Consider the following 57,671-nt stretch of genomic DNA (forward strand, 5'->3'; position numbering starts at 1 on the left):
TGGGTGCGGGTGCGTTGAGGTAGCCGTGGGCGAGGCCGCCGGTCATGTAGACCTCGCCGGGCACGCCGACCGGCACGGGCTGGAGGCGGTGGTCGAGGACGTAGACCCGCTTGCCCGCGATCGGCGCGCCGACCGGGATGGCCCTGGTGGTGTCGGTGATCGGGTGGCAGAGGGTGAAGATCATGTTCTCGACGGGCGAGTAGCCGTTGACCAGGCGCAGGTCCGGCCGGGCGAGGCGGCGCAGGTGGGCGGGGGACGCGGGTTCGCCGCCGGTCATGAGTTGGCGGAGGTTGCGCAGCGACTCGGGGTGCTCGTCCACCAGGTGGTTGAGCAGGCTCGCGGACAGGTGCGCGGTGGTGATGTCGTGCCGGACCAGCAGGTCCGCGATGAGGGCGGGGTCGGTGACGTGGCCGGGCTGGAGGACGCAGGTGGCGCCGTGCAGCAGGGGGCCGAACAGTTCGAGGGCGAAGGCGTCCCAGGAGACGGGGGAGCACTGCAACCACACCTCGTCGGCGGAGAAGTCCACGTAGGACTGTCCGGTGAGGGTGCCGACCAGCGAGCGGTGCGTGGCGAGGACGCCTTTGGGTTCACCGGTCGAGCCGGACGTGAACATCACGAACGACACGTCGTCGGGCAGCACTTCGACGTCCGGCGGGGTCGAAGGCCCGGTGCCGGCGTCCGCGAGCACCGTCGGCGTGCCGTCGAGCAGGTCTGCGAGGTCGGCGCTCGTGACGACCGCGGCGGCGGCGGTCCGCGCCACCACGGCCTCCAGGCGCGCGGCGGGGAACCTCGGGTCGAGCATCGTGCAGCCCGCGCCGGCGGTCAGCGCCGCCAGCACCGCGACCACCAGGTCCGGTCCGCGTTCCAGCAGCACGCCCACCACCTGACCCGGCCGGACGCCGCCGGCCACCAGGTGGTGCGCCAACCGGTTCGACCGGGCCACCAGGTCGCGGTACGAGACGCGCTCCGGGCCGCACACCACGGCCGTGGCGTCCGGGGTGAGCCGGGCGCGTTCGGCGACCAGGGCGTGCGCGGTGGCGGCCGGGGCAGCGGGCCCGCCGTCGTTCCACGCCACCAGCACGTCGTGCCGTTCGGCGGGGGTGAGCAGGTCGATCGCGGTGATGGGGAGACCAGGGTCCGCCGCGAAGGCGGCGAGCAGGGCCGTGAAGCGGTCGAGGATGCGTTCGGCGGTGCCGCGGTCGAACAACGCGGTCGCGTACTCCAGGTAGCCGCCGATGCCGTCCGCGGTCTCGTGCGCGGACAGCGTCAGGTCGAACTTGGCGGTCGTGTTGGGCACCGGCTCGGGCACGCACGTCGCGCCCGCCAGGTCCACCGCCGCCGCCGCGTTGTTCTGCAGCACCACCATGACCTGGAACAGCGGGTGCCGATCGCCGGACCTCGCCGGGTTCAGCTCCTCGACCAGCCGGTCGAACGGGAGGTCCTGGTGGTCGTGGGCGGCGAGGTCGGTGTCGCGGACGCGGGCGAGGAGTTCGGTGAACGTGGGGTCGCCGCTGGTGTCGGTGCGCAGGACGAGGGTGTTGACGAAGAAGCCGACCAGGTCGTCCAGTGCTTCGTCGGTGCGGCCGGCGACGGGTGTGCCGATGGGGATGTCGGTGCCCGCGCCGAGACGGGTCAGCAACGCGGCGAAGGCCGCCTGGAACACCATGAACAGGGTCACGCCGTGCGCGCGGGCCAGGTCCGACAGCCGCCGGTGCACCTCGGCGGGCACGTGCAGCGGCAGCGACTCGCCCACGTGGTCCGCACGGGCCGGGCGCGGCCGGTCCGCGGGCAGGTCCAGCCCCTCGGGGAGACCGGCCAGGGCGGTGCGCCAGTGCGCGAGGTCGCGCGCCGACCGGGAGGTCGGGTCGCCCACGTCGCCGAGCACGTCCCGCTGCCACCGAGCGTAGTCCACATAGGACACGGGCAGCGGCGTCCAGTCGGGTGCCCGTCCGGCGAGGCGCGCGGTGTAGGCGGTGGCCAGGTCGACCAGCATCGGCCGCAGCGACCAGCCGTCGCCCGCGATGTGGTGCAGCGTCACGAGGAGCACGTGCTCCTCCGGGCCGTGGCTGAGCAGGTGCACGCGGATCGGCGGGCGGGCGGCGAGGTCGAACACGTGGTTGGACTCCGCCCGGACCACCTCCGGGTCGAAGGCGTGCACGGTCAGGACCGAGTCGGTCGCGGGCAGAACCCGCTGGTACGGCTCGCCGTCCACCTCCGGGTAGATCGTGCGCAACGGCTCGTGCCGCAGCACCAGGTCCATGAGCGCCTGGTCGAGCGCGGCGGTGTCCACCGGGCCGGTGACGCGCGCGGCGAACTGGACGTTGTAGGCCGTGCCGCCGTCGACCTGGTCGAGGAACCACAGCCGGGCCTGCGCGGGCGACAGCGGCGGGCGCTCGGGCCGTGCGGCGGGCGTCAGGGCGGGCCGGGCCGTGCCCGCCGTGTCGAGGCGGAGCGCGAGGTCGGCGACGACCGGTGCGGCGAACACGTCCCGCACGCCGATCTCCACGCCGAACGCGGCGCGAACCCGTGCGGTCAGCCGCGCCGCCAGCAGCGAGTGGCCGCCCAGGGCGAAGAAGTCGTCGCCCGGGCCGACCTGCTCCGCCGGCACGTCGAGCACGTCGGCGAACAGGCCGCGCAGGATCTCCTCGCGCGCCCCGCGCACGTCCCGCCGCGCCGCCGTGCGGGCGGGCACGGGCAGCGCCGCGCGGTCGAGCTTGCCGTTGGGGGTCAACGGCAGCGCGTCGAGCACGACGTAGGCGCTCGGGCGCAGGTGCTCGGGCAGCAGGTCGGCGACGTGGGCGCGCAGCGCCGTCTCGTCGAGGGCCGCGCCGGGCACCACGTACGCGACCAACCGCTTGTCGCCGGGCCGGTCCTCCCGCACCACGACCGCGCTCTGCCGCACGGCGGGGTGCCGGTCGACGGCCGCCCGGACTTCGGCGGGTTCGACGCGGAAGCCGCGGATCTTGACCTGGTCGTCGGCGCGGCCGAGGTAGTCCAGGGTGCCGTTTTCGCGCCACTTGACGAGGTCGCCGGTGCGGTACATGCGTTGGCCGGTCTGGAAGGGGTTGGCGATGAAGCGTTCGGCGGTGGGTGCGGGTGCGTTGAGGTAGCCGTGGGCGAGGCCGCCGGTCATGTAGACCTCGCCGGGCACGCCGACCGGCACGGGCTGGAGGCGGTGGTCGAGCACGTAGACCCGCTTGCCGTTGGTGGGCTTGCCGACCGGAACCTGCCCGTCGCCGTCGACGATCTGGTGGCAGAGGGTGAAGATCATGTTCTCGACGGGCGAGTAGCCGTTGACCAGCCGGAGGTCCGGGCGCAGGTCGAGCAGGCGGCGGACGTGGGCGGGGGACGCGGGCTCGCCGCCGGTCATGAGCTGGCGGACGCCGTGCAGCGACTCGGGGTGCTCGTCCACCAGGTGGTTGAGCAGGCTCGCCGAGAAGTGCGCCGTGGTGACGTCGTGGGTGGTGAGCAGCTCGGCGATCAGGGCGGGGTCGGTGACGTGGCCGGGCTGGAGGACGCAGGTGGCGCCGTGCAGCAGGGGGCCGAACAGTTCGAGGGCGAAGGCGTCCCAGGAGACGGGGGAGCACTGCAACCACACCTCGTCGGCGGAGAAGTCCACGTAGGACTGCCCGGTGAGGGTGCCGACCAGCGCGCGGTGCGTGGCGAGAACACCTTTGGGTTCACCGGTCGAGCCGGACGTGAACATCACGCACGCCACGTCGTCGGGGTGGACTTCGACCTCCGGCGCGGCGATCGGCGTGGGGTCGAACGCTGCGGCGACGGCCGTGACGCCCGGTAGCGCCGAGTCGGTCAGCACGTGCCGCAAACCGGCCCGCGTGGCGACGGAGGCCAGTCGGCCGGCCGGGAACCGCGGGTCCAGCACCGTGTACGCCGCGCCGGCCTTCAGCGCCGCCAGCACCGCGGCCACCAGGGTCGGGTCGCGGTCCAGCAGGACGCCCACGACCTCGCCCGGCCGGACGCCGGCCTCGACCAGCCGGTGCGCCAGGTGGTTCGCGGCGGCGTCCAGCTCGGCGTAGGTGACCGTCGTGCCGCCCGAGAGCAGCGCGACCGCGTCCGGGGTCTCCCGGGCGCGTTCGGCGAACACGACGTGCGCGGGCCGCTCGTCGCTGCGGCCCGGCGCGCCGTTCCACGTCGTCAGGAGGCGTTCGCGGTCCTCGGCGGAGAGCGGGTCCGCGGCGGTGATCGACGTGCCGGGGTCGGCCGCGAGGGTCGTGAGCAGCCGGGTCAGGGTGGCGGCGAACCGGTCGGCGGTGGCACGGTCGAACAGGTCCGTCGCGTACTTCAGCGCGCCGGTGATCCCGTCGTCGGTCTCGGTCAGGTCGAAGGTCAGGTCGAACTTGGCCACGTCCAGGTCGACGACCCGGTGCTCGGCGTCGAGCCCGGCGAAGCGGGCCGTGGCGGGCGGGGTGTTCTGCAGGACGAGCATCACCTGGAACAGCGGGTGCCGCGACAGCGAACGGGCCGGGTTCAGCTCCTCCACCAGCCGGTCGAACGGCACGTCCTGGTGGTCGTACGCGGCGAGGTCGGCTTCCCGGACGCGGGCCAGCAGCTCGGCGAACGTCGGGTCCCCGCTGGTGTCGGTGCGCAGGACCAGCGTGTTGACGAAGAAGCCGACCAGGTCGTCCAGGGCCTCGTCGGCCCGGCCCGCGACCGGCGTGCCGATCGCCAGGTCCGTGCCCGCGCCGAGCCGGGTCAGCAGGGCGGCCACCGCGGCGTGCAGCACCATGAACACCGTCGTGCCGGTGCGCCCGGCCAGCGCCTTCACCGCGGCGTGCGTCGCGCCGGGGATGCGCACCGCCACCGTGTCGCCGCGCACCCCCCGGACCGCGGCGCGGGGTCGGTCGGCGGGCGGCGTCGATTCGTCCGGCAGGCCCGCGAGCGCGGCGCGCCAGTACGACGTGTCCACCTCGCCCCGGTCCCACAGCGCGTAGTCCGCGTAGTGCACGGGCAGCGCGGGCCAGACGGGCGTCGCGCCGTCGAGCCGGGCGCGGTAGGCGGCGGCCACGTCGCGCAGCAGCGGCGCGGTCGACCAGCCGTCACCCGAGATGTGGTGGAGCACCAGCAACAGCACGTGGTCGTCATCGGCGACGCGCAGCAGGTGCGCGCGCAACGGCGGTTCGGCGGCGAGGTCGAACGGAACCGCGGCGAGTGCGCGCACGTCGGCGTCCGGGTCCGTCGACGACTGCACCGTCCACAGTGGATCGACGGTCGGGAGGACGTGCTGCACGGGCGCTCCGTCGACGGTCGGGAACACCGTCCGCAGCGCCTCGTGGCGGGCCACCACGTCGCCCACGGCGGCGCGCAGGGCGTCCGGGCGCAACGGGCCGCGCAGCCGCACGGCCACCGGGATCGTGTAGGTGGCGCCACCCTCGACCTGGTCCAGGAACCACAACCGGGCCTGCGCGTAGGACGCCGGCAGCACGTCCGGGCGGTCCACGGCGGTCAACGGGGGCCGCGCGGCGGCGGCCGACGGGAGCAGGGCCGCCAGCGCCCGCGGGGTGCGGGCGGCGAAGACGTCGGCGATCCGCAGCTCCACGCCCAACGCGGCGCGGACCCGGCTCACCAGGGTGGCGACCAGCAGCGAGTGACCGCCGAGGTCGAGGAAGTCGTCCAGCACGCCCACCGCGGGCAGGCCGAGCACGTCCGCGAACACGCCGCACAGCAGGTCCTCGTGGGCCGTGCGCGGCGACGCGTCGGAGGTCGCGTACACCGGGGCCGGGAGCGCCGCGCGGTCCAGCTTCCCGGTCGCGGTCAGCGGCAGCGCGTCGAGCAGCACGACGGCGCGCGGAACCAGGTGCTCGGGCAGCGACGCGGCCACGTGGGCGCGCAGGTCGCGCGGCGCGGCGGAGCCGTCGGTCACCGCGTAGGCGACCAGGCGCTTGTCGCCGGGCCGGTCCTCCCGCACCACGACGGCCGAGCGGCGCACCGCGGGGTGGGCGTCGAGGGCGGCCCGCACCTCGCCGGGCTCGACCCGGAAGCCGCGGATCTTGACCTGGTCGTCGGCGCGGCCGAGGAACTCCACCGCGCCGTCCGCGCGCACCCGGCCGAGGTCGCCCGTGCGGTACATGCGCCGACCGGGGTGGGCGGGGTCGGCGACGAACCGCTGCGCGGTCGTGGCGGGCTGCCGGAGGTAGCCGTGCGCCAGGCCGACGCCGCCCATGTAGATCTCGCCCGTCCCGCCGTCCGGCACCGGGCGCAGGTCCGGCCCGAGCACCACGGCGGTCTTGCCGGCCAGCGCCGTGCCCACGGGGACGGAGGTGCCGCGCGCGTCGTCGGCGGTGATGTCGTGGCACAGCGTGAAGATCGTGTTCTCGACGGGGGAGTAGCCGTTGACCAGCCGGATCTCCGGGCGGCGGTCGAGCAGGCGGCGGACGTGCGCGACGGACGCGGCCTCGCCGCCGGTCATCAGCACGCGCAGGTCCGCGAACACCTCGGGGTGCTCGTCGAGCAGGAAGTTCAGCAGGCTGGCCGAGAAGTGCGCGGTGGTCACGTGGTGCGCGGCGACCAGGTCGGCGATCAGGGCTGGTTCGGGCGTCTCGCCGGGTTGCAGCACGCAGGTCGCGCCGTGCAGCAGCGGGCCGAACAGCTCCAGCGCGAAGGCGTCCCACGAGACGGGGGAGCACTGGAGCCACACCTCGTCCGGCCCGAAGTCCGCGTAGCCCTGGCCGGTGAGCGTGCCGACGAGCGCGCGGTGCGGCGCCACGACGCCCTTCGGCTCGCCGGTGGAGCCGGAGGTGAACATGACGCACGCGACGTCCTCCGGCGAGACGACGGGGAGCGGCGCGCTGCCCGACGCGCCCGGTGCCACGACGGTCCGCCCCAGGGTGTCCTCGGTGGCGACGACGACCGCCACGTCGGCCCGGTCGCACACCGCGGCCAGGCGCGCCACGGGGAACCGCGGGTCGAGCACCGTGTAGGCGGCACCGGCCTTCAGCACCGCGAACACGGCGACGACCAGGTCCGGACCGCGCGGCAGGAGCACGCCGACGACCTCGCCGGGCCGGACGCCGAGTTCCACCAGCCGGCGCGCGAGCCCGTCGGCGCGGGCGTCCAGCTCGGCGTAGGTCAGCCGCGCGGAACCGCTCACCAGGGCCGTGGCGTCGGGGGTCCGCCCGGCCTGGCGGGCGACCAGCTCGTGCACCGCCAACAGGGTTGTACCGTCGGTCGTGGTCACCGCTAACCAGCTCCCCAGTCGTCTCGTCCGTCGGGTGTCGTCGGGGGTCAGCCGCGCAGGGCGGCGAGGCTCGCCGGGCGCAGGTCCGTCCAGGTCGTCTCGATGTGCTCCAGGCAGGCGGCGCGGGTGTCCGGGCCGCGGGTGACGTCCCAGCCGGCGGGCACCGCGATGTCCGCGGGCCACAGGGAGTGCTGGTTCTCGTCGTTGACGAGCACGAGGAACTCGGCGTCCTGGTTGTCGAAGGGGTTCGTCACGGTGGGCTCCTTGTCTTGTGGCGCAACGGGTTGACGTGAACGCTAGGTGCGGCCGGGAGGCGATTTCGGCAGTGCGGGCGGCAGCTCGGCGGCAGCTCCGGCGGCGTCGCGCCCCCGAACGCGAACGATCCCCGGGGCGCACGGCCCCGGGGATCGTCGGACGTCCTGTCAGCCGGCCAGGAACCCCGGCTCGCGGCGGTCGCCGCACACCGCCTCCACGGTGGCCGCGATCGTCAACGCCGCGAACGTGTCACGGGGCCCGAACACCGACACCCCGAACGGCAACGGGCCGAACCAGCCCGCGGGCACCGAGACGTTCGGCACGCCGGCCATCGACGGGATCGTGGACGTGTTGCGCACCAGCGGATCGCCGTCCGGGCCGATCCGCCACGCCGCCTCGCTCGTCGGCGCGACGATGCCCGCGACCGAGTGCTCCGCCAGCACGGCGGCGACGGCGTCGCGCGCCCACCACCGCGCTCGTGCCCGCTTCGCGCCGGCGTCGCGCAACTGCTCGTCGGTGACGGCGGCGGCCTGCTCCAGCAGCTCCTGGCCGAACAGGCTCAGCTCCACCGGGTCGGCGCGGTTGCCCGCCACCAGGTCCGCCAGCGACCGCACCCGGCCGCGCCGGGTCGCCAGGTAGCCGTTCAGGCCCACGTGGAACTCCGCCAGCAGCGCCTCCATCCCGGCGATCAGCGGCGGCGCGTCCCACGGCAGGTCGACGGGCACCAGCACCACCCCGGCGGCGCGCAGCTCGCCGGCGACGCGGTCCAGCTCCGCCAGCGCGGCGTCGTTCATCCGGCGACCCGGCCACAGACCCAGCCGCAGCCCGACCGGGGACACCGGCCGCACCGCCGGACCGCCGGTCAGCGCGGCGAGGCACGCGGCGGCGTCGGCCACGCGCGGCGCGAGCACGCCGACCGTGTCCTGCGCCCGCGACACCGGCACGACCCCGCGTCCCGGCAGCAGGCCCAGCGCCGGCTTCACGCCCACCACGCCGGTCAGCGCCGCGGGCACGACCACCGAGCCGTCGGTCTCGGTGCCCAGCGCCAGCGGCGCCAGGCCCGCCGCCACCCCCGCCGCCGACCCGGACGACGAGCCGCCGGGGCTGTGGTCGAGCACGTGCGGGTTGCGGGTCTGGCCGCCCACCGCCGACCAGCCCTCGATCGCCCCCGTGGAGCGGAAATTGCCCCACTCGGACAGGTTCGCCTTGCCCAGCACGACGGCGCCGGTCCGGCGCAGCCGCGCCACGACGTCCGCGTCCGCGTGCGGCGGGGCGTCGGCCAGCAGGCGCGACCCGGCGGTCGTCGCCAGGCCGGCCGTGTCGATGTTGTCCTTCACCAGCACCGGCACGCCCTCCAGCGGGCGTGCTCGGCCCGCGGCGATCCGCCGGTCGCTGTCGCGGGCCTGCTCGCCCGCGGTCGGGTCGAGCGCGAGGACGGCCCCCACCAGCGGGTCGATCTCCTCGACCCGGCGCAGGCACGTCGCGAGCAGGTCGCCCGCCGTCACCACCCCGGAGGCGAGGTGGGTGCGCAGGTCGGCGAGGGACGGCCACTCCGCCGCCGTGGTCGGGTCAGTCAAGGCGGGCTCCTCTCAGGGCAGGTGCGGACGCGAACACGCACACCGCCGCCACGGCCCCGAGGCCGTGCAGCGCCATCGTGGCGGTCAGGCCGAGCAGGTCGATCGCGACGCCGATGAGGGCGTTGCCCAGCAGTGGCGCGCCGAACACCACCAGCGACATGATCGACATGACGCGGCCGCGCACCGGCGCGGGCGTGCGACGTTGGATCATCGAAGTCAGCACGACGCCGGACAGCGCCGTGACGAAGCCCAGCACGCCGTAACCGGCCAGCAGCGCGGGCAGCGTGCCGAGCACGCCGAGACAACCGAGCACGAGGGCCTGCACGCACCCGCCGACCACCAGGGCCGCCGACGCGCGCCGGCCGACCGGGCGGACCAGGGTGAGCACGAACGAGGCCGTCGCGCCGAGCGTGAACGCGGTGAGCAGCAGACCCGCCCCCGCGTCGCCCGCGCCGGCCGAGTGGGCCACCAGCACCAGGCCGATGTTCACCGGACCGGCCGCGGCCAGCTCCAGCAGGCCCACCACCACGACCAGCGTCCGCAGTGGACTGTCGGCGGCGACGTGCCGCAACCCCTCGACGATCCGCGTGCGAACCGGCAGCCGGTCCCCGGTGGACGTCGGTGGCGCGGGCCTGGTGCGCCGCACCGCCGCCGCGGACAGCACGAAACTCGCGGCGTTGGCCAGCGCCACCGCCACCACCCCGCCCAGGCCCAGCAGCGCCGCGCCGACCGGGCCGCCCGCGGCCTGGCCGGTCCGCAGCCCGATCAGGTAGAGCGCGTTGCCGCGCACCAGGTGCTCCTCCGGCAGCAGCAGTGGCCGCAGCGCGCCCGACGCGGGCACGAAGAACGCGCCCAGCAGGGTCATCGCCGCCGCCGTCACCGCGAGCACCGCCACCGTCGGCTCCACCACCAGGACCACGACCGCCGCGACGACCATCACCGCACAGCGCAGCAGGTCGGCCCACGCCATGACCCGCGCCGGGCCGTAGCGGTCGGCCAGCACGCCGCCGCCGAGCAGCGCGACCACCCGCGGCGCGCCGGCCAGCGCCAACACCAACCCGGCCGTGGTCGCGCCGGCCGCGCCGACCAGCGTCGTGGTCAGCGCCAGCAGCCACGCCGCGTCGCCGAGCGAGGACAACCCGGTGGCGGTCACGAACGACAGGTAGGTCGCCGACAGCGGACCCGGTCGGGCCCGGGCGGGGGCGGTCACCCCGTCACCGCCCCGACCCGTCCCGGCACCACCCAGCCGGTCGGCGACCACAGGTCGTCGGGCGACAGCGCCGCCGGGTGGTACTTGCCGAGCGCGCTGATCAGCAGCCGCAGCTCCAGCGCCAGGCACTCGACCAGGCGCGTGAGGCCCGCGCGCGGGTCCTCGTCCACGGCGATCAGCGCCGCCCGGCCCAACCCCGTGGCGCGGGCGCCCGCCGCCAGGCACTTCGCCACCCGCAGCCCCTCCCACACCCGGCCGGACGCCAGCAGGCAGCCCGCCGGCGCGCCGATCCGCCGCAGGCACTCGGCCAGCGGCAGGCCGACGCCCGACAGGAACGCCGTGGGCGCCCAGCCGCTGCCGCCCTCCGCGCCGTCCACCGTGACCGCGTCCGCGCCGGCCTCCCACGCCACCGCCGCGGCGACCGCGACGTCCCGCCCCGGCGGCAGCTTCACCCACACCCGGGCCCGCGGGAAGTTGTTGCGCATCAGCCGGATCTGCTGGCGCAGGATCTCCTCGGTGAACGTGCCGGGGCTCGCGCAGCGCAGCACCCGCCCCGAGTCCGGGCCGAACACCGGTTCCAGCGCGAACTGCTCGGACAGCCGGTCGGCGTCCGCCGCGTCCACGATCGTGAGGCCGCCGAGGCCCGGTTTCGCGCCCTGACCGACCTTCAGCTCGAAGCCCAGCCGGCCGGACTCCAGCAGCGGCCGTGCGGACGGGTCGCTGTAGACGAGGTTCCACACCTCGGCGTCGGCGTCCTCGGTGCTCTGCTGCACCACCACGCCGCCCAGCCCGTCCGGCACGGCGTCCGCGTACGCCTGGACGCGGCCCAGCAGCGACCGGCCGGCGCCGCCGGTGAGTCGGCCGTAACCGTTGACCGGAACGACGTTCTCACCCACCACCATCGGCACGCCGAGCGCGCCGGCCTGCGCGGCGGCTGCCCGCCCGAGGTCGGCGCTGGCCACCTGCGTGGAGCCGAACGCCGACAGGTACAGCGGCAGCGCCGAGGCGAAGCCGCCGACCTCCACGGCCAGGTCCACGTCGCCGTGCAGCGGCTCGCGGGCCAGGTCGATCAGCTTCTCCAGGCGTTCGGGCACGAACACCGGCGGCACGAGCCGCGCGGCGTCCAACTCGTCCTCGACCGGCTCGCCCGACGCCCCGAACAACGCCCGCCCGTAGTCCTCCAGGGCCGGGAACGCCGCGCCGGCCCCGACCCTGGCCCGTTCGCGCACCGCCGCCTCGGGGAACGTCCCCGCGCGCAGCGCGCTCACGGCGACACCACCCCGGGCACCTTCGGGTAGGCGCTGGCCTGCCACACCGCCTCCAGGCCCGCGAGGTACCGGGTCAGCCGCTCCAGGCCGATGCCGAAGCCCGCGCTGCCGGGGATGCCCTCGCGCACCATCCGCAGGTACCAGCCGTACTTGGCGGGGTTCTCGCCGGTCTCCCGCATCCGCGCGATGATCGCGCCGTACTCGTGCTCCCGCTCGCTGCCGCTGCACAGCTCGCCGTACCCCTCGGGGGCCAGCAGGTCGAAGTTGAGCAGGTGCCCGGCCCGCGCGGGGTTCTCCTTGTCGTAGAAGCCGCGCGAGCCCTTGGGGTAGTCGGTGAGGAAGAACGGTCGGCTGGCCTTGGCGGACAGCACCGCCTCGCCCGCCCAGTCGATCTCGGCGTCCGGGTTCTGGTCGTGACCGAGCCCGTGCAGGTCGGCGACGGCGGCGGTGTGCGTGCGCCGCTCGAACGGCCCGGACAGCAGGTCGGTGAACGCGTCGGGGTCGCGGCCGAGGACCTCCAGCTCCCCGGCCGCCCGCTCCACCACGCGGCGGACGACGTGCGCCACCAGCCCCTCGGCCACCGCCATCGCCTCGTCCCGGGACGCGCCCGCGATCTCCACGTCGATCTGGTGGAACTCCGCGAGGTGCCGGCTGGTGTTGCTGGTCTCCAGCGGTTCCAGCCGCACGTTCGGGGCGATGCAGAAGATCCGGTCGAACGCGGTGAGCGACGCCTGCTTGTAGAGGATCGCGCTGGTCATCAGCTTGTACCGGTGGCCGTAGTAGTCCACGTCGACCTGCTTCGCGCCGCGCGCGCCGGGGTCGGTGACCGGACCGATGATCGGCGGGAGCAGCTCGGTGAAACCGCTGCCCCCCAGGTGTTCCCGGGCGGCGTCCAGCACCGCGTGCTGGAGCTTGAGCACGGCCCGGGTCACGGGTGACGACAGGTGCTCGCGCGGGCTCGCCGGCAGCGGGGTCGCCGCCGCGGCGGCGGTCGTGGTGTCCATCCTTCGCTCCTTCGGTGGGGTGGGTGTCGCTCAGCCGAAGCCGATGGGCTGGAGGTCGGCGCCGTCGAACGTCCGCTCGACGTGCGACAACGACCGCAGCAGGTCCGCGGCGGTGGTCTCGCCGCCGCCGGTGTTCTCGACCAGCCCGGACAGCGGCAGCGACCCCGTCCGGGACCAGCGCAGCCGCCCGGAGCCGTCCACGACGGCCCGGGTGCGCCCGGCGTTGTCGGGGTGCAGGCAGTAGGGGACGTCGAGGTAGCCGCGGTCGACGGCGCGGACCAGCGCGACCCCGAGGTCGGGGGCGAGGTCGAGCACCGCCTCCACCAGCGCGCGGGCCTCGGCGAGCACGCCGGTGTCCTCGACCGGTCGGCCGAGCGCCCTCGGACGCGGTGCGCCGGCGTCGTCCACCGGTCCGCCCCGCCTGGCGCGAGCCGCCGCACGGCTCGCCACGCGCAGCGCGGTCACGTTCTCCGCGACCGTCGGGATGCGGTGCGCCTCGGCCGTCGTCTTCACGACCAGGCGTTCCGCGCCCGTCCGCACGGCCAGTTCGGCGGCCCGCTCCAGCAGCGCGGTCGCACCGCGCCGCGTGCGCGGGTACACGCCCATGTAGGTGTAGACCACGACGTGCCAGTCCACATCGGACAGGTGCTCGGCGGCCAGGGTGCGCAGCGCCAGCACCGCCTCGGCGTCCTGCTCGGGGTGGGTCTGCTGGGCGTAGCTCAGCGACACGCTGCCCAGGCCGTGCTGCCGGAAGAACAGGCACTCCAGCACGCTGATCGCCACCAGCAGCGACGGCGGACAGAGCTGGCCCATCATGCAGCCGCCGAACGACTCCAGGTGGGGCCGCCCGCCGCGCTCCCGCGGGCCGGCGAGCAGCAGGCACGACTCGGCCCACGCCCGCACCGCCTCGGCGACCGGGACCCGGCTGTAGGGCAGGCAGTACGACAGCGGACCGCCCTCGGTGGCGTGCAGCCCGGCGTCGAGCAGCGCGACCACGATGTCCTGGGGCCGCGCCGACCCGTGCCGCACCTGGACCGGGAACGCGTCGCCCACCAGTCCCCGCACCACCTCCCGGGTCGTCCCGGGCGGGTAGGCCACGATCGGGTAGCCGTTGAGCGGGTCGCCCGCAGCCAGCGCGGCGCGCACCGCGTCGTGGTCGCCGACCCGCGTGAAGCTGTCGAGGGTGATCGTCCCGGCCGCCCGCACGCCCGCCGCGCTCACGGCGGCCAGGCCCGCGCGCATCGCGGCCGGGTCGCCGATGCCCATGCGCGGCTGGACGACCAGCTCGCCCTCGGCCGCGGCGCGGGCCACGAACGCGCCGAAGTCGCTCATGACCTCGCGCCCACGGGCAGCCGGTCCAGGAAGGACCGGAACGCGGCGATGCTGCCGGCGTCCTCGAAGACCGCGTCGTAGCCCGCGGCGGTCAGGGCGGCGGCCCGCTCCCGCCCGCCCGGTCCGTCGATGCCCAGCTTGCCGCCGACCACCACGGGCGTGGCGGTCAGGCCGGGCTCGGCCCGCAGCCGGGCGATGACGCGCTTGGCCTCGTGGAAGCCGTGTCCGTTGACGCTGCTGACGACGATCAGGCCCGGCGCGCGGCGGGCGCACTCGGACACCAGCAGGGCGTCCGGGACGCACGCGCCCAGGTTGGCCACGCGGTGGCCCAGCTCCTCCAGCACCAGTTGGAGGTAGACGAGGTTCCACGTGTGCGCGTCGGACGCGAGGCTCGTCACCACGACGTCCAGTCCGGTGTACCCCGGTTTCATCGGCGCTCCCTCGGGTCGCGGGGTGGTCGTTGAGCCGAAGTTAGGAGTCGCGGACCGCGTCGAGCGGCAGCCCGACCGGCAGCCGCGCGGCAGTTAGCGCCCGGGCGAGGTCCAGCACGCGGAACCGGTCGTCGCCGGTGGGGCGCACCAGGCCCAGCAGCAGCAACCGGCGCACCAGCCGCGCCGACGCCACCGGTGCGACGCCGGTCAACCGCGCGGCGTCGGCCACCGACCAGTCACGGTCGGCCGCCGCGAGGGCGTCCACCGCCGCCGCGTCGGGACCGTCCACCTCGGACAGCGCGCGGCGCAGGGCGGCGCCCAGGTCGGGCAGCCGGTCGGCGACCACGTCCAGCGGGTCGGCGCGCACGAGGTCCAGCAGCTCGTCCGGGCGGTGCACCAGCAGCCACGAGCCGGCGGCCTCCAGCGCGCCGGGCAGGCCGTCGAGCCGGGCCGCGACCTCGGCCAGCGCCGGTGCGGCGCGACCGCCGGCCAGCCGCGTCAGCAGCCGCGTGGCGTGCCGGGCGCTCAACGGCGGCAGCGCGACGACCCGCTCGCCGGCGATCGGGCGGGAGCCGCGCGTGGTGCGCAACAGCCGAAGCCTGCGGCAGTGGTGCAGCAGCGCCAACGTGCGGTCCGGGTCCGGCCACGCCGGGTCGTGGCCGTCGAGCACCAGCAGGGCGGCGCGGTCGCCGACGAGCGCCGCCAACGCCTCCCAGCCCTCGCCGTCCTCGGCGTCGGCGAGCGCGGAGTGCACCAGCAGCCGCAACCGCCCGGCCGCGCCGCCGGGCACGGGCGCGGTGTCGGAGTCCCACAGCACGCGGATCGCGCCGGACTCGTGCAGCCGGCCCGCGACCTCGACGACCAGCCGCGTCTTGCCGACGCCGGGCAGCCCGGTCACCGCGACCAGGCGCGAGCCGTCGTCGCCGAGCAGCGCCAGCAGCGACGCGACCTCGGCGTCCCGGCCGATCAGCACGTCCAGCGGCGCGGGCGGGGGCACGTCCGTCAGCCGGGGCGCCAGGTCGATCTCGACGCCGCCGCGCGCCCGCAGGGCGGCCTCCTCGAACGTGCTCCGCTCGCGTTCGTTCAACCGCAACCCCTCGGCGATGAGGCGCACGGTGTCGCGGCGCGGGCGACTGGCGCGCCCGGCCTCCAGGTCGCGGATGGCGCGGACGCTGACGGTGGACAGGTCGGCCAGTTGCCGCTGGGTGGCCCCGCGCTTCATGCGGTGTTTCCTGAGCAGTTCCCCGAATTGCCCGATGGTGACGTTCCCGTCCATGCCCGACTCCGGTGGCGATGAGATGTGCGGTCCGCCGGCGCACCCGCTTCGAGCTGCGAAGAGGGCGTTTCCGGTGCTCTGCCACCAGCATGGGCACGCCGGTATCGCCGCGTTATCGCGGCGGTGCCCGCAACGCGATACCGGGGGTGTTCGCCGCGCGATAATCCGCCGATGCCGCCCATTCCTAGCGTCGGTTCCGACAGCACGGAAAGCCACACCGACAGCCGGGAAATGGGAGTGACGACATGAACGTCAACCGCATCCTCGCCGCCACCGCGATCACCGCCGCGATCGTCCTCGCCCCCGTGGTCGCCGCGACCGCCGCGCACGCCGCCACCGCGCCGACCGCGGTCGCCGCCGCCGCGGACGACACCCCGTGGGGGCCGACGTCCACCGACGACACCCCTTGGGGCCCGACCTCCACCGACGACACCCCTTGGGGCCCCACGTCGACCGACGACACCCCGTGGGGGCCGACCTCCACCGACGACACGCCCTGGGGCCCGACCGCGAGCTGACTCAGCCGGTCCGGATCCGCTCCAGGGCCTGTTGCGCGCGCAGCCGCGCCGCACCCATGTTCCGCTCCGCGAACGTCGAGATCGCCCGGCTCAGCAGACCCACCGCCGTGGCCCGATCGCCCCGGTCGGCCAGCACCACCGCCAGTTCCGCCCGCGTCTCCGCGGCCCCGCCGTGGTCCATCGCCCGCTCCCGCACCTCCAGCGCCTCGCGCAGCAGGGTTTCCGCCGCCGCCGAGTCCGCCAGCGCGATCTTCACCACGGCCAGCTTGTGCAGCACCCGCGCCTCGCCGACGGTGTCACCGGACGCCCGCACCGTCGACAGCATCTCGGTCAGCTCCTCCTCCGCCTCCCAGTGCCGCCCCTGGCGCACCATCAGGTCGCTCAGCCGGTACCGGACCTGGACCTCCACCCGCTGGTTGCCGACCCGGCGGCAGATGTCCAGCGCCTCGTACAACCGCTCGGCGGCCCGCTCCTGGTGCCCGTTCTCCAGCTCGATCTGCGCGATCTGCGCGAGCACCCACGCCTGCCCGACCGGGTCGCCCGACCCGCGGAAGCCGTCCAGCGCGGCCAGGTACAGCGGCGTGGCGTTGTCCAGGTCGCCGAGCCGGTGGTGCACCAGCGCGAGGTTGCGCCGCGCCAGCGCGACGCCGCGGTCGTCGCCCAGCGCCTCGAACGTCCGCAGCGCCGGCTCCACCAGCTCCCGCGCCGCCCGCGCGCGGGACCACGACAGGTGCAGCGACGCCAACGAGCACAGCAGCGCGGCCTCGCCGCGGCTGTCGCCCGCCACCCGCACGGCCGCCAGCGCCTGCTGGTGCGTGCGCTCCCAGTCGGCGAAGTAGCACCGCGCCTCGAACAGGGTCACCAGGGTGACGGCGAGGTCCCAGCACGCCTCGTGCAGCCCCTGCTCGGCGCTCATCTCGACCGCGGCGCAGAGGTTCGCGTGCTCCGACTCCAACCACTGCAACGGGTCTTCGAGCAGCGTGTCCACAGTGGACGGCGGCGGCAGCCACCGCGGCGCGTCACCGTGCAGGGACGTGAAGTCGCCGCCGTAGACCCGGGCGTGCGCCTCGCCCGCCAACGCCAGCCAGCCGCCCACCACCCGGCTCGTCGCCGCGCGGCGCTGCTCCTCGCCCTCGTTGCGCTCCAACTGCTCCCGCGCGTACAGGCGGATCAGGTCGTGGAACCGGTAGCGCGGGCTGCCGGTGGCGTCGAACGCGACGACCTCCAGCATCTGCGCGTCGACCAGCGCCTCCAGCAGGTCCGCGGCCTCGAACAGGTCGACGTCCAGCAGCGCCGCCGCCACCCACGTGGGGAAGCTCAGGCGGTCGAGCGCGCCCAGCAGCCGCAGCAGCCGGCGCACCTGGACCGGGAGGCCGTCGTAGGTGAGCGAGAGGCTGGCGCGCACCACCATCTCGCCGTGCGCCAGCTCGTCGAGGCGTCGCCGTTCGTCGGACAGCCGTTCCAGCATCCACGCCAGCGACCACCCGGGCCGCGCCGCCAGGCGGGCGGCGACGATGCGCAGGGCCAGCGGCAGCGAGCCGACGAGCCGGACCAGCGCCGTGGCGGCGGCCGGCTCCGCTTGGACGCGGTCCGCGCCGATGACCGTGGAGAGCATGAACAGGGCCTCGTCGTGGCCCAGGACCTCCACCTCCAGCACGCGCACGCCCGGCAGGCCGGTGAGCCGGGTCCGGCTGGTCACGACCACCGCGCACGTGCTGCTGCCCGGCAGCAGCGCCCGAACCTGGCCCTCGGTCGCCGCGTCGTCCAGCACCACGAGCATCCGCTTGCGCGCGACCAGTTGGCGGTACATCTCGGCGCGCTCGTCCTCGGCGTCCGGGATGGAGGTGCCGGGGATGCCCATCGCGCGCAGGAACCGGCCCAGCACGTCCGCCGGGCTCGCCGGGTGCTCGCGCGTGCCGCCGAGGTCGCAGTAGAGCTGGCCGTCCGGGAACTCCTCGTCCACCAGCAGGTGGGCCACGTGCACGGCGACCGCGGTCTTGCCGATTCCCGGCTTGCCCACCAGGGCGACGACCGACGTGGCGCGCCCGCCCCGCGCCAGCATCCCGCGCACCCGGGCGACCAGCTCGTCGCGGCCGGTGAACTCGCCGATGTCGGCCGGGAGTTGCAGCGGCACCACGGTGTCCACCGGCGGGGGAGCGGGTGCCGGGCGGGGCGTCGGGGGTGCGGGCGCCGCGTCCGCGCCGACGGCCAGCGCCGGGTCGCCGGCGAGGATCGCCGACTCCAGGCGGCGCAACTCCGTGCCGGGTTCCAGCCCCAGTTCGTCGATCAGCAGTTCCCGTGCCGTGCGGTACACCTCCAGCGCCTCGGCTTGGCGGCCCGACCGGTACAGGGCGAGCATCAGCTGGGACCGCAGCCGCTCCCGCAACGGGTGCTGCGCCACCAGCGCGCTCAACTCGCCGACGAGCCGGCGGTGCCCGCCCGCGCTCAGCTCCAGGTCGAACGACGTCTCCAGCACCGCGAGCCGGTCCTCGTCGAGCTTGGCCGCCTTCGCCGCGAGCCGCCCGACCGTCGCGCCGCCCAGCGCCGGTCCCCGCCACAGCGCGAGGGCCTGCCGCAGCAGGGCCAGCCCGCGCGCCTGCTCACCGGCCAGCACCAGCGATTCGGCTTCGGCGGTGAGCGCGGTGAACACGTGCAGGTCCAGCTCGCCGTCCGCGACGCGCAACAGGTAGCCGGGCGGTCGGGTGACGATCGCGTCGTCACGGCCGATCGACGCGAGGTTCGCCCGCAGCGCCGACACGCAGATCTGGATCTGCCGCCGGGCGGTCGCGGGCGGCGCGTCGTCCCACACCGCGTCGATGAGGTGGTCGATGCTCAGCACGCGGTTGGCGTCGAGCAGGAGCGCGCCGAGCACCACCTGCTGCCGTCCCGGCGGAACCCGGCTCACCCGGTCGGGTCCGGTCGCCACGTGGAGCGGTCCCAGGACCCGGTACACCGGGGCGGGTTGCGATGCGACCGGTCCCAAATCCACGAGCTGCTCCCACACTTGCTCTGACCCCAAGAGGGAAGGTAACGGGCGGTCACCGGCTGTGCACACACCCATCCGCCGGTTTCGCGGGAGGACGTTCGGCGCACGACCGGCCCCGCGGCCGGGGATCAGGACGGCGCGGCGAAGAAGTACGACTTCTGCGACAGCAGCATCCCGTGCTCGGTCAAGGTGAACAGGTCGAGGAACTCGACCTGCCGGTCGGGCCCGGTCAGCCGGCCGACGACGAACACCAGCCCGGCCGACCCGAACACGCCGTCCAGCACGTGCCGACTCGCGTCGGTCGCCCGTTTCGCCTGATAGGACTCGATCTCCGCCCGGCCGCGCACCACGCCCGCCACGGGCGACCGCAGCACGGCGTCGGCGTCGAACAGCGACCCGTACCCGTCGATGTCGTGCCGGTCGAGGTACTCGTAGCTCAACCGGACGTGCTCGACACCGACCCGCGCGACCAGGTCGCCGGGCGGCTCGTAGGCCCCGGTCGCATCCCCTGCCATGTCCACGCCCCTCCTGCCGGCACTCGTCGCGACCACCTTCGCGAACCGCGATCAACAACCGTTATCGCTGCGGTATCACGAACCTCCGACCGGCGGCCTGTTGGGCGTGGGTGACGAAGTCGGGCCGGTCAGCGGGCGGCCGGCGGTGTGTTCGGGTGCGCCGCCACGAACCGGTAGCGCAGGAAGCCGGGGCTGTCGAGGACCTCCTCGCGGAAGGCCCGGTTGCCGGACATCAGCGCGTGCGGGGGCGGCGTGCGGGGTGGTGGCCGGTTCACCCGACGGGACCGCGCGTGCCCGGTCCCATAGGCCTGCTGGTGGGTGCGGTAGTGGTGCTCGAAAGCCCCGCGGACGGAGACGAAGCTGCGGGTGTCGCGCTTCGGTCGCCGCCAGGCCGAGCCGGTTGCCCAGCAGGTGCGTGCACCGCAGGACGACGCAGGGGACCAGCGGGTCCGTCCGGGCGCAGGGCGCGGGCCGGCGCGGGACGAAGGCGCGTCCGACGACAACGCCGTTGTAGTAGCCGCAGGTGTTGCTGGTGTCGCAGACGCGGGTGGCGGTGCCGGCCATGACTTGCTCAAGGTTGCTGTCGTGCGCGAGGCCGACCATCTCGTGGGGCAGAGGGCCGACGTAGGTGAAGGTGAGGTCCACGGTGGTCTCGTGGTGGAAGAAGCAATCGGGATCTGCCTGCCATTGCAAATCTTCTCCGCCGGTGTCCACAAGGGACGGAAGGAATCCATCATGACCGGGAGCGTGATCACCTGCCGGCGGTTGGCTACGCGGTGGGGTCACCCGCAGCGGCGCTCCGCGAAGCCCCTCACGTCCATCGTGGCGGCGCTGCTGACCGAGGACCCGGCTACGAATGGCCCACGGCCGGGCTGGCGCTCCGTGCGGAAGTCGGTGACGAGACCGGTTGTTGCACTCGCTGCCCCCACGCGCGAGACGCGACCCCCGCCGCCTGACAGGACTCAGGCGGCGCACGATCGGCCGGCTCACCTCGTGTCTCGTGCCTGCGGACTCGGTCACCGGGACCCGACCTGCGACTCGATCCCCGCGCCCGTGGCGGAGGTGACCTACTTCTGCTCGCACACCGAAGTGCACCCCACCGCCGAGGGCCACCGGGTGATCGCCTCCGCCGGCGTGGCCGCCGCGGGCCGCTGACCACCGACCGCACGGGCGGCAACCGGACGGCAGGCGGTCGGCAGTGTCGGCCGCCCACAGTCCGGGTGTGCGGCCGACCGCCGTGGTCCGGCCGCCCGGATGAAGGGGTGTTCCCATGCCCATCACGAGAGCGGCGCGGGTCCTGGCGACCATGGCCGCGAGTGCGGTCGCGGGTTTCGGCGCCGCGGCACCGGCGGCGGACCCGCCGGGACACGTGCGCGCGGCGATCACGACCCCGGCCAACAATTCGACCAAGACTCGCGGTTACCTGCCCGCTGGGCACGGTCGTCACCGGGGGCGGCGCCCACCTGACCGCGCCGGGTTCGACCTGCTCGACGGCGGGCCGCAGGTCGACACCTGCGACGTGGGTCCGGGCGGCGGGACGACGGCGGCCTGCGAACTGCTCCCTGAGGCCGCCTGGGTGTATTTCCCGCGGTGCCCACAGCGAACTTCGAGATCCGGGTGCTCGGCCCGTTGGAGGTCGTGGGCGCCGACGGCACGGTCCCGATCGACCGGCCGATGCGGCGGGCCCTGCTCGGGTTGCTGGCGCTGCGCGCCCGGCAGGTGGCGCCGCGGGAGGCCCTGATCGACGGGCTGTGGGACGAGCGGCTGGCGTTGCGCACGCTGCACTCGCGCGTCGCGCACCTGCGGCGGGCGCTGGACGCGGGCGGAGGCCAACCGGTTGCACGAGCGCAGCACGCTGCGGGGCCCGCGCGCCTGGACCCCACCCGGTGGAACCGGCCCGCCACGCCGACCAGGCCACACCTGTGGTCGGCGTTCCGACGGATTCGACGGGACTCCGCCGGCGTCGGCTACGACCAGGTGAGGTGCTGCTGGTGGTTGCCGAGCACGCACTGCCACTGCTGGAGCTGCGTGCCGTTGACCTGCGAGCTGTGCGGCATGTCGGCGCACATGCTCAGCGTGCGCGGGTGCAGTTGGTACCAGTCGGGGGAGCGGGGGTGCGGGCTCGGCAACATCGTGCCGTACCACTCAACCGACGAATCGCAGGGCGCCAACTCGATCAGATCGCCGTTGCCCCCGGTGTTGTACGAGATGTCGAGGCACCAACCGCTGGGGTGGCCGGTGGTGCCGGTGCCCACGTTCCGGATCTTCGCCCATCCGCCGCTGGTCCACTCGAAGGTCCAGCGCTGGTTGTTGAAGTTGGGCTCGCCGGGCCGGGCGCACGTCCACTGCTGGATCTTGTTGCCGATCGCCGCCCAGCCCTTGTAGTTGTCGACGCACTTGCCGCTGTGCTCGAAGCGGATCTGGTAGGGCCCGGCAGCGGCGGCTTCGACCCCTCGACCGTCGCTCGTGACACCGCCTGCCGCCGGCGAGGTTGCCGTGGCTGCGCCGCTCGTTGCGAGCGTTGCGAGCAGCACGGTCGCAGCCACACCGATTGTCCTGATTCTTCTCATCGATTCTCCGATCCTGAGCGATGGCTGTTCGTCGCGTGCCCCGACATCGGGGGTTCCGCATGCTTGTGGCACCCGATCGATCAGTAGCAGAAGTTGAACGGGCCACCGGCGAACAGCGTCATCGAACTGGCCTCGTTGGCCAGTCCGACGCCATTTCCCGGCGTGCCGTCGTCGGGCAGGCTCCCCACCCAGCTTCCCGGGTTCACGCAAAACCAGTTCCCGGTGAAGTCGGGTCCGGTGAACCAGACGCTGACGTAGTCGGAGCTCGTGGAGTTGCTGACGGTCTTGATGTTGTTGTCGACGATCACGCCGGTGTTGAACCTGTTGTCGCGGAAATCGGCGTCCTCGTTGAAGAAACTGATCTTCCCGGTGTCGAACCCGATGTCCCAGCCGCAGTGGTAGCCGGTCGCGCAGTTCGGTCCCGCCCCGGCCTGCGCCGTCGGTGCGAGAAGGAGCGCCGCGACCAGTGCGGTCACTGCCGCCGACCCGGGGATCGAGCCGATCTTGTGCATGGAGTGCCCACCTTTCACCGTGTCGCCTTCCGGATCAAAGGCGTGATCAGATTTCCGTAGTTGGAACCGAAAGTGGATTCATAGAACTGGAATCCGGGTCGTGACGTACCCGACCACGCCGTTGTCCAGGCACGGGTCCGGTGCGGTGGACGCTGGTGTCGCGCCGATCAGGCTCGATCCCGGGGACGAAGCGGTGACGAACAACCCGGTGAGCCACCTCGGACTCCTGGACATGGTCACTCCTCCACGACGTGCGGGGTGAGGAAACGATCGGACCTTCGTTCTCATCACAGCGGGACGCCGGGTTGTCCAGTAGCGGTGACACGCCTTAAACAACCGGCTGGAAGCGGCGGAACAAGATCGTCGGGGGTTGACGACGTGCCAACAAAGAAGGAAGCACGATACGCGGTTCACCCCGGAGCGGAGAGCGCCGTCAACGCGTTCTTCCCTGGACGAGGAACGCTTCCGGTGTCGACCGTGGATGATACGCCGAGTGGAATAACCAGCCTGTGGTGGAGCCGGTGTACAAATGGCCTGAGGTGGGCGCATCTCAAGGGGAGGGGTCATGCCGCGTCCCGAGCGGGAGTTGGCTGGTTCCGGTCCAGTCGAGTCGCTGGCCGCTGGATTGCGGGAGTTGCGCCGGCGGGCCGGCAGTCCAGGTTATCGGGAATTGTCCGTGCGGGCCGGGTTCTCGACTTCCACGTTGGCCAACGCCGCCGGGGGTAAGCAGCTGCCGACCCTGGCGGTGACGTTGGCCTACGTCCGGGCGTGCGGCGGGGACCCGGTTGCCTGGGAGCAGCGGTGGCGGCAGGCCGCCGCGGAACGCGCCGCGAGTCGCTCACCGGGCGAGATCGATGATCCGCCTTATCAGGGGCTGCTCAGTTACGGGGTGGGTGACGGCGCCCGGTTCTTCGGTCGGGACGCGATGGTGGCGAAGCTCGTCCGGCTGGTGGAGCGGCAGCGGTTCGTGGCCGTCTTCGGGGCCTCGGGCAGCGGCAAGTCCTCATTGCTGCGCGCAGGGTTGATCCCGACCCTCACCACCGTGGCGGGCGGAGCCGCACGGGGTGGCGTGGGACCGTCCGGGCGCACCGTGGTGCTGATGACACCAGGTCGTGATCCGGAAGCGGCGGCGACGGAGGCGATCGGCTCGGTACCGGCCGGTTGTGAGCTGGTGCTCGTCGTCGATCAGTTCGAGGAGGTGTTCACCCACTGCCCCGACCCGGTGCGGCGCCGTGCGTTCGTCGACCGGATCGCGGGACTGGTGACCGGGCCCGACCCGAGGGTCACGCTGGTGCTGGGGATCCGGGCGGACTACTACGCCCACTGTGCGGATCTGCCGGTGTTGGCCGGGCTGCTGGCCGGGGCGAACGTCCCCGTCCCGGCGCTGACCGAGGACGAACTGCGCGACGTGGTCACCAAACCCGCCGCACTGGTCGGGTTGACCGTCGAACGCGCCCTGGTGACGAAGATCCTCGCCGAGGCGTCCGGACAACCCGGTGCGCTGCCGTTGCTGTCCCACGCGCTGTTGGAGACCTGGCGGCAACGCCGTGGTGACGTGTTGGGTGTGGCCGGCTACGAGGCCACCGGAGGCGTGGCCGGCGCGGTCGCCCGAACCGCGGAGACCCTCTACGACCGCTTCGACGACGAGCAGCGCGACACCGCTCGACAGGTGTTGGTCCGGTTGGTCTCCTTCGGCGAAGGCATCGAGGACACCCGCCGCCGGGTCCCGCGCGCCGAGCTGGACCTGCCCGGCATCGACCCGGTGCTCGTCCGGCTCGCCGCCGCTCGGCTGGTCGTGCTCGGTGACGGCACCGTCGAAATCGCGCACGAAGCCCTCATCCGGGCGTGGCCGCGACTGCAGCGCTGGCTGTCCACCGACCGGGACGGACTGCGCACCCACCGGCAACTCGGTGCGGCGGCCCAGTCCTGGACGTCGCTTGACCGCGACCCCGGGGCGTTGTACCGGGGGGCGCGGCTCGCCGTCGCCCGCGAGTGGGCCACCCGCAATGCCGGGCCCGCCGCCATGACCGCGGTGGAGCGGGCGTTCCTGGCCGCGTCGATCGACCTGGCCGACCAGGAACGCGCCGACACCGTTCGCCGCCACCGACAGCTCCGGTACCTCGTCATCGGGTTGAGCGTGTTGCTGGTGGCCACCGTCGGCGCCGGAACGGTCGCACTCGTGCAACGCCGGGACGCGGTCGCGCAGCGGCAGACCGCGATCTCCCGCCAGCTCGCCGCCGAATCACTCGGCCTGGCCGGCACCGAACCCGGCACGGCCATGCTGCTCGCCACGGAGGCCTACCGCACCGCACCCACGGCCGAGGCGCGCGGTGCGCTGCTGAGCATGTCGCCCCACCGAGGCCACCTCGGCAAACTCCTCGGCCACAGCGGCGCGGTCTCCCAGCTCGCCTTCCACCGGGATGGCAGAACCCTGCTCAGCGTCGGCCGCGACCAGACCCTGTCCCTGTGGGACCCCGGTCGACGGGTCAGGACGGCCGCGCTCACCGACCACCACACCTGGTTGACCGCCGCCGCCGTGAGCCCGGACGGGCGCACGGCCGTCACCGGCGGCGAGGACACCCGACTCGCGGTCTGGGACCTCGACCGCCGCGTCCGCGTCGCCACCATGACCGGTCTCGCCACACGCGTGCGGGACATCGTGTTCAGCCCCGACGGCAACACGCTGGCCACCACCGCCGACAACGAGGTGATCCTCTGGGACATGGCCCGACACACCCGCTCGGCCACCCTGTCCGGTCATGCCAAAGCCGTGCAGGCACTGGCGTTCAGCCCCGACGGGCGCACCGTCGCCACCGCTTCCGCGGATTCCACGGTGATCATCTGGGACGTCGCTCGCTCGGTCGCGCTGGCCACGCTGACCGGCCACACCGACGGCGCATACGCCGTCGCCTTCAGCCCGGACGGCGCGACACTGGCCACGGGCGCGGGCGACACCACCGCGACCCTGTGGGACGTGTCCACCCGCACCCGTCTGGCCACCTTCACCCACCACAAATCCGGGTTGGTCATGGCGCTGGCGTTCAGCCCCGACGGGCGCACCCTGGCCACCGCCGGGGACGACACGGCGGTGCTGCTGTGGGACACCCGCCACCGGGTCCTGCGCGGTCGGCTGACCGGGCCCCGAACCACCGTCTACACCATGGCGTTCAACCCGCGCACCTCGATGCTCGCCGCCGGCGGCGAAGACGGCGCCATCCTCCTGTGGGACCCCGGCCAGCCCGCCGTCGCCGAACACCCCACGATGGTCAGCGCCGTCGCGTTCAGCCCCGACGGCGGCACCATCGCCACCACCGGCGGCAACCAGACGACACTGTGGAACACCGCCGACCGCAGCATCCGCGCAGTCCTCACCGATGGTGAGGTGTTCACCAACGCCGCCGCCTTCAGCCCCGACGGTCACCTGCTGGCCACCGCCACCCAGCCCTTTCCCTGCTGCCCGGACGGCGCCCCCGGCAACACGCTCACCCTCTGGGACCTCGACACCGGCACACCCACCCGCCGGGCCGGGCACACCGGCCAGGTGCTCGGCATCGCGTTCAGCCCCGACGGCCGCCGCATCGCCACCGCCGGCGTCGACCGGAGCGTCCTCATCTGGGACTCAGCCACCGGCGCCGTGCTCAAGACCCTCACCGGGCACGCCGCAGCGGTCAACGGCGTCCAGTTCAGCCCCGACGGACGACTGCTGGCCACCGCGAGCCACGACCAGACCGTCAAGCTCTGGGACCCCGCCACCGGGACCCCGCTCGCCACCCTCACCGGCCACACCGGCTGGATCAGAACCGCCAAGTTCAGCCCCGACGGGCACACCCTCGCCACCGCCGGCCACGATCAGACCGTCATCCTGTGGGACATCACCACCCGCACCAAGCTGGACACCATCACCGACCACACCGACGCCGACTTCAGCGGCGTGGCGTTCAGCCCCGACGGCCGCACCCTGGCCTACACCAGCGGTGAAGCCACCATCGCCCTCCGGGACCTCTCGCGCCGGACCACCACGGCTCGCCTCACCGGCCACACCCGACGCGTCCACGCCGTCGCGTTCAGCCCCGACGGGGACACCCTGGCCACCGCCGGTTCGGATCAAGCCCTGATTCTCTGGGACGTCAATCCCGAACACGCGATCACCCACATCTGCGCCGCAGCCGCTCGGGACCTCACCCCGGAAGAATGGCGCCACTACCTCCCCTCCACCCCATACGCCCGCACCTGTGCGGACGACCAGTGACAACGAATTCGAAGGCCATGGGCCTGCCCCGTTCCGACGGACATCCGGGGAAGAAGCGGCGGCCTCGGCGGTCGTCCGCGCCGGAGTTCAGGGAAGCTCGGTATCGACGGCGAGTGCGTGGACACCGGTGAAGAACGAGGTCCTACTCACTGCACCCAATGCTGCGTCGCCGTCCCCTCACGCACCCCTGCGGCCATGCCGCTCACGTCGACGCTGTTCAGCCTGAGCTTGGTGATAGCCGCCTTTCGGCGAGTCGCGTCTCGGAGCGCGGCGGTGGGTGTTCGCGGCGGTAGGCGGCGCGGGGTGGGTCGTGGCATTGCGTGGCGTGGGCGGGGCTGGTGTGGGGGAGGGGGCTGCTGCGCGCTTCAAAGTGGCTTCACGAGAGTTCGAAGCAGGACAGAAGCCGTGCTCAGCACACTCGCAGCGGTTGCGGCTGGTGGGGCGCTGGCTGCGTGTTGTGTGGGGGGCGTTGGTGAGAGTTCGCGTTCGAAGATTCGTGTTTGCGGGTCTGGTGGCGGTCCTGGTGGGTTCTGCCGCCGCGGCGTCGCAGGTTGATCAGGACGATGCGCCTGGTGCGCCGGGGGCGGTCGCTGAGGCGGAGACCGAGCAGGCGGCGCTTGTCGCCGCTCGGCGGCAGGGCTCGAAGGTGGAAGTGGCGAGCCTGAAGACCGAGAACGCCAGGTTCTTCGCCAACCCGAGTGGCTCGATGACCATGGAGCAGTCCGTGGTGGCGACCAGGCTCAAGCGGGACGGCTCGTGGGTCGACATCGATCCGTCGCTGGTCTCGCGCGAGGACGGCTCGTTCGGGACGCGGGCCACCGCGGCCGAGGTGGTGTTCTCCGGGGGTGGCGGGCAGGAGTTCGCGCGGATGGCGGTCGGTGGGGCCGAGATCGCGCTGAGGTGGCCGACACCGCTTCCCGCGCCGGTGATCTCGGGCTCCATCGCGCTGTACCCGGAGGTGCTACCCGGGGTCGACCTGCGGGCCATGGCCGGCCGTGAGGGTTTTGGGCACGAACTCGTGGTGAAGACTCGCGAGGCCGCCACCGCATTGACCGGGGTCAGCTTCGGGCTGACGACCAAGGGCGTCCAGCTCAGCGAGGACAAGGGCGCGCTCAAGGCGGTCGACTCGAATGGCGAGACAGTCTTCAGCGCACCTGCGGCGACCATGTGGGACAGCGGGGGGCGCACCGCGGCGGTGGGGGTCGCGGTCGGTGCGGCGGAACTGGCGTTGACGCCGGACCGCGCCCTGCTGACCGACCCGGCGGCGACCCTGCCGATCACCATCGATCCGCAGTACAGCTACCACGAGCCGCGTCAGGCCGAGTGGTCCGTGGTCCGCAGCGGTTGGCCCGACAACGCGTACCACGACCCGGCGCCGGCGAACGACGAGGAGCGGCTCAAGGGCGTCGCGAGGGTCGGCAAGTGCCCGGACTGCGGCCGGGCCGACACTGCGCGCTCGATCTTCCGGTTCGACGCGGTCCCCCTCCAGGGCACGAAGATCAACAGCGCGCGGTTCTTCATCAAGCAGGGCTGGAAGAACCAGCACACCTGCGACTCGAACCTGGTGCCCTACGTGGACCTGCACGTGCTCAACTACGTCGGCCCGGACACGACCTGGCACAACCAACCGGGGTGGAGCGACGCCAACCGGGTCGACTCCGCGCGGCCGGTCGGCAAGGCCGGCTACTGCGCCGCCGACTGGGCGAGCTTCGTCATCTGGACGCCGACGCAGAACGGGGCCGACGAGAACTGGCGGAACCTGGTCTTCGGGCTGAAGGCCAGGGACGAGTCCCACGAGAACGGCTGGCGGCGTTTCTTCGTCGCGCGGGAGAACGACGGCACGGAGAGCTACCCGTACATCTCCGTCGAGTACAACCACCACCCGGACAACGCGCAGAAACCCCGCACGGAGCCGGCGCTGACGCCGTGCAAGCACTGCAACGGGACGTCCTACGTCGGCGGTGACCGCATCCTGCTCATGGGTGACCTGTCCGACCCGGACGGCGGAACCATCTGGGGCGGCGTTCACGTCAACGGTGTGTGGCAGACGATGGGCACCGGCACCTCCGGCACCACCTTCGCCACGGAGGTCAACCTGTCGGGCAGACCGGACGGGCAGCGGATCGACTGGAACATCGCGGCCAGTGACGGTGTCCTCGACAGCAAGGTGTGGGAGAACGGCCCTTCGTTCGTGATCGACCGGACGCCGCCCAAGCCACCGATCGTGGACAGCGTGCTGTACCGCCAGGACAACGACTGGCACGGCGGTCCCGGTGTCGCCGACCGGTTCACGTTCAAGTCCAACGGCGATGACGACGTCGACCACTACAAGTACTCGTGGCGGGGCACACCGAGCGAACGGGTGGAGTTGGACCAGGGCAGCACCCTGGGCGGCGGTTCCACGACCTGGCTGACCCCGCAGGCCACCGGTCGCCAGACGCTGTTCGTGAGCAGCGTGGACAAGGCGGGCAACGCCAGCCAGCCCACCCTGTACACGTTCAACGTGCGCACCGGCCTCGGCCCGAAGTCGCTCTGGCCGCTCGACGGCCACACCCGCGACGACGCGGACCTCGGCGACCGGGACGCCACCCTCCACAGCGGGGCGGCGTGGACCGACGGTGGCGCGGTCGGTTCGGCGGTCCAGCTCGACGGGGTGAACGGCCACCTCACCGCGCCGAACACCGTGCTGACCGGCGCGAGCTTCAGCGCGTCCGCCTGGGTCAGGCTCGACCCCCAGCACCCCGGGGCCACGGCCACCGCGGTCAGCCAGCTCGGCTCCGCGGTGCCCGGGTTCCAACTGTCCTGGCTGAACACCAACAGCTGGGGCTTCGGGATCGCCCGCTCGGCCATCGACACCGCCAACGACTTCGCCTCGTCCCCGGTCGGTGCGCCGCAGCCGGGCGCGTGGACGCATCTCACCGGTGTCTACGACGCGACGGTCCGGACGCTGCGGCTGTACGTCAACGGGACGCTCGTGGGCACGGCGCAACGCAGCACGAACGACTGGAGCGCGACCGGTGCGGTCCGCATCGGTGACGCGGGCTCGGTCGGGCAGCGGTGGAAGGGCGCGGTGGACGAGGTCCGCGTGTACGACCGGGCCCTGGTCGGCAGCGAGGTGCGCGCGCTGGTCGGTCTCGGCAACGTCCAGGCGGGGCAGTGGAAGTTCGACGACAGGACCGGTGGCAACAACGTCCCCGGCGGCACGCCGATGACGCCGAGGGGCGGCGCCCGGTACGCGCCCGGCGCGGTCGGTGAAGGGTTGCAGCTCGACGGTGTCGACGACACCGCCGAGACCGGTGAGTCCGTGCTGCGCACCGACCAGAGCTTCGCGGTCGCCGCGTGGGTGCGGCAGGACAGGACCGGGCCCGACGGTCGGTCGTACACCGTCCTGTCCCAGGACGCGAGCCCCAGGAGCGGGTTCGCGCTCAACCAACGCCAGGTCAACGGCGTCGGCAGGTGGGAACTCCTGGCCACCGCGTCCCAGGACACGCCCGGCACGCCTTCGGCCCAGGCCTTCTCGTCGATGCCGTCGAAGCCGAACACCTGGACGCACCTCGCGGGCGTGTTCGACCGACCGGCCAAGCAGATCCGGCTCTACGTCGACGGTGTGCTCGCGGCCACCGCCCCGTGGAACAGCTACACCGCGTCGAGCGGCTCGCTCGTGGTGGGCAACGCCAGGTGGAACGGCACCCTGAACGGCTACTGGGCGGGAGGGGTGGACGAAGTCCGCGCCTACTCCCGGGTCATCGACGAGGCCGAGATCCGGGGCATCATCGCGGCCGACGCGGTGGCCACGGGCTCGTGGAAGCTCGACGGCAACGCCGCGGACGACTCGGGCCGGGGCCGCGACGGCACCGTGGGCGGAGCACCGAGCTGGGTGCCGGGGCACAGCACCACGCCCAACGCCGACGACCTCGCCGCCGGCCTGGACGGTGTCGACGACCGCATCTCCGCGCCCAACGCCGTCGACACCACGCGCAGCTACGCGGTGTCGGCCTGGTTGAACCCCCAGGCTGCGGCCGTGGCGCAGACGGCGGTCTCGCAGGACGGGGCTTCGGCCGGCACTCCGACGGAACGCAGCGGGTTCGCCCTGCACGCCACCGCGAACAGCCAATGGGCCTTCACCGGCGTGACGGCGACCGGGGCGCCGGTGACGGTGACCGGCGGTGGCGTGCAACCGGGGGTGTGGACGCACCTCGCGGGCGTGCACGACGCGCAGCGCAAAGAGATCTCCCTGTACGTCAACGGCGTCCTGGTCGGCACGAAACCGCTCGACGCGCCGCTGGGCAGTGGCGGGCAACTCCAGATCGGCCGCGGCCAGGCCGCCGGGAAGCCGGCGGAGTTCTTCCGCGGCGCCGTCGACGACGTGCGGACCTATCAGCGGACCTTGTTCGAGGAGGAGATCCGGGTCATCGCGGGCCGTGACCTCGCGCTGGTGCACAACCTGAAGCTCGACGAGACCGGCGGCGGCACGGCGGCGGACTCGATCGGCGCACGCGGCGGCACGCTGCACGGTGGCGCGAGCTTCGTGCCGGGCCGGGGGCCGGGCAACGCCGTCGAGTTGAACGGTGTCGACGGCGCGGTCTCGACCACGGGCTTGGACGTGCGCACCGACCAGAGCTTCACGGTCAGCACTTGGGTCAACCTCAAAGTGGCGGAGGACGGCGAGGTGTCGGCGGTCAGCCTCGATTCGGGGCAGGCCGGCAAGTTCCGGCTGGGGCACGTCAAGGACGGCTACGAGAACTCCCTCGGCGCCTGGACCTTCGAGATGCCCGAGCAGGACGGAACCGTCACGCAGGCCGCGTTGTCGGTGCTGCCCACCGAGGTGGGGGAGGACAGGTGGGCCCACCTGGTCGGGGTCTACGACGCCAGGGCCAAGAAGATCTGGCTCTACGTCAACGGGTTGCGCGTCGGTGACGGCACGCTGCTCACCCCGTGGGCCGGTGGCGAAGGGTTGCAGCTGGGCCGGTCCAAGCACGACGGGACCTACAGCCGGCACTGGCCCGGCCGGATCGACGACGTGCGGGTCTACACCGGTGCCCTGAGCACCGACCGCGTTTGGGAACTCCACAAGTCCTACGGCTCGGCCTGACTACCCGGGGGGAAGACATCATGTTCTCGAAGAGGTTCAGAAGATCGACATCCGCGGGAACGGTCGCGGCGCTGGCGGTGTCGCTGGCCGTCTCGACCACGTCGACGGCACCGATCGCGTTGGCGGTCGGTGGCCCGTCGGTGCAGCCACCGGGGGTGTCGCCGGTTGCCGTCGCCTCCGTCGGGCAGGGCACCCGCGGCACCGAGAAGGACGAGGCCGCGCAGTCCGCGCGGCGGGGGGACCAGAGCGGCCTGCCACAGTCGCTGCCCGGTGAGGGCACCTACACGGCCACCTCGCTGAGCCAGTCCGGCAAGTGGGACGTGGCCGGGCAGACCGGTGACTTCACCTGGTCCTACGCACTGCGGGTGCCGCCCGCCGCGGGCGGGCTGGTGCCGTCACTGGGCTTGGGGTACTCCTCCAGCGCGGTCGACGGGCTGACCAGCGCGACCAACAACCAGGCCTCGTGGGTCGGTGACGGGTGGTCCCTGTGGCCCGGCCACGTCGAGCGCACCTACGGCGGCTGCCAGACCGACCTGCCCGGCGACCCCCAGCTCAACCCCGGCGACCTGTGCTGGAAGAGCGACAACGCGACGCTCTCGCTCAACGGCGCCCAGACCGCGCTGATCCGCGACGACACGTCCGGCGGGTGGAAACCGAAGAGCGACAACGGTTCCCGCGTCGAGCGGATCGCCGAACCGGGTCGCAACGCCGACAACGACGGTGAGCACTGGAAGGTCACCACCACAGACGGGACGCAGTACTTCTTCGGCTCCCGCGCGGCGGCGAACTCGACCTGGACCGTTCCCGTGTACGGCGACGACCGGGACGAGCCGTGCAACCGGACCGACGGCTTCGCCGGTTCCTGGTGCGACCAGGGGTACCGCTGGCAGTTGGACAAGGTCGTCAGCCCCAACGGCGACGTGATGGTCTACGACTACGGCGTCGAGCGGAACAAGTACGGCCAGAACAAGAACACGCGAGCGGCCGAGTACGTCCGCGGCGGTTGGCTGAAGAGCATCGCGTACGGCCTGCGCGACGACACCCCCGATCTCGCCGCGACCGGCAGGGTGGTGTTCGAGGAGGCCGAGCGGTGCGTGCCCGGTTCGGGCTGCGACCCGAACAACGCGGGGCACCGGGCCAACTTCCCGGACGTCCCGCTGGAGTTGAAGTGCGACGGCGCGTCGTGCGACAGGACGTGGTCGCCGTCGTTCTGGACCACCAAGCGCCTGAACAAGATCCGGACCGAGGTCCGCGACGGTGGCGGGTACCGCACGGTCGACTCGTGGACGCTGCGGCACGAGTTCCCCTACCCCGACGAGAACGGCAAGCCCGCGCTGTGGCTGGCGGGCATCACGCACACCGGTCACGACGGTGGCACCCTGGCGCTGCCCGAGGTGACCTTCGAGGGCGTCCGCAAACCGAACCGGGTCGTGAAGAACGGTGACGGAGCGTCGTTCCTGCTCCGCTTCCGGATCGGCGCCATCGTGTCCGAATCCGGTGCGGTGACCACGGTCACCTACGCCGAACGCGAATGCGACGAGAACACCGTGATCACGCCGGCGGAGAACACGCTGCGGTGCTTCCCGGCGAAGTGGTCCGCGCCGGGCATCGCCGAGCGCACCGACCTGTTCCACAAGTACGTCGTCGCCTCGGTGTCCAACACGGACTGGATCGGCAGCGACCTGAGCAGCGAGACCACCTACGAGTACGTCGGTGGCGCGGCCTGGCACTACGACGAGTCCGAGTTCACCCGCGACGAGGACAAGACGTGGAACCAGTTCCGCGGTTACGGCAAGGTCGTCGTCCGCACCGGCCGGAGTTCCGACGCCCCGCAGTCACGGACCAAGGTGGCCACCACCTTCTACCGGGGCATGAACGGTGACCGGGGCAAACCGCCCGCCAAGGTCACCGACTCCGAGAACGGCTCCGTGGACGACCACAACTGGCTCAACGGCATCGAACGGGAGTCGATCACCTACCTCGGCGACACGGACGTCGTGGTCGGCAAGACCATCAGCGAGCCGTACTGGCGGGACGCGCCGACCGCCAAGCGCGGCGTGTACGAGGCCAGGATCGTCCGCGAGGGCACCACGAGGTCGTTCACGATGCTCGCGGACGGACGCAAGCAGGAAACGAAGAGCCAGGCCCACTACCAGGACGACGACCCGACCGCGATGGTCTGGCGGGTGCACGACTTCGGTGACGTGACCAAGGACGACGACGACCGCTGCACCACGACGTCCTACGCCCGCGACACCGACAAGTGGCTGATGGCGTTGCCGTCCGAGGTGGACACGGTGGCGGTCGCCTGCGGCGCTGCGGCGACCTTCCCCCAGCACGCGATCGCCAACGACCGCACGACCTACGACGACCGCGGCAACGTGACCTCGACGCAGGCGCTCAAGGCGCGCCCGGCGGCCGACCGGTTCGAGCACGTCACGACCTCGACGATCAAGGCCGAGGACATCGACAAGCACGGCCGTGCGCTCAAGGTCGCCGACGCGCTGGGCAAGGTCACCACCGCGCAGTTCACGCCGGCGGTCGGCGGCCCGGTCACGCAGACGAAGTCCACGAACCCGCTGGGGTTCACCATCACCACGACCCCGAACCCCGCCACCGGGGCGACGGTCAAGGTCACCGACGTCAACGGGCGGGTCACGGAGTCCGCGTACGACCCGCTCGGCCGGCTGACCCAGGTGTGGCTGCCGGGACGGGCCCGCAACGGGGACAACGGCAACAAGAAGTTCGCCTACAAGATCTCCAGGACCGAACCGAACGTGGTGACCACCCGCGTGCTCGGCCCGAAGGGCTTCGACCTGCCGGAGACCAAGCAGATCCTGGACGGGCAACTGCGGCCGCGGCAGACCCAGCGCAAGACCGACGGGGGCAGGCTGCTGACCGAGACGCGGTACGACACGCACGGCCGGGCGTTCCTGACGACCGCGCCGTTCTTCACCTCCGGCGACGTGGACGACAAGCTGTGGGTGGCGTCGAACTCCGAGGCGACCCCGCCGCACACCGTCACCGAGTTCGACGGGGCGGGTCGCCCGACCGCCGAGATCTTCAAGGCGCCCACCGAGCAGTGGCGGACCACGACGACCTACGGCGGCAACTGGGTCAAGGTGACGCCACCGGCCGGTGGCGTACCCACCACGACCTTGTTCGACGCGCGCGGGCAGGTCCTCGAACGCCGGACCGACGCGCCGAACTCCTCCCACGACACCACGACCTACGGCTACACCGCCGCCGGTCTGTTGAGCGAGGTGAAGGACCCGGAGAACAACGTCTGGCGCAACGAGTACGACCTGCTCGGCCGGCAGACCGTCCAGCACGACCCGGACCGGGGCACCACGCGCAAGACCTACGACGACCTCGGCCGGCTGGTCGAGACCGAGGACGCGCTGGGCACCGTCCTGCGGGCGAAGTACGACGACCTCGGCCGTCCGACGCTGACCGAGCAGGTCTTCCCCGATCGGACGGAGAAGCGCTCGGAGACCACCTACGACACGGTCGCCAACGGGAAGGGACTGCCCGCCACGGCCACGCGCTGGTTGGGAGCCACGGCGTACACCAGTTCCGTGCTGTCCTACGACCGGGCGGGCCGGCCCGCCGCGACCCAGGTGGTGATCCCGGACTCGGAGCGGGACCGGCAGATCGCGGGGACCTACGTCACCACCACGCGGTACAACCCGGACGGCAGCCTGCAGAGCACCGGGCTGCCGGCGGTCGGGGCGCGGGGCACGCCCGGCTTCCTCGACGCGGAGACCGTCCTGCACGAGTACGACGACCTCGGCCGCATCCAGAAGACCTCCGGCGGCCCGAGCAACGTGGGACCGTTCAACTACGTCACGGACACGCAGTACACGAGCTACGGTGAGCCGCAGCAGTTCCGGTTCGGCGACGAGGGCAAGCACTCGTGGGTGACCATGATCTACGAGTCGGCCACCCGTCGTCCGGAACGGACCATCGTGGACACCCAGACCTCGGCGCCGATGCAGGCGGACGTCAACTACACCTACAACCCCGCCGGGCTGATGACGTCCATCGTGGACCAGACGCCGGGGCAGCAGGCGGACGTCCAGTGCTTCTCCTACGACCACCTGCAGCGGCTGACCTCGGCGTGGACGCCGGCGAAGACCGCCCAACCGTGTGCGGCGGAACCGTCCACCGGGAACCTGGCGGGCCCGGCGAAGTACTGGCAGTCGTTCACCTACGACAAGGTGGGCAACCGGCTGACCGACACCCGGCACGAAGCCCAGGGCGACACCGTCCGCACCTACGGCACGGCCGGCGGGCACCGGATGGGGTCGGTGTCCACGGCCCGACCCGGTCTCGCCGCGGCGGAGGTCGACGAACCCGGCTACGACGCCGTGGGCAACACGGTCAGCCGCAAGACGCCCTCAGGCGCCACCCAGCGGCTCGACTGGGACGCCGAGGGGCGACTGGCCAAGGTCACCGAGGGCACGAAGGTCACCGAGTTCGTCTACGGCGCCACCGGGGAACGCCTCATCCGCCGTGAGCCGGACAGCACCACCGTGTACGTGGGTGGCCAGGAACTCCAGGTCAAGGGCACGGTCAAGACCGCGACCCGGTACTACTCGCACGGTGGGCGGGTCGTGGCCGCACGATCCGGCGACGCGCTCGACTACGTCGCCACCGACCACCAGGGCACCGTGAACGCGTCCGTCGAGGTCAGCTCGCTCAAGGCCGAACGCAGGCGGCAGCTGCCGTTCGGCGGGCCGCGCGGACCGCAGGGGGACTTCGTCGGCGACCGGGGTTTCGTCGGCGGGACCGTCGACTCCTCCGCCGGGTTCACGACCCTGGGCGCCCGGCAGTACGACCCGGACACCGGCCGGTTCCTGTCCGTGGACCCGATCGGCGACTTCTCGGACCCGCAGCAGCTGCACGGGTACTCCTACTCGGCCAACAGCCCGATCAGCAAGAGCGACCCGTCCGGCCTGCGCGCGACCCCGTGCATGATCGACGGCCCGTGCGCCAACCCCAGGGGCGACGTTCCGGCCACCGCCCCGCGGCGGCCCAGCGCACCGCTGCCGAAGTGGGTGCTCGACACGCGGCCGGCGAACTCGCGGCCGAGCCAGGGCCTGCCCATCCCCACCGGGGCGAGCCCCGCGCACCAGATCGCGATCACGCAGCGGAACCTCGCCGAGGCGTCGATGATGGACATCTGCACCGCTCCGAAGCCTGCTCCGACCAAGGGGTCCTTCGAGTGCATGTCGGCCCGGAACAGGTTCGAGGCGGCCGCCGCGGTTTACGACGAGCTCCTGGCCAAGGAACGAACCGCGGCGAGCAACAGCGCTCTCGGAGAAGCGATCAAGGACACACTCGGCGGCAGCGTGCCCGTCGCCTTGTGCGTGATCTCCGGGGCACTGGGATCTTGCATGCGGCCGTCGGGAACCACGATGGGAACATGCGGCGCCTTGGGTGTTTCAGCCTTTGCGGGGATCACCGCGGAGGGATGCCTGGTCGCGGACGACAAGGGGATCGGCGTCGTCTACGACATCAAACTCGGCGTCGACGCCAGCATGGGCGTCAGCGCCGGGGTCGGTAGCAAGATCATGAGGGGGAACATCGAGAAGCAGAAGGACCACCCGGGTGAGTACGCCGAGATCCCCTTCGGTCGCGGTGAGGTGGAGGTGGGCACGAGCGGTGGCAAGCTCCATTCTCTCGGGGTGTACGGCGGTGCCCACGCGCGAGTCCAGATCCCGGGGATCGGCCACCAGCAGTTGCCCTCCGGCGGTTTCGATCACTCGAACGCGCACCGCATCGTCGACATGCCGAACCTGTGCCGTTATTGCCAGGCCGCGAGCGATCGCGTGATCGGCTGGTTCAAGTAGGCGGTTGGTCGAGTGGGGCCTCCTCCGGTTCGCCGGGGGAGGCCCCTTCGTCTCACCGCAGCAACGCGGCGACCTCATCGGCTTCCGGGGTGCCGATCTCGGTGAAGATCCGCAACGCCGCGCGCCACTGCTCGGCGGCGGCGGCACGATCCCCTTCCGCGTGCCGGACCCGGCCCAGCACCGCGCGCGCCCGAGCCTCGTTGAGCCGCTGGCCCGCCCCGACCGTCATCGCCAACGCCCGTGCGCCCCGCGCTGCCGCCTCCGCCAGGTCGCCGCGGGCGAGTTCACCGGCGGCGAGTTCGACCAGCGCCGCGCCCCGGAGCACGTCCATGCCGGTCTCGTCCATCTTGGCCAAGGCGCGCCGGACGTGCGGCACGGCTTCCTCCGGGCGGCCGGCGGTGCGGTGGGCGGTGGCGAGTCCGATGAGGGTCGACACCTCGGCGTAGCGGAAGCCGATCTTCGACGCGAGCGCGAGCGCGTCCAGGTAGTCGCGGATGCTCTCCTCGACCTCGCCCTGTCGCAGGCGGACCGTGGCGGTGATCTCCATGGCGCTGGCCTCGTGCCTGCGCTCGCCGATCTGCTTGCCGCGCTCCAGCGCTTCGCGGGCGTGGGCCGCCGCCTCGGCGTACCGACCGAGGTCGCAGCACGTCTCGGCCAGGCACACGAGCGAGGCGGCGAGGTTGTGCAACAGACCCCAGCGACCGCACAGCTCGACGCACTCCTGGTGGCGTTCGGCGGCCTCGGTCAGCCGCCCGGCGGTCCAGTGGGCGAGACCCAGGCCGTTCAGCGCGGGCAGCCGCACGATCATGTCGTCGTGGCGCTTGCTGATGTCCAGCGCCTCCGCGTGGCACCGGGTCGCCTCGTCGATGTCGCCGAGCGACAGGTGCGCGACGCCGATGTAGTTGACCTCTCTGGCCTCGATGACCTCGTCGCCCGTGGCCCGCGCGATGGCCAACGCGCGCTCGTGGTGCAGCATGGCTTCGCGCGGCCTGCCGAGCTGGGCGTGCACCCGGCCGAGGTTGTGGTGGCACTCGATCTCGGCGGCCGGGTTCGGTCGCCGCTCGTTCGCCGCGAGCGCCAGCGCGTGCTCCTCGGCGGCCTGCCGGTAGTCGCTCAGGTTGTAGAAGATCAAGCCGCGCAGGGAATGCGCGGAGACCTCGGCCTGCGGATCGCCGGCCTCCCGTGCGGCGGCCAGCGTCGCCGCGGACACGGCGAGCCCGTCGGCGCCGTGCCCGCGCCCGGCGAAGTAGCCGCGCAGCGAGTCGGTGAACCAGCCGCAGTAGCTCCGCGTCCCGGGGACGGCCGCGGCGTGCTCCACCGCGGCCACCAGGTTCGACCGCTCGACGTCCAGCCAGCGGATCGCGGCACTGCCGTCCTCGAACGGGTTCGGTCCCGCGCTCACCATCCGCCGCACGCGCTGGGCGGTGACGCAGAACCACGAGGACGCGGCGGCGGCGTTGGTCAGGTAGTGGTCGAGCAAGCGGGTGTCGGCGGCCCGCAACCGTTCCGGGGTGTCGTCCTCCCGAGCGCGGTAGGCCGCGTACTCGCGGATCAGGTCGTGGAACTGGTAACGACCGCCGGGGCACCGGTTGAGCAGGCTGGCCGAGACGAGCCGGTCGAGCGACCGCCGCACCCCGGGCGCGCGGCCGGCGAGCGCCACCGCGGCGGCCTGGGAGAAGTCCGGTCCCGGCGCCCGACCGAGCAGGCGGAACAGCCGCCGCGTCTCCGGATCGAGCGTTTCGTAGGACAGGCGGAACGTGCCGCGCACGGCGACCGCGGGGTCGTCGTCGACGGCCAGTTCGGTGAGCCGGTCCTCGCGCAGGACCGCCACGTACTCGGAGATCCGGGTGTACCGGCGGCCACGCAGGTTCGCGGCGGCGATGCGCAGGGCCAGCGGCAGGAACCCGCACAGCGCGGCGAGTTCGCGGGCCGCGCCGGGCTCCGCGTCGACGAGTTCGGAGCCGCACAGCTCCGCCAGCAGGTCCCGGGAGTCCTCGGCGGTCAGCACGTCGAGGCTGCGCACGCGCGCGTCGTTCAGGACGGTCATGCTGCGGAGGTCACCGCGGCTGGTGACGAGTGCGAGGCAGCCGGGATCCGGTGGCAGCAACGGCCGGACCTGCTCGGCGCTCGCCACGTTGTCCAGCACCAGCAACACCCGCTTGCCGGCCAGCAGTGAGCGGTACAGGGCGATCTGCTCGTCCAACGTCGCCGGAACGCGCTGCGCCGGCACCCCGACCGCGCGCAGGAACCTGGTGACCGCCTGCTCGGTGGCGACCGGCGCGACGGCGTCGTAGCCGCGCAGGTCGATGAACAGCTGGCCGTCCGGGAAGTGTTCGCGAACCCGGTGCGCCCAGCGCACGGCGAGTGCGGTCTTGCCGATCCCGCCGGGTCCCACGAGGGCGACGGTGCCCGGCGCGGACGCCCCCGGCGCGGGCAGCAGCCCGTCGAGCGCCGCGAGATCCGCCGTGCGGCCGGCGAAACTCGCCAGGTCGGCGGGCAGTTGCATCGGCACCTCGACCGGGGGGCGCGCCGGGGGCCGCAGTTCCTCCCGGAGCACCTTCTCGTACGCCTCCCGCAACCGCGGTCCGGGATTCGCCCCGTACTCCTCCCGCAGAGCGGCGCGGACCTGCTCGTAGGCCGCGAGCGCCGCGGACTGCTGCCCCGAGCCGCCGAGCCCGAGCAGCAGCGAGGCCCAGAACGACTCCCGGAGCGGGTACTGCGCGGTCAACCCGCGCAGCTCCGGGATGAGCTGCTCGTGGTGGCCGCACTCGATCTCCGCCGCGATCCGCAGTTCGAGCGCGACCAGCCGCAGTTCGTCGAGCCGTTCGGCCTCGGCGCGCAGGAAGCCGTCGCCAAGCCCGCCGAACGCGGGCCCCCGCCACCAACCGGCCGCGGAACGCAGCAGCGCGGCGGCCCGCTCGAAGGCGCCTTCGGCGATCAGACCACGCGCGGCGGAGACGGACTCCTCCAACTCCCGCAGGTCGTACCACGCGACCCCGAGCACGGCCCGGTACCCCGTACCGTCCCCGACGAGCAGTTCGGGCGCTCCGGCCTTGCGCAACGCGCTCCGCAACGTGGACACGTAGGTCTGGACCATCGCCTTCGCGGAGGCGGGTGGCCGCGACCCCCAGACCAGGTCGACCAACTCCGCCGTACCGACCACGACACCGGCTTTGGCCAACAGCGCCGCCAGGAGCGTCTTGGGCTTCGTGCCACCAAGCGGCACGGGCCTCCCGTCGACGTCGACGGAGACGGTTCCGAGCACGCGGATGTGGACAGCCGGCAGCGTCGTTTTCCCCGTCATCGAGTTGAGCTCCAGTCACCTTGTGGCAGCCAGACAGTACAACGGCGGGTGGACGCTGATCACCGGTTTCGCACCTCTTGGGACGGTGGCTGCGGGACGCCCGCGCTCGCGGCAGCCGTCGGCCGGAACGTCAGGGCGGTGGTCCTTCGTCCGTCGCGCAGCGGGCCTGGGCTCGGGCCGTAGTCGGTGGCCCCGGGCGGGGTGGCGGTGAAGGGCCCGTCGGTCGTGTAGCCGGTGTGTGCTCGCGGGTAACAGTCGAAAGCCGTGTCAGGTGCAACGTGCCACCAGCCCGCGCCGTCCACGGCGACGTAGGCGGTGCCGGCGCTGGTGGCGTCGACCCGGATCGTAACGCCGCGCACGGCAAGGGTGGCCTGTTCGCGCCGTCGGGGACGTGGTCGATGGCCGGCGCGTGGCGACCAGTCCGGTCGAGGTGACCGCGCAGCCGCAGAGTCGAGGTGCCCCCGCCGCTCACCACCCCGTCGTGGCGGGAGTAGCCGACCCGGCCGTCCTCGGTGACGTGGAACGGGATCGTGGTGTAGGCGGTCGAGGTCAGGACGTGGTGGCCGGGTTGGATCCTCCGGCGGGCGACCCGGCGTGCCACCTCGATGTACTCCTGGGCGAAGCGCAGCGGTGCGTCGAGCCGGTCACCTGCTCCGCCAACACGGTTCGAACCCGCTCGACCAGGCGTGGCGCGGGGACCGTGCGCGGCGTCATGTCCCTTCCGGACAGCTCCACCAGGAGCCGGCGTCGGCGATGCGCGACAGTTCGGCTATGGCGTTCAACAGGCTCGTGATTCCCGGCACCACGAGCGATCCGCCCCAATCTCATCGCGCCTACTACGTTGGCGAGCTCGCTGAGAACCGCGTCGTGCTTTCCGTCGAGAATCCGCACGGTCTCGGCATAGCTGAATTCGCCCCATCGCTAATCGTGCTCGCCCGGCACACCCGCGCCATCGACGGTAAGGTCGTTTCGCCGAAACAGACCGGATCCAAGTGGTTGGCCAGGCCACCAGGCTCTCCGCCGATGAGCCCTTATCCGGCCCTGCAGCGGTTCACGCGGTCCGAGTCACCACCAGGTCCAGGTTGGGAAGTCGTGGGTTCTCGGGACCCGCCCTGTTCCACGCCTCTCCGATCCCCGGAAATCAGCACCGCCGCATCGTGCAGCACCTGATCCCTGATCGGGCTCGTCAACCGAAAGGTGATCGTGGACTTGTGCGTCGCCGGGCACGCCTGATGACCCACAGGCTTGGACGGTTGCGTGAGCGGCGGCCGATCGGAGGGCTGACGGTGCTGGCAGAAGTGTGCGAACATGCGTTCGACTGGTGCGTCAGCCACTGCGATCTACGCAGGTCAGCGCCGTGGTTCGACCCCGAGGAGGTCGAGCTGCGCCGGACTGGGGAAGGATCACGTCGTGCGAACTGCTCAGCGCTCCTTTCTCCGCGGTCCGGGAACGACCTCCGCGACGAAGGTGAAGGTCTTCGGCGTGACGGCGATGGTCGAGCACCGCACGGACCACCGAGAACGGGAGCGTCGGCGACATGCCGGTCTCGGGCACCTGGACTCGCTGGAACTGCTCGACGTCCTCATGGGCCTGCCGCCTCAGGTGGCCGTGCCACTGGCTTCGATCCGTCGGAACGACCTGAATGTGCTACGGCGCGCTCCCGGCGGCGTCGTGCGCTTCACCGGTTCGTCAGTGACCCGACTCGCCGTTCCAGTGGTGACCCCGGTGCTGGCGGTGGTGTACGCCGAGCAGTGGCGTGCGGGGTTGGAGCGGGCTTCGGAATTCGCGGCCTACTGCCCCAGGATGTTCGTCGTGCGGGAGTTGCCGGCCGACACGGACGGGTTGCTCGCCGAAGCCTCCTGGTACGGAGTCGGGGTCGCGGTCGGCCACGGGGACGCCCCGACAATGGTGCTGGAACCCGAGCCGTTGGACGACTGGCAGCCGACGCCCGCGTGGTGGCTCTTCTGCGAACGCGTCCACCGCCACTCCTCGGCCGGCTGAAGCTCACTCCGCGTCGGACGGCCACAGGGGCAGCTTCGCCCAGACCTCCAACGGCTTCTGCGGCTTGAGCGGCTTGGCCTTCTTCAGCTGCGCCGCGATGATCTTGTGGTGGTCCAGGGCGTTCTGGCACAGCCTGCGCCAGTAACGGGCCCGCAATCGCAGGCTCGGGGCCGCGAGCATGTCGCGGGCGTACCCCGACCAGACGCTGACCGCGTGCGACATGGCCTCGTTCTGATCGGTCCGCTGGAGGAACCGCGTCAGCAGTTGCGTGTCGCAGACGGCACAGGGGCAGCGGATGCCCAGCCTGGGTCGCGCGCCGAACAGTTCGGCGAGTTTGGAGCCCTTCCACCAGCACAGCAGTTCCGGCACCAGGACGCTGGGGGAGGGATCTTGGCGGTACGCTTTGGCCTTCTGGGGCGGTTCGACCGCGTGCCGGAGCGAGCCCCCGGTGCCGATCGCGGCGGCGAAGGCGCCGTGGGCGACCAGGTCGAAGGCGTTGAAGTCGGTTCGGACCGGCATGAGCGGCACGGTCGCGGCGAGCACGCGGAGGTTCGGGATGACCTGCGCCGGAGCTTGGTCCAGCGGGTCGAACTGCTTGCCCAGCACGAGTGCGACCGGGCTCCCGACATCGGCAAGGATCGCGGTGGTCTGGCGGATGTAGCGTTTGCCCAGCAACGAGATGTCCAGCGGCGCGAGGAGGATCACGTCGTCCCGGCCGAGCTGCTTGACCTGTCTCGCCGCGGCTTTCAGCGAGTCGGTGTCGCCCGCGGTGATGAACTTGGTCGAGGTGATCGCGGCGACAGCGCCCGCGGCGATCTGCTGGTCGAGCAGGTCGTCCAAGGTCATCGGCAGCAGCTGGTTCTCCGGTAACCAGAACGGCTCCCGGGGCGTGGCGACGTGGGTCTCGTAGGCTGCTGGGTCGATCAGCAACGGACCGGTGAACCCCTCCGCCACCAGCTTGCCCACTCGCTCCCTGGCCTTTGCCCCGGCCATGACGAAGCCACCGCGGTCGTTGTCGAGGTGGGGCAGGAGGGCCGGCACCTGCTGCGGACGGGCGTAGACCAGCACCCGGTTCAACAGGGCGCCGGCGCGACCGGCGGGGCGCTCGGGTGAAGGCAGGTCCGCGAGCCTGGCCAGCGCGATCGTCGCCCCGGCGTTGAAGCTGGAGGGGTTCCCGTCCTGGAGTTCGGTCATCGTGGCTCCCCCATCACATCGCCGAGCAGCGAGCGGAAGTTGGTCGCGGTCGTGCCGGCCTTCGCTGCGGCTCCGGCCACCCCGCCCGCCGCGCTGATCGCTGCTGTGACAAGCGCGGGAACGACCGTCGGGGCATCGGGCACCAAGGGCTCGGGCTCGCCCGTCCGCCACCCGAGCGCAGACATCTGGGTGTTCAGGGTCCGGTAGCGGGAATCGGAGATCACGGCGAGGTCGACAGCGCGGCGCAGCAGCGCAGCGGCTGAGATCCGCCACCGCGTCTTGAGCTGGAGCAGTCGCGCGGGCGTGATCGGCGCTGCGGTGAGGTCCGCCCTCACCTGCGCGGCGGGCGCCAGCAGCTCGCCGGCGAACTGCTGCGCCATCTCCTCCGCGTCCATGTCGGGTGCCGGCGCGCACGCGATGTGCCCGATCTCGTGTGCCAAGGTGAAGCGCTGCCGTTCGGGGGGCGCGTCGGTGTTGACCACGAACACTGGCGCCTCACCTGGAGGGTGCAGGCTCGTCGCGTCGACCTCGCGACCGCCCAGCGACATGGGCACCACCAACGCGCCGACCTGTTCGGCGACGGTTGTGACCGACTCGATCGGGCCGGGGGGCAGGTTCAAGTTCCGCCTCAGCGCCCGTGCGGCGTCGTCGGGCCCGTCCATCCCGCCGACCTGCATCGGGATGAGCGTGAAGTCTCGAAGGGCGAACGGCGAGTGGGAAGCCAGCCGTTGCAGGTACAGCCGCAACAGGTTGATCCGGGCATGCAGCCTGCGCAACGTCGACGCCTTCGTCGACGCGCGGTTGCGGTGGTAGAGGCACCCCTCGCCGAGCGACCACAGCTTCGCGTCGCTGACCAACAGGTCCGGCGTCGCCTCCAGGGCGCTGGCGAAGAGTTCAAGCCGCTCGCCGGCGACCGTCAACGCGCCCTTCTCGGCTCGGGAGACGTAACCCTGGCTGATCTTCGGATCAGCGCCGGACAGGCGGGTCAGCTCGTCCGCCAACTGCCGCTGGGTCCAGCCAAGGGCTTCGCGTGCGGCCACCAGGAGATCAGGGTTGGCGGTTCCGACCGCGAACAGCCCGCTCATTCCGGCAACGATACGGCGAATTATTCCGCCTGTCCACAGGTGAGGCCTGTCCTGGATGTTGCGGCGACGCCCAGGGTGCTTGCTCTCGGCTTACCCTGACGTGCGCGGACCGTGCACGCAGCTCGTCGCCCGTGTGGCTCAGCGGCTGCGCGACGCGGTCCGCGACCGGACCCGCCTGGCCACCGGACGCGTTACCGGCACCGCCCTGGTGGTCAAGCATGCGACGGAACCGCGCGGAACCTCTCCAGCGGGACCTGGCACGGGTGGCAGCGGCAGGAGGAGTGGAACGGCGACGGCCACACCCGGTGGGCCACGTTGCACATGCCGGCTCGGGCGGTACAGCGTGCCAAAGGCGAGGCGCATGCGAACGCGTTCCCCCTCTACCTTGCCTACAGTGACGCCCTCGGCACCGATCCTGTGCTCCTGCTGCACGATGGCGCGACTCTCATCTTGTTGCTGCTCGAAGGCGCAGACGGCCTTCCGACGGCGACGAGTCAGCACCCGCTGGACCCCTCACCGACGGAAGTCGCCCAATTCGCCGAGCGGTTGCGGGTCAACATCGTGCACCTGGTGGCTGCGGTCCGCATGTCCTGATCCCAGCGCGCCGAGTGCGGCGCTGATCGCCGAGTAGCGGATGCGTTCCTGCTCCAGTCGCACCGACTCGCCGAAGGTGCCTTCGACCAGGTCTCGGTACAGCGCCGCCTCGGCCGGCGTGAGTGCGGGCAGCACACTGTTGACCGGTTTGTCCTCCCGCGCCCAGTGGGATTCGTGGTCCAGGAGCGTGGCGCGGTCCATGAGCATCGACTCGGCGTTGGGGAACCGGCGGCGCAGGGCGTCGAGGATAGCGAATCCGTGCGTGTCGAGGTCGCCCCAGTACACCAGTGGCAGGCCGCGCAGCCAGGTCACCTCGTCGAGCGAGGTGACGGCGTAACCGCCGCCGAAGATGGCGATGGCGTCCTCGACCTCCGGGAAAGCGAGATAGGTGATCTCGTTCTCCACGACGAACACCCTGGACACGGCGAGCGGCAGCAATTCGTCGGCCCGGACCGTGAGTTCGGAGAAGCCGGAGGTTGTCCGGGCCGGGGTGAGCCACCGGTAGCGGACGTAGCGCGGTTTGCGGAGGAATCCGTACCGAGCGGCGAACTTGGCGGCCGGGTACCGGCGGTCCACGCGCGATTCGTCCAACTGGAGATCCAGGAGTGCGGCGATGACCGACCGGTTCGCCTCGATGAACTTGGTGTCCACGCCGGGAACATCGACCTGCCGGACGTACACCGCTCGGTCAGCCAGGGCGTCGATCCACAGCACCGTGTCCACCACCGCGCGCCACGTCTCGTCGGTGAACGCCAGGACGGTGTGAGGGTGGCTGATCACCCAGTCGACCAGGCGTGGTGCGACGGCACGGGTGTGCTCCACGTGGCGCATGAACCGGTCGACCTCCGCGGTCACGCCGAGGACCGCCCACAGGCTGGGGTAGTCGTCGATCCAGACGCGCCTGGGGAGTTCGTTGACGCCGATCAACCGGCCACCGACCGGGCCGAACTCCACGCGGAGCGGGGAGTCGCCCTCGGCACGCCAGGCACGTACCCACTCTCTGACCGCGGCGAAGTTCGCGCCGATGTCACGCGCCTGAGGTGCCCGGAGGGGGATGTGGAGGGGCTCCCACCCGCGATCGCCCGCGAACGCGGTCAGGAACTCGCCCGAGGTCCAGCGTTTGCGCAGTTTCGTGAGCACGTCGGCCTTCGTGGTCCAGTTCATTCCCGCGTCCTGAGGGCGTGGGTGGTCTGCCGCTCCCGGTATTCCTCGATGGTCAAGGTCTGGAGCCGGGACGACGAGCCGTTCTTGTTGTCCACGAACCCGACCGCCCGCACGTGAGGTTCGATCACGTGGATCTTCTGCAGGGGTGTCACGATGAGCAGTTGCAGGCCGAGGCGGGCGAACAGCCCCAGCGCGAACCGGGTCGACTCGTCCGAACCGCGGCCGAACGCCTCGTCGATGACGACGAAGCGGAACGTCCTGGACCGGCTCGCGCTCCAGTCGAGCTTGAACTGGTAGGCCAGCGACGCCGCCAGGATGGTGTAGGCGAGCTTCTCCTTCTGCCCGCCCGACTTGCCACCGGAGTCCGTGTAGTTCTCGTGCTCGACGTCGTCCTCACGCCACCGCTCGGAGGCGGCGAAGGTGAACCAGTTGCGCACGTCCGTCACGCGACGGGTCCACGCCCGGTCGACTTCGGTGAACCCCTCCCGACCCGCGAAGCGCTCGATGATGGCTTTTACCTGGAGGAACTTCCGCTCCGAGTACTGCTCCGACTGGTCGTCGCCGAGGGCGTCGGTGGTGCACGCCCGCATGTCCCGCTTGAAGTCGCGCACCTCCACGTTGACGGTTTCCTGGGCCTCCAGGCGGATGTAGCGGCCGGCGTTGTAGTCGATGTCGTGGAGCGACTTGTTGATGGTGTCGACCCGCTCCTTGATGACCTCGCCCTCCATCCGCAGCTTCGAGTCGAATTGGGCGATCTCGTTGATGGCGTTGGTGTTGAGGGAGGTTTTGAAGTCCTCCTCGAACCGCGGCAGGTCGTCGTGGACGAGTCGGTCGTGCAGCTCCTGGTACGACGGTGCCGACTCCATGCTGTCGTCCATCTCACTGGTCTCCAGCGGGTACCGCTTGCGGAACGCCGTCATCCGGACGATAGCCCTGTTGCCCGCGTCGCGTTGCCGACGCGTCAGACGTTCACCTTCATTCGCCAGTTCGCGGGTGAGGACGTCGCGACATGTGTCACACGCCTCCGGTGTGTCCAGCGGGTGTGCCGCGGCGCGTGCGGCGAGGGTGTCGAACTCCGCGCGGGCCTGTTCGCACTGCTCCTCACCGAGGATCCTCTCCGCGTTCTCCAAGCCGGTCCGGGCGGTCGTCAGCGCCTGCTTGACCTTGCCGATCTCGGTCGTGACCTCCGTGTGTGCGGTTTCCTTCGCCTTGATGTCATCCCACACGGTCTTCAGCTCGGTCGTGATCCTCGTCAGTTCGTCCGAGGCCTGTTCGATCTGCCGCTTCCGCTTTTTGAGCATCTCGATCCGGTTGACCGACGACTGCCAGTCGATGTCCTCGAAGGAGGTGACCGCACCGAGCACCACCAGCACCTCACGCGACCTGTTCGCCGCCGCGAGCGCCCCCTGGACCTGCTCCTTTTCGCGCCGCAGGCCGTCCAACGCTTCGTTGACCTTGCCGGCGTCCTTGAGAAGCGCCTCGACCTTGCTCTCGTTGCTCCAACCGAGGACGTAGAAGCGGCGGTCATCGATGCGCGACCGGTCGTCCTTCTCGTGCCTGCCCTGGCCGCTCTTGATCTGGCCCGCCCTGGTCACCGCCCGAGGCGCGCGGCGGAACTCGGCCATCGACTCGACGCACGCGAAGTTCGCCCGGTGCCTCAGCTCACCGTCGAGCCACGCCTGGAACGGCGACTGCTTGAGTTCAAGCTTGGTGTAGAGCGCCCGGTCGAACAGGTCGACCGGGCGCGCGACCGCCGACATCGGCACGCGGAAGTACACCAGGCGGGCACCGAGGTGGTTGGCGTCGATCCAGTCCGACACCTCCCGGTAGTGGCCCTCGGCCACGAGAAGTGAGACGCCGAAGGCGTGGAGCACGCGTTCCGCGGCACCCTCCCAGTCGAGCTGGGTCGAGCGGACCTGGATCAACTCGCCCGCGAAGGGGAAGTCGCCCTCCGGCAGGCGCAACTCCCGGCACAGGCGCTGTCTCAGGTCGGTGTGGCCCTTCGGGATGTTGCTGGGCCTGTTGCGAAGGCTGAGGATTTCCGCGTTGATCTCGTTGGCCCGGTCTCCGGTCGTGCGCAGTTCGACGCCGATGTCGGTCAGCCGGTTCTGCAGGGCTTCACTGTTGTCGCCCAACTGCTTTCGAAGGTCGGCGATCTGCCGCGACCGCTCGGCGAAGTCGTGCGCGCTCTCCACCGGAGCGAGGCCCACGTCCGCCAGCAGGGCACCGTGTCGGTCCGCACGCTTCTGCCTGGTCACGCGGGCGTTTTCGTGCTGGGTGATCTCCCGCTCGATCTCGCCGAGCCTGTCACCACCTTTGCCCGCTCGTTCGATCTTCAGGTCGGACTCCCGCTCGCGCAGCACCTCCACCTCGTTGGCCAGCGTCGACTGGCGCAGTTCGTGATCGTCGAGGCGCTCCCGCAATTCCGCCTGGTTCAACAGGAACAAGGTGGCCTTGCGGTCCGCGAAGAAGTAGCGCAACGCCTCCTGACGGCGCCGCACCGACTCCGCGTCCCGACCGAGCTGCGCGTAGTGGTCGCAGTCCTTCAGCAGCGGGCCCAGCTCCTCAAGTTGGTCCTTGGCCTTGCGGACGGCTTCGTGAGCCCTGGTGAGGTCGTCGAAGTGCTCCACCATCTTCGTGGTCCACGACGCCGCGTCGAACGGTTCGAGCATGTGGCTCCGGACGAAGTCGTTCAGGTTCCCGACCGACTTCATCGACACAGTCTGGTGGAACAGCTCCATCGCCTGAGCAGAGTCGATGCCCATCCTGCGCTGGAAGTCCTTGCCGTAGGCCGGGTAGCGTTCGAACACCTGCACGCCGGCTTTGCGCAGCCGACGTTTGAGAGCGGCGACGTCACCGCCGAAGTCGGCGAAGTCGCCGGCGATCGAGAGCGGCTGGTCGGCGCTGACGAAGAAGCGCTCCGGCTGTCCCTGGTCGACACCGGTGAACCAGAACACCTGGGCGAGCGTGACGGTCGAGCCCAAGGCCTCGTCCGCGAAGGCGCCGAGGATCACCGAGTACTTGTCCCTGCCTCGCAAGGCGACCGGTCGGCTGGTCCCGGTGGCTTCGTGGCGCTCGGACTTGTAATAGCCGAGCACGTACGAGCGCAGATCTCGTTCCCTGGTCTCCGCACCCGCGGCCTTGTTGTAGGAGATCCGGTGCGACGGTAGGAGCAGCGTGGTGACGGCGTCGACGAGCGTCGACTTCCCTGAACCGATGTCGCCGGTGAGCAGGGCGTTGTCCCCGCCGAGGGCGAAGGACCAGACGCGGTGGTTGAACGTCCCCCAGTTGAGCACCTCCAAGCGGTCGAGCCGGAAGCCCGCGCGGTCGGTCATGCGCGCTCCCCGTTCAACTGGGCCACGTACTCGGCCAGGCGCTCGTTGAACTCCGCGAGCCACTGCCCGTCGACGAACGCCTTCACGATCCGGCGCACCTCGTAGGCGTTCTGGTCCTTGAACTTGCGCAGGAAACCGAGCTCGGTGACCTTGACGATGTTCGTCTCGATCTGGTCGACCAGCCGGGCGTCGTTGGTGGACTCGGGCAGGAACAGGCGGATCATCTCGATCAGCTGGTCCCGGGTCAGCACCAGCTTGGTGTCGCTGTTGCGTGCGTCGGCCTCGGCCAGTTTCTTGCGCAGGAGCGCCAGCAGCAGGCTGACGTGGAACGAAAGCGCGCGCCGCGGGATCAACCTGGGGATGGACGCGTTCTCCCCCTCGTCGAGGTCCGGGCGGGAACGGAGGAAGGCATAGCCCTCGGATTCGTCGATCACGACGACCAGCCCCAGGACGCGGACGTAGTCGCGCGCGGCGGCCTGGACCTGGAGGAGCGCGCGCCACGCCTTCTCGTGGGTGTCCCGGTACACGACGCCCTTCATGAGTTGGGTGACCGCCTGGGAGAGGGCGAGGTCGGTCGGCAGTGGGGCGGTCATGACACCTCCGGGTTCGTGTCGGACCTGGTGTAGGTGACCCGGGGGATGCGGGCCCGCCGTGCGATCTCCGCACCGTCGAGCCACTCGACGTGCTCGTGCGTCGACTCGTCGAACACGACGTGGAACGCGGGGTCTTCCAGGGACAGGTAGGCGATCAGTTCCGCCAGGCCTTGCTCCAGGGGGTAGCGCCCGACGACCTCGACCAGTCCGACCTGGCGTGAGCGGCTCAGCTCGGCGCGCACCTTCCGGCACAGCGCTTCCTCGTCGATGAAGACCTGGTCGAACAACGCCGTCGGGTCGAGTTCGTCGTCCGCCTCCACGATGTCGTCGCTGTCCAGCGGCACCTTGTCGATCGGGCTGTAGAGGGGGCGCTCCATCGGGAGGACGACCACCGGGGCCGTGCCGTCGATCCAGCAGGTGACGTCGGGGTCCACCACGTCCCGCAAGGCGACCGCGGTGGTCTCGATCTCGCGCAGGATGTCCATCACCCGCCGGTTCTCCAGCCACACCTGGTCGTCGAGGAAGCGGCGGAGCTGCTCGGACAGGAGTCGGACGGTGGCCTGCGCCCGTTCACCGGCCTCGAGCCAGGAGTGGTGCACGTGGAGCAGGCGCCTGTCGGGCTCGCCGATCGCGTCGAGCCGCTGCACGCGGTCGAGGAGGTCGACGAACTCCGCTTGGCGGTCGGGCGAGAGGAGGAAGTCGAAGAACGCCTGGAAGGTGCGTCCCTGGTCCGACGCGGTGATGGAGTTGCGGTCGCCGAGCACTTCGTCCAGCAGGTCGCCCTTGGACCCGTCCCATGCCGTGATCTTGGCCCGTAGCTTGCGGTCGAGGCCGCGGAAGTTGTCCTCGACCTCGCGGAAGTCCGCCAGCAGGGACCACGCCGTCGCGGCGAACTGCTGGTACCTGTCGCGTTGTGCGGCGGGCTCCAGGATCTGTAGGTCTCCGGCTAGCCGGCGTCCGGCGCGGACCAGTCATCCAGGTACGCCTTGGCTCGTTTGGGGAACGTCCCCTCACCGAGCCTGTTGTTGAGCAGGTACAGCTCGTCGTCGAGTCGGCTGACCAGCTCTTCCCCGCTGATGGACCGGGTGTTCTCCTCGATGAACACACGTCCGAGGAAGGCGAGGACGAACGGCGCGTTGTCCGCGCGCAGCAGCCGCCAGGCCGGGTGGCTCCTGCGGAGGAGGTCCAGGTCCTCGAACGTCATCCGCCGAACTTCCACCGCGGGCGGGAGCCCGGCCGCGGGCGTTGCCGCACGCTCCGGGGTGCATCCGTTCCAGTCGCGTCCAAGTTCCTCCTCCGGTGGTCCCGCACGAGGAACATCGCCACGGAAGCGGTTCGTGTGACGCGGGACCGCTCGATCATGGCAAGTGCGACCGGCGGGGTGATCCTCAGCCGCAGAGGAGGTCGTTCGCCGACAACGTCTCGACGTCCTCCCTGCCGGGCAGGCGGTGCGTCGGGATCGGGTCCAGGTCGTCCTCGTCGGGGGAGTTCACGCCCAGCACGGCCACGCGGTCGATGGCGTCCTGCACGTACTTCGCCACCCGCAGGGCGTCGACCTCGGTCAAGTCGGGCGAGTTCAGCACCAGGACAACGGCTTGCCGGCGCAACTGCTGGTAAGTCTCGGTCAGCCCCTGGTGGTAGGCGGAGCCCGCTTCGCGGCGCAGGCGCTCCAGCTCGGGGAACCGCCAGTTGTCGGTCTGTTCGCGGCACTCCACCCGCAGCACGAGGTAGTCGACGCCGGTCAGCTGACCGGTGGGACCGTGCAACCGGCCCTCCACGATTCGCAGGGAGTCGGACAAGGCGCCCGGCGGGGTGTTCACCACCGCGAGGTGCCCCGGCCGCAGCACGTGTCCGCCGCCGCCTTCCGACCCCATGGTCCAGTGCACGCCGAGCACCGGATCGGTGTCGGCCAGCACCGAGTCCAAGCCGGAGGACACCTTCTCCGCGACCACGGCCGCCGTCGACAACGGCGGTCCGATCAGCGACGCCAGGCTTCCGGCGATGGTCACGGCGGTCTCCAGCGGACCGCCGGTGGACGCCCGGTACAGCGCGGCCTCGACCTCCACCGGCCCACCCGCGTACGGCACGAGGGTCGTCATCGGGTAGTCCAGGTAGACGCCTGGCGCGGTCTGCGCCGCGTCGGGTCGGGTGAAGCGGGTGAACGGTGTGCTCTCGCTGCCCTGGAACGTCAGCGTGACGCCGCCGTGCAGGGTGGGGAAGTACTCCTTGCCCCAGCTCACGCGCTTGGCCAGGAACCCCTCGGCGAGCCACAGCCGGACGTAGCCGTCGCCCGGCACGGCGGGCCGCCCGTCGGGGTCGGGCAGGAACCGGGCCGTGATGTGCTCGGAGTTGGCCGTGAACCAGTCCCGGACGCGGTCGGCGATGGCGGTCACCGGGTCTCCTGTCGGTCGAACGTGGCGTGGAAGAGCATCAGGTCGAGACTCGCGCGCGGGCCCCGTCCCGGCGCCTCGTGCTCGGCGACCAGGCTTCGCAGTTCCGCGAGCATGAGCAGGACGTCCCTGGTCGACGCCTCGGGATGGCCGACGGTGTCCCAGATCCGGGCGATGACGCGAGTGGCCAGGCGGTCGGTCAGCGGTGGCACGACCAGGACCGTGTCGACCCCGGCGTCCACGGCGGCCGTCGCGCAGCGGATGAAGTCGGCGCGGTTGGTGTCCAGCGGCAGGGGATCCGAGTCGACGGGCTCGGCTTGGAGGACCAACGTCTTCGTCGGCCTGGTCGCCATCCGCTCGATGTCGATCAGGACCTCGCGGTCCCCGGTACGCGCGCTGGACGTGCCGGAGCCCGCTTCGACGCGGAAGTACGTGCCCGCTGAGGTGTCGACGGGCGTGCCGACCAGGTGCAGCAAGCGGAGATCGAGTTCGGGGATGTCGTGCGACCTCGCCGGTCGCAGGTGCCAAGGACCGCGGAACACGGTCGCGCCGAAGGAACTCTTCGGCAGGACGCCGTCGTGGACGCGGAACACCAGCGGGTTCGTCCCGTACCGGTTGCGCGCCCGGCCCAGCCACTGCTCCCACCCCCAGCCCCGCAGCCCGCGTTCGACCTTGAGACCGATCGCGTGGTACGTGCCCTCGCGGCGGACGCCGCGCATCGGGACCGAGGTGGCCGCGACCGCGCCCGGCGCGGCTGCCGGGTCGAGCGGGTACTCGTCGCGCGGGCGCCACCTGCGGTGGTTCGCGATCACCCGGAGGCGGCGCTGCCTGCGGCCGTCCATCTCGGCGGCCAGCAGGCTCCGCTCGGCCTCGATGGTGATCCGGCGGTGCCGGCTGCCGCCGACACGCACGACGTCGACCGGCGTCAGCTGCCGGTCGCCCAAGCCCCGCAACGCCACGGCGCCGGCGCCGAGCGCGACCCCCGCCGGCACCAGGACCAGCCACCACTGGGGGAACAGCACCAGGACCACGGCCAGCAGCACCAGGACGATCATGGCGGCCACCATGAGGGCGTCGATCCGCGCCAGCTCGGCGAGGCGAGCCCAGAACAGCTGCCTGGTGATCGTGGAGACGTTCGTCGAGTCGAAGCGGTCGTTCCAGGTTGAGGTCAGGTCCCGGTCGGTTTGGAACACAGACACGCCCTGATTCGCTATCGCGGCCTGGTTCGCGATCGCGTGGCCCGTGGCGGATCTGTCGCCGACGGCGGTGTACTCGTCGACGGCGACCTGGGCGAGGGTGACTCCCAGCTTGGGCGAGGCCAGTCCGCGCACGTCGCTCGCCAGCAGTGCGGCGACGGCACGCGCGCGAGGCGTGTCGGGTAGGAGGTCGTGGGTCACCGAGTCGGTGGCCAGTGATTCGGTCTCCCACACGTCGAGGTGGTCGGCGGGGTGCCATTCGGTCTCCGGTGGGACGGAGTCGGGGACGCACCGCCAATACCCGTAGTCGCTGAGCGGCTCACGGTCGGGTTCGGCGTCGTCGACCAACCGTCGCACCAGCCACGCCTCGTCCCGGACCCGTGGTGAACCCTCGTAAGCCAGTCGCAACACCGGCGCCCAGTCGGTCCGGCGGTGCCTGCGGCACAGGCGCAGCAGAGCCAAGTCACACGACTCCACCACGCGCGCGTCGGTGCCGCCGGCGACGGCCTGCTCCTTGTGCTCGGCGAGCAGTTCCACCGCCGCCTCGGGCTCGTTGGCGGCGCTCAGCGCGTCGGCCACCGCCAGCACGAGTGGACGGGCGAGGCGGTGGTGGAGCCACTCGGTGGCCGGCCAGGAGTGGTGCTCGAGCTCCAGGGGGAGTTCCGCGAGGGGAACGACCCGGTGGCACAACTCGTAGTCGATGGTGGCGGCGACCAAGCGGTCGGCGTCGATGTCGTCGGCGCGTCGTGGGAGCGCGTCCCGTCGCCACGAGGTCCACACCGCCTCATCGAGCGCGGTGCCACCGTAGAGCGCGTCGAGCACCCGCATGAGTCGTGCCCGGTCGAGCAGACCGGCCGGCGCCACCCAGTCGCGGTGCTTGGCGGGCTCGCGGGCGGCCTCCAGGCGGGACAGGGCCAGCCGTGACGCTCGCGGCTGGTGCGTCCCACGCCGCATCAGCACCCCGTCGAACAGGATCGACGCCGCCGCGGCGATCGTGGGCTCCGGGTGTCCAGCGAGTTCAGCCAAGGTGAGGTAGAGGCCGGGCGGGACCGGCAGGTCGACGCACATCGTCTCGGCGGCGGCCAGCAGCGAGTCGGCGACCTCCGGGCGCGCTCTGGCACGAGCCGCCAGCACCCTCCAGTCGTCGTGGTCGATCGGCGCGCCGGCCGCCGTCCGGCCCAACTCGCCCCGCAGCGCGAGCACTTCGCGCAGCTCCGGGTCCGGGTGGCGGTGCGCGGTGCGCTGGACTTCCGTCCACAGCTCGACCAAGCCCTGTGGCTGCCCGGTGTGCAGACGCGCCGCGGCCTGGGTGGCGAGCACGGCCGCCAGGACGGTAGGACCGGGGGAGGGGCGCTCCGCCTCGACCACGCTGACCCGGGCCGTGACCTGCACCGCCCATCCCCAGTCGTCCCGCTCGGTCACCCGGCGCTCGACGTCCTCCCACAGGGCGGCGGCCTCGTCGGGCGGCAGCAGCCGCATCGCGGCCTCCACGGTCTCCGCCACGACCTCGGACAGCCGGTGGCTGCCCGACACCACCGCCGCCGCGTCACGACCCAGCCGACGTTCGTCCAGCGGCGCGCCGATCTCCTTGGACGCGAGCACCTTGCGCATCCGGTCGCGCAGGTGCTCGTCCACCTCCACGACCAGCGGCCGTCCGTCCGGGCCGAGGCGCACGACGGTCACCCACTCCTGCGCGGCGAGCCCGTCGAACGCCGATCCGGGGTCCACTCCCATCCGGCGCAGGGTCGGCGTGATGAGGACCCGGTCGAACCTGCCCAGCGCGACCGCGACCGGCAGCGCCGCGAACACACCCGGGTCCTGGATGCGAGCCACGATCCGGCGCTCGACGTAGGGGTCGCCGGGCGCGTCGAGGAGGTCTTCGGCCACCAGGTCGGGGTCGCTGCGCGCCCAGGCGCAGTAGCTCTCCAGTTCGAACGGGTTGTAGCGGTCGGTGCCGCGCACCGCCGACCGCTCCAGCAACGCGGCCCGCAAGCCCTCGGGCACCGCCCGGGAGTCCAGGAACCGCACCGCTTCCTCCGCGGTGAACCCCGCGACGCGCAGGACGTCCACGTACGGGCGCGGGAGGAGCTTGGGTCCACCGTAAGCGCGGGAGTCCGGCGGAACCAGCCAACGCCTGCCCGCGAACACCACTCGAACGCGGGGCACCCGGTCGTGCAACTGCTCCAACAGGTCGAAGGTGCGGTCGATGGCGGGCGCGCTCACCCCGGGCGCGTACAGCTTCGCCAGCTCCTCGCAGGTGTCGAGCACCAGCACGACCGTGCTGCCCAACTCCTCAACCAGTCGCGCGAACCGCTCCACCGCACCCGTGACCAGAGTTCGGGCGCGCTGCTTGTCCGGGTCCGGCTTCGCCAGCTCCTCGTGCAGGGCGTCCGCGGTGTCGTGCACCCGACGGTGGTACTGCTCGGCCGCGCGTGACGGCGCGAACCCCAGCAGTTGGTCGGTCAGCGCCACCAGCAGCTCGACCGGCCGCTGCTCGGGGTAGCGCGGGTCGAGGTGGTCGAAGTCGACCCGGGCGACCGGGAACGGGTCCAGACCGAAGTCCTCCGCGAGCCGCCCGGATGCCAGGTAGCGCAGCACCATCGTCTTGCCCACGCCCGCGTCGCCCATCAGGTGCAGCGCCCAGCGCTGGTCGTCGTCGGCGGCCACCAGCCGGTGGATCGCCGCCTCGATGCCGGCCCGCCGGAAGTAGCCGCGCAGGTGGTCCAGGTCGTCGGCGGTCCGGTACTCGCGGTCCAGCCGCCACTGCGCCCGTTTGACCGCGCCTTCCAGCGCGCCACCGAGGACGTCGCCCACCAGCCGCGCCGTGGCCACGGTCTCCGCCGCGCCGGACAGGTCTCCCGCGCCGAGCAACGCGTCCACGCGGTCCATGAGCAGCTTGCCGGACGGGTCGTCGCGGAATTCCCGCACCTCCAGCCAGCGACGGAGCTGGTCGTTACCGGTCCACCGACC

Annotated in this window: 30 protein-coding genes and 1 pseudogene (1 of these 31 running past the window's edge); 6 read left to right on the top strand and 25 right to left on the bottom strand. The window is 72.0% G+C overall.

Annotated elements, in window-relative coordinates:
• From ABD126_RS26495 to ABD126_RS26535, 9 genes are all read right to left on the bottom strand, one after another.
• Positions 1–7,195, bottom strand: a 7,195-nt coding sequence (locus ABD126_RS26495) for an amino acid adenylation domain-containing protein (protein ID WP_343936649.1), incomplete at its 3' end; no start/stop codon positions are given.
• A gap of 47 nt (positions 7,196–7,242) precedes the next feature.
• Positions 7,243–7,449 (bottom strand): MbtH family protein, encoded by a 207-nt coding sequence (locus ABD126_RS26500; protein WP_343936650.1) that lies wholly within the window; start codon positions 7,447–7,449, stop codon positions 7,243–7,245.
• A 168-nt stretch (positions 7,450–7,617) separates the two neighbouring features.
• Positions 7,618–9,027 (bottom strand): amidase family protein, encoded by a 1,410-nt coding sequence (locus tag ABD126_RS26505; protein ID WP_343936651.1) that lies wholly within the window; start codon positions 9,025–9,027, stop codon positions 7,618–7,620.
• Complete coding sequence (locus tag ABD126_RS26510) at positions 9,020–10,237, bottom strand: MFS transporter (RefSeq protein WP_343936652.1); 1,218 nt, start codon at positions 10,235–10,237, stop codon at positions 9,020–9,022. The genes ABD126_RS26505 and ABD126_RS26510 overlap by 8 nt, the downstream gene beginning before the upstream one ends.
• Positions 10,234–11,505, bottom strand: a complete 1,272-nt coding sequence (locus ABD126_RS26515; RefSeq protein WP_343936653.1) for a glutamate synthase-related protein — start codon at positions 11,503–11,505, stop codon at positions 10,234–10,236. The genes ABD126_RS26510 and ABD126_RS26515 overlap by 4 nt, the downstream gene beginning before the upstream one ends.
• Complete coding sequence (locus ABD126_RS26520; protein ID WP_343936654.1) at positions 11,502–12,509, bottom strand: asparagine synthetase A; 1,008 nt, start codon at positions 12,507–12,509, stop codon at positions 11,502–11,504. Before ABD126_RS26520 ends, ABD126_RS26515 begins: the two co-directional genes overlap by 4 nt.
• A gap of 30 nt (positions 12,510–12,539) precedes the next feature.
• Positions 12,540–13,841, bottom strand: a complete 1,302-nt coding sequence (locus tag ABD126_RS26525; protein ID WP_343936655.1) for a methylaspartate mutase — start codon at positions 13,839–13,841, stop codon at positions 12,540–12,542.
• The gene (locus ABD126_RS26530; RefSeq protein ID WP_343936656.1) at positions 13,838–14,272 is read right to left on the bottom strand and encodes a cobalamin B12-binding domain-containing protein; all 435 of its coding nucleotides are present in this window, start codon (positions 14,270–14,272) and stop codon (positions 13,838–13,840) included. The genes ABD126_RS26525 and ABD126_RS26530 overlap by 4 nt, the downstream gene beginning before the upstream one ends.
• 40 nt (positions 14,273–14,312) lie before the next feature.
• Positions 14,313–15,548: a helix-turn-helix domain-containing protein gene (locus ABD126_RS26535; RefSeq protein WP_343936657.1), complete on the bottom strand. Its 1,236-nt coding sequence runs from the start codon at positions 15,546–15,548 to the stop codon at positions 14,313–14,315.
• Positions 15,549–15,793: 245 nt separating this feature from the next.
• Here ABD126_RS26535 and ABD126_RS26540 point away from each other — a divergent pair, with 245 nt between their 5' ends.
• A complete protein-coding gene (locus ABD126_RS26540; RefSeq protein ID WP_343936658.1) occupies positions 15,794–16,066 on the top strand; it encodes a hypothetical protein in 273 nt (90 codons plus the stop codon).
• A gap of 1 nt (position 16,067) precedes the next feature.
• On the opposite strand, the gene ABD126_RS26545 is transcribed toward ABD126_RS26540, so the two are convergent.
• The 3 genes from ABD126_RS26545 to ABD126_RS26555 all read right to left on the bottom strand — a co-directional run bounded on the left by ABD126_RS26545 (position 16,068) and on the right by ABD126_RS26555 (position 19,842).
• Positions 16,068–18,992: an AfsR/SARP family transcriptional regulator gene (locus ABD126_RS26545; RefSeq protein ID WP_343936659.1), complete on the bottom strand. Its 2,925-nt coding sequence runs from the start codon at positions 18,990–18,992 to the stop codon at positions 16,068–16,070.
• Positions 18,993–19,180: 188 nt separating this feature from the next.
• A complete protein-coding gene (locus ABD126_RS26550; protein ID WP_343936660.1) occupies positions 19,181–19,567 on the bottom strand; it encodes a nuclear transport factor 2 family protein in 387 nt (128 codons plus the stop codon).
• 128 nt (positions 19,568–19,695) lie between these two features.
• The gene (locus ABD126_RS26555; RefSeq protein ID WP_343936661.1) at positions 19,696–19,842 is read right to left on the bottom strand and encodes a hypothetical protein; all 147 of its coding nucleotides are present in this window, start codon (positions 19,840–19,842) and stop codon (positions 19,696–19,698) included.
• A gap of 1,399 nt (positions 19,843–21,241) precedes the next feature.
• On the opposite strand from ABD126_RS26555, the pseudogene ABD126_RS38850 reads away from it, so the two are divergent.
• Positions 21,242–21,388: pseudogene (locus tag ABD126_RS38850) on the top strand (winged helix-turn-helix domain-containing protein); the annotation flags it as partial.
• A gap of 146 nt (positions 21,389–21,534) precedes the next feature.
• Here the strand turns inward: ABD126_RS38850 and ABD126_RS38855 are convergent.
• From ABD126_RS38855 to ABD126_RS26570, 3 genes are all read right to left on the bottom strand, one after another.
• Positions 21,535–22,137, bottom strand: a complete 603-nt coding sequence (locus ABD126_RS38855; RefSeq protein WP_425542890.1) for an RICIN domain-containing protein — start codon at positions 22,135–22,137, stop codon at positions 21,535–21,537.
• Positions 22,138–22,217: 80 nt separating this feature from the next.
• Complete coding sequence (locus tag ABD126_RS26565) at positions 22,218–22,649, bottom strand: hypothetical protein (protein ID WP_343936663.1); 432 nt, start codon at positions 22,647–22,649, stop codon at positions 22,218–22,220.
• A gap of 78 nt (positions 22,650–22,727) precedes the next feature.
• Entirely contained in the window at positions 22,728–22,883 is a 156-nt protein-coding gene (locus ABD126_RS26570) for a hypothetical protein (RefSeq protein WP_343936664.1), read from the bottom strand.
• Between the two features lie 331 nt (positions 22,884–23,214).
• On the opposite strand from ABD126_RS26570, the gene ABD126_RS26575 reads away from it, so the two are divergent.
• From ABD126_RS26575 to ABD126_RS26585, 3 genes are all read left to right on the top strand, one after another.
• On the top strand, positions 23,215–26,898 hold the full coding sequence (locus ABD126_RS26575) for a WD40 repeat domain-containing protein (RefSeq protein ID WP_343936665.1): 3,684 nt from the start codon (positions 23,215–23,217) through the stop codon (positions 26,896–26,898).
• 652 nt (positions 26,899–27,550) lie between these two features.
• The gene (locus tag ABD126_RS26580) at positions 27,551–31,990 is read left to right on the top strand and encodes a LamG-like jellyroll fold domain-containing protein (RefSeq protein ID WP_343936666.1); all 4,440 of its coding nucleotides are present in this window, start codon (positions 27,551–27,553) and stop codon (positions 31,988–31,990) included.
• A 20-nt stretch (positions 31,991–32,010) separates the two neighbouring features.
• Positions 32,011–37,845, top strand: a complete 5,835-nt coding sequence (locus ABD126_RS26585; RefSeq protein WP_343936667.1) for an RHS repeat-associated core domain-containing protein — start codon at positions 32,011–32,013, stop codon at positions 37,843–37,845.
• A gap of 52 nt (positions 37,846–37,897) precedes the next feature.
• On the opposite strand, the gene ABD126_RS26590 is transcribed toward ABD126_RS26585, so the two are convergent.
• Entirely contained in the window at positions 37,898–41,149 is a 3,252-nt protein-coding gene (locus tag ABD126_RS26590; protein ID WP_343936668.1) for an AfsR/SARP family transcriptional regulator, read from the bottom strand.
• Between the two features lie 1,410 nt (positions 41,150–42,559).
• Between ABD126_RS26590 and ABD126_RS26595 the strand changes: the two genes are divergently transcribed.
• Positions 42,560–43,150, top strand: coding sequence for a hypothetical protein (locus tag ABD126_RS26595; protein WP_343936669.1), 591 nt, complete (start codon positions 42,560–42,562; stop codon positions 43,148–43,150).
• 3 nt (positions 43,151–43,153) lie between these two features.
• On the opposite strand, the gene ABD126_RS26600 is transcribed toward ABD126_RS26595, so the two are convergent.
• The 9 genes from ABD126_RS26600 to ABD126_RS26640 form a co-directional block, all read right to left on the bottom strand.
• A complete protein-coding gene (locus tag ABD126_RS26600; RefSeq protein WP_343936670.1) occupies positions 43,154–44,344 on the bottom strand; it encodes a hypothetical protein in 1,191 nt (396 codons plus the stop codon).
• Positions 44,341–45,429, bottom strand: a complete 1,089-nt coding sequence (locus ABD126_RS26605) for a helix-turn-helix domain-containing protein (protein ID WP_343936671.1) — start codon at positions 45,427–45,429, stop codon at positions 44,341–44,343. Before ABD126_RS26605 ends, ABD126_RS26600 begins: the two co-directional genes overlap by 4 nt.
• A gap of 513 nt (positions 45,430–45,942) precedes the next feature.
• The gene (locus tag ABD126_RS26610) at positions 45,943–47,187 is read right to left on the bottom strand and encodes a Wadjet anti-phage system protein JetD domain-containing protein (protein ID WP_343936672.1); all 1,245 of its coding nucleotides are present in this window, start codon (positions 47,185–47,187) and stop codon (positions 45,943–45,945) included.
• Positions 47,184–50,522, bottom strand: coding sequence for an ATP-binding protein (locus tag ABD126_RS26615; protein ID WP_343936673.1), 3,339 nt, complete (start codon positions 50,520–50,522; stop codon positions 47,184–47,186). The genes ABD126_RS26610 and ABD126_RS26615 overlap by 4 nt, the downstream gene beginning before the upstream one ends.
• A complete protein-coding gene (locus ABD126_RS26620) occupies positions 50,519–51,115 on the bottom strand; it encodes a DUF4194 domain-containing protein (protein ID WP_343936674.1) in 597 nt (198 codons plus the stop codon). Before ABD126_RS26620 ends, ABD126_RS26615 begins: the two co-directional genes overlap by 4 nt.
• A complete protein-coding gene (locus tag ABD126_RS26625) occupies positions 51,112–52,086 on the bottom strand; it encodes a DUF3375 family protein (protein WP_343936780.1) in 975 nt (324 codons plus the stop codon). Before ABD126_RS26625 ends, ABD126_RS26620 begins: the two co-directional genes overlap by 4 nt.
• Positions 52,062–52,319 carry a DUF3375 family protein gene (locus ABD126_RS26630; RefSeq protein WP_343936675.1) on the bottom strand — a complete coding sequence of 86 codons (258 nt, stop codon included), beginning with the start codon at positions 52,317–52,319 and terminating at the stop codon, positions 52,062–52,064. Before ABD126_RS26630 ends, ABD126_RS26625 begins: the two co-directional genes overlap by 25 nt.
• Positions 52,320–52,503: 184 nt before the next feature.
• Positions 52,504–53,508 (bottom strand): hypothetical protein, encoded by a 1,005-nt coding sequence (locus tag ABD126_RS26635; protein ID WP_343936676.1) that lies wholly within the window; start codon positions 53,506–53,508, stop codon positions 52,504–52,506.
• Positions 53,505–57,671, bottom strand: partial view of an ATP-binding protein gene (locus ABD126_RS26640; RefSeq protein WP_343936677.1) — the 3' portion only. Its footprint extends 378 nt past the window's final position; the window shows 4,167 of its 4,545 coding nt (coding positions 379–4,545); its start codon lies off the right edge, out of view — the gene reads right to left on this strand; its stop codon occupies positions 53,505–53,507. Before ABD126_RS26640 ends, ABD126_RS26635 begins: the two co-directional genes overlap by 4 nt.

This window comes from Saccharothrix mutabilis subsp. mutabilis, from assembly GCF_039521145.1.
Taxonomy (GTDB): domain Bacteria; phylum Actinomycetota; class Actinomycetes; order Mycobacteriales; family Pseudonocardiaceae; genus Actinosynnema; species Actinosynnema mutabilis.

Excerpts from the sequence above, each read along its gene's own strand:
- ABD126_RS26520 (WP_343936654.1), bottom strand. The coding sequence starts at position 12,509 with ATGGACACCACGACCGCCGCCGCGGCGGCGACCCCGCTGCCGGCGAGC.
- ABD126_RS26525 (WP_343936655.1), bottom strand. The coding sequence starts at position 13,841 with ATGAGCGACTTCGGCGCGTTCGTGGCCCGCGCCGCGGCCGAGGGCGAG.
- ABD126_RS26530 (WP_343936656.1), bottom strand. The coding sequence starts at position 14,272 with ATGAAACCGGGGTACACCGGACTGGACGTCGTGGTGACGAGCCTCGCG.
- ABD126_RS26535 (WP_343936657.1), bottom strand. The coding sequence starts at position 15,548 with ATGGACGGGAACGTCACCATCGGGCAATTCGGGGAACTGCTCAGGAAA.
- ABD126_RS26540 (WP_343936658.1), top strand. The coding sequence starts at position 15,794 with ATGAACGTCAACCGCATCCTCGCCGCCACCGCGATCACCGCCGCGATC.
- ABD126_RS26550 (WP_343936660.1), bottom strand. The coding sequence starts at position 19,567 with ATGGCAGGGGATGCGACCGGGGCCTACGAGCCGCCCGGCGACCTGGTC.
- ABD126_RS38855 (WP_425542890.1), bottom strand. The coding sequence starts at position 22,137 with ATGAGAAGAATCAGGACAATCGGTGTGGCTGCGACCGTGCTGCTCGCA.
- ABD126_RS26565 (WP_343936663.1), bottom strand. The coding sequence starts at position 22,649 with ATGCACAAGATCGGCTCGATCCCCGGGTCGGCGGCAGTGACCGCACTG.
- ABD126_RS26570 (WP_343936664.1), bottom strand. The coding sequence starts at position 22,883 with ATGTCCAGGAGTCCGAGGTGGCTCACCGGGTTGTTCGTCACCGCTTCG.
- ABD126_RS26575 (WP_343936665.1), top strand. The coding sequence starts at position 23,215 with ATGCCGCGTCCCGAGCGGGAGTTGGCTGGTTCCGGTCCAGTCGAGTCG.
- ABD126_RS26585 (WP_343936667.1), top strand. The coding sequence starts at position 32,011 with ATGTTCTCGAAGAGGTTCAGAAGATCGACATCCGCGGGAACGGTCGCG.
- ABD126_RS26590 (WP_343936668.1), bottom strand. The coding sequence starts at position 41,149 with ATGACGGGGAAAACGACGCTGCCGGCTGTCCACATCCGCGTGCTCGGA.
- ABD126_RS26600 (WP_343936670.1), bottom strand. The coding sequence starts at position 44,344 with ATGACCGAACTCCAGGACGGGAACCCCTCCAGCTTCAACGCCGGGGCG.
- ABD126_RS26605 (WP_343936671.1), bottom strand. The coding sequence starts at position 45,429 with ATGAGCGGGCTGTTCGCGGTCGGAACCGCCAACCCTGATCTCCTGGTG.
- ABD126_RS26610 (WP_343936672.1), bottom strand. The coding sequence starts at position 47,187 with ATGAACTGGACCACGAAGGCCGACGTGCTCACGAAACTGCGCAAACGC.
- ABD126_RS26615 (WP_343936673.1), bottom strand. The coding sequence starts at position 50,522 with ATGACCGACCGCGCGGGCTTCCGGCTCGACCGCTTGGAGGTGCTCAAC.
- ABD126_RS26620 (WP_343936674.1), bottom strand. The coding sequence starts at position 51,115 with ATGACCGCCCCACTGCCGACCGACCTCGCCCTCTCCCAGGCGGTCACC.
- ABD126_RS26630 (WP_343936675.1), bottom strand. The coding sequence starts at position 52,319 with ATGACGTTCGAGGACCTGGACCTCCTCCGCAGGAGCCACCCGGCCTGG.